This is a genomic window from Caballeronia udeis (assembly GCF_044909315.1).
Taxonomy (GTDB): Bacteria; Pseudomonadota; Gammaproteobacteria; order Burkholderiales; family Burkholderiaceae; genus Caballeronia; species Caballeronia udeis_A.
The window spans coordinates 1-57671 of record NZ_JBIYEB010000039.1; the positions used below are offsets into that span (position 1 = coordinate 1).

General features: G+C 60.1%; 46 protein-coding genes and 3 pseudogenes (1 of these 49 running past the window's edge). 29 read left to right on the top strand and 20 right to left on the bottom strand.

The features are described from left to right. Positions 1 to 106: 106 nt before the first annotated feature. The 3 genes and pseudogenes from ABH944_RS39255 to ABH944_RS39265 form a co-directional block, all read left to right on the top strand. Positions 107 to 1477 (top strand): annotated as a pseudogene (locus ABH944_RS39255) (methyl-accepting chemotaxis protein); the annotation flags it as partial. Positions 1478 to 1752: 275 nt separating this feature from the next. Then, positions 1753 to 2445 carry a GntR family transcriptional regulator gene (locus ABH944_RS39260; RefSeq protein ID WP_404613777.1) on the top strand — a complete coding sequence of 231 codons (693 nt, stop codon included), beginning with the start codon at positions 1753 to 1755 and terminating at the stop codon, positions 2443 to 2445. A 647-nt stretch (positions 2446 to 3092) separates the two neighbouring features. Further along, the gene (locus ABH944_RS39265; protein ID WP_404613775.1) at positions 3093 to 4835 is read left to right on the top strand and encodes a methyl-accepting chemotaxis protein; all 1743 of its coding nucleotides are present in this window, start codon (positions 3093 to 3095) and stop codon (positions 4833 to 4835) included. 24 nt (positions 4836 to 4859) lie between these two features. Here ABH944_RS39265 and ABH944_RS44660 read toward each other — a convergent pair whose 3' ends face one another. Continuing rightward, positions 4860 to 5324, bottom strand: coding sequence for a porin (locus ABH944_RS44660; RefSeq protein ID WP_472975148.1), 465 nt, complete (start codon positions 5322 to 5324; stop codon positions 4860 to 4862). Between the two features lie 24 nt (positions 5325 to 5348). Further along, complete coding sequence (locus ABH944_RS44665; RefSeq protein ID WP_472975149.1) at positions 5349 to 5918, bottom strand: porin; 570 nt, start codon at positions 5916 to 5918, stop codon at positions 5349 to 5351. A 454-nt stretch (positions 5919 to 6372) separates the two neighbouring features. On the opposite strand from ABH944_RS44665, the gene ABH944_RS39275 reads away from it, so the two are divergent. After that, the gene (locus ABH944_RS39275; protein WP_404613773.1) at positions 6373 to 7284 is read left to right on the top strand and encodes an NAD(P)-dependent oxidoreductase; all 912 of its coding nucleotides are present in this window, start codon (positions 6373 to 6375) and stop codon (positions 7282 to 7284) included. A 30-nt stretch (positions 7285 to 7314) separates the two neighbouring features. Beyond that, entirely contained in the window at positions 7315 to 9360 is a 2046-nt protein-coding gene (locus tag ABH944_RS39280) for an alpha/beta hydrolase domain-containing protein (protein WP_404613770.1), read from the top strand. Between the two features lie 88 nt (positions 9361 to 9448). Here the strand turns inward: ABH944_RS39280 and ABH944_RS39285 are convergent, their stop codons facing one another. The 3 genes from ABH944_RS39285 to ABH944_RS39295 all read right to left on the bottom strand — a co-directional run bounded on the left by ABH944_RS39285 (position 9449) and on the right by ABH944_RS39295 (position 13010). Then, positions 9449 to 10312, bottom strand: a complete 864-nt coding sequence (locus ABH944_RS39285) for an ABC transporter permease (protein WP_404613779.1) — start codon at positions 10310 to 10312, stop codon at positions 9449 to 9451. A gap of 99 nt (positions 10313 to 10411) precedes the next feature. Continuing rightward, positions 10412 to 11398, bottom strand: a complete 987-nt coding sequence (locus ABH944_RS39290; protein ID WP_404613768.1) for an ABC transporter permease — start codon at positions 11396 to 11398, stop codon at positions 10412 to 10414. A gap of 58 nt (positions 11399 to 11456) precedes the next feature. Then, positions 11457 to 13010 (bottom strand): ABC transporter substrate-binding protein, encoded by a 1554-nt coding sequence (locus ABH944_RS39295; protein WP_404613766.1) that lies wholly within the window; start codon positions 13008 to 13010, stop codon positions 11457 to 11459. Positions 13011 to 13251: 241 nt separating this feature from the next. Between ABH944_RS39295 and ABH944_RS39300 the strand changes: the two genes are divergently transcribed. Further along, positions 13252 to 14313: an ABC transporter ATP-binding protein gene (locus tag ABH944_RS39300; RefSeq protein ID WP_404613764.1), complete on the top strand. Its 1062-nt coding sequence runs from the start codon at positions 13252 to 13254 to the stop codon at positions 14311 to 14313. Continuing rightward, positions 14313 to 15350, top strand: a complete 1038-nt coding sequence (locus ABH944_RS39305; RefSeq protein ID WP_404613762.1) for an ABC transporter ATP-binding protein — start codon at positions 14313 to 14315, stop codon at positions 15348 to 15350. The genes ABH944_RS39300 and ABH944_RS39305 overlap by 1 nt, the downstream gene beginning before the upstream one ends. Positions 15351 to 15422: 72 nt before the next feature. On the opposite strand, the gene ABH944_RS39310 is transcribed toward ABH944_RS39305, so the two are convergent. The 6 genes from ABH944_RS39310 to ABH944_RS39335 form a co-directional block, all read right to left on the bottom strand. After that, positions 15423 to 16127, bottom strand: coding sequence for a GntR family transcriptional regulator (locus ABH944_RS39310; RefSeq protein ID WP_404613760.1), 705 nt, complete (start codon positions 16125 to 16127; stop codon positions 15423 to 15425). 308 nt (positions 16128 to 16435) lie between these two features. Further along, on the bottom strand, positions 16436 to 17602 hold the full coding sequence (locus ABH944_RS39315; RefSeq protein WP_404613758.1) for a pyridoxal phosphate-dependent aminotransferase: 1167 nt from the start codon (positions 17600 to 17602) through the stop codon (positions 16436 to 16438). Positions 17603 to 17695: 93 nt separating this feature from the next. Next, positions 17696 to 18931: a dienelactone hydrolase family protein gene (locus ABH944_RS39320; RefSeq protein ID WP_404613756.1), complete on the bottom strand. Its 1236-nt coding sequence runs from the start codon at positions 18929 to 18931 to the stop codon at positions 17696 to 17698. Between the two features lie 40 nt (positions 18932 to 18971). Continuing rightward, positions 18972 to 19709: an SDR family NAD(P)-dependent oxidoreductase gene (locus ABH944_RS39325; protein WP_404613753.1), complete on the bottom strand. Its 738-nt coding sequence runs from the start codon at positions 19707 to 19709 to the stop codon at positions 18972 to 18974. Between the two features lie 66 nt (positions 19710 to 19775). Continuing rightward, complete coding sequence (locus ABH944_RS39330; RefSeq protein ID WP_404613751.1) at positions 19776 to 21752, bottom strand: alpha/beta hydrolase domain-containing protein; 1977 nt, start codon at positions 21750 to 21752, stop codon at positions 19776 to 19778. 33 nt (positions 21753 to 21785) lie between these two features. Beyond that, positions 21786 to 22412 carry a redoxin domain-containing protein gene (locus ABH944_RS39335; protein ID WP_404613749.1) on the bottom strand — a complete coding sequence of 209 codons (627 nt, stop codon included), beginning with the start codon at positions 22410 to 22412 and terminating at the stop codon, positions 21786 to 21788. Positions 22413 to 22692: 280 nt separating this feature from the next. Here ABH944_RS39335 and ABH944_RS39340 point away from each other — a divergent pair, with 280 nt between their 5' ends. From ABH944_RS39340 to ABH944_RS39355, 4 genes are all read left to right on the top strand, one after another. Then, the gene (locus ABH944_RS39340; RefSeq protein ID WP_404613747.1) at positions 22693 to 23175 is read left to right on the top strand and encodes a DUF3830 family protein; all 483 of its coding nucleotides are present in this window, start codon (positions 22693 to 22695) and stop codon (positions 23173 to 23175) included. Continuing rightward, on the top strand, positions 23176 to 24486 hold the full coding sequence (locus ABH944_RS39345) for an NAD(P)/FAD-dependent oxidoreductase (protein ID WP_404613746.1): 1311 nt from the start codon (positions 23176 to 23178) through the stop codon (positions 24484 to 24486). A 449-nt stretch (positions 24487 to 24935) separates the two neighbouring features. Beyond that, positions 24936 to 26228, top strand: a complete 1293-nt coding sequence (locus ABH944_RS39350) for an MFS transporter (RefSeq protein WP_404613744.1) — start codon at positions 24936 to 24938, stop codon at positions 26226 to 26228. 32 nt (positions 26229 to 26260) lie between these two features. Further along, a complete protein-coding gene (locus ABH944_RS39355) occupies positions 26261 to 27373 on the top strand; it encodes a succinylglutamate desuccinylase/aspartoacylase family protein (RefSeq protein ID WP_404613742.1) in 1113 nt (370 codons plus the stop codon). A 164-nt stretch (positions 27374 to 27537) separates the two neighbouring features. Here the strand turns inward: ABH944_RS39355 and ABH944_RS39360 are convergent. Next, positions 27538 to 28517, bottom strand: a pseudogene (locus tag ABH944_RS39360) (PrpF domain-containing protein). A gap of 140 nt (positions 28518 to 28657) precedes the next feature. Here ABH944_RS39360 and ABH944_RS39365 point away from each other — a divergent pair. Continuing rightward, positions 28658 to 28882 (top strand): hypothetical protein, encoded by a 225-nt coding sequence (locus tag ABH944_RS39365; protein WP_404613740.1) that lies wholly within the window; start codon positions 28658 to 28660, stop codon positions 28880 to 28882. 23 nt (positions 28883 to 28905) lie between these two features. Beyond that, entirely contained in the window at positions 28906 to 29220 is a 315-nt protein-coding gene (locus ABH944_RS39370) for an MFS transporter (protein WP_404613738.1), read from the top strand. Positions 29221 to 29234: 14 nt separating this feature from the next. Here ABH944_RS39370 and ABH944_RS39375 read toward each other — a convergent pair whose 3' ends face one another. Together ABH944_RS39375 and ABH944_RS39380 are read right to left on the bottom strand one after the other, a co-directional pair. Further along, a complete protein-coding gene (locus ABH944_RS39375; protein WP_404659679.1) occupies positions 29235 to 29390 on the bottom strand; it encodes a hypothetical protein in 156 nt (51 codons plus the stop codon). Then, complete coding sequence (locus tag ABH944_RS39380) at positions 29387 to 31864, bottom strand: DUF3772 domain-containing protein (RefSeq protein ID WP_404613736.1); 2478 nt, start codon at positions 31862 to 31864, stop codon at positions 29387 to 29389. Before ABH944_RS39380 ends, ABH944_RS39375 begins: the two co-directional genes overlap by 4 nt. A gap of 446 nt (positions 31865 to 32310) precedes the next feature. Here ABH944_RS39380 and ABH944_RS39385 point away from each other — a divergent pair, with 446 nt between their 5' ends. The 12 genes from ABH944_RS39385 to ABH944_RS39440 all read left to right on the top strand — a co-directional run bounded on the left by ABH944_RS39385 (position 32311) and on the right by ABH944_RS39440 (position 45382). Further along, complete coding sequence (locus ABH944_RS39385) at positions 32311 to 32778, top strand: DUF4188 domain-containing protein (protein WP_404613734.1); 468 nt, start codon at positions 32311 to 32313, stop codon at positions 32776 to 32778. A 176-nt stretch (positions 32779 to 32954) separates the two neighbouring features. Beyond that, entirely contained in the window at positions 32955 to 33185 is a 231-nt protein-coding gene (locus ABH944_RS39390) for a hypothetical protein (RefSeq protein ID WP_404613733.1), read from the top strand. Positions 33186 to 33337: 152 nt separating this feature from the next. After that, positions 33338 to 34192: an N-formylglutamate amidohydrolase gene (locus tag ABH944_RS39395; protein ID WP_404613731.1), complete on the top strand. Its 855-nt coding sequence runs from the start codon at positions 33338 to 33340 to the stop codon at positions 34190 to 34192. A 70-nt stretch (positions 34193 to 34262) separates the two neighbouring features. Then, positions 34263 to 35264 (top strand): LysR family transcriptional regulator, encoded by a 1002-nt coding sequence (locus ABH944_RS39400; protein ID WP_404613729.1) that lies wholly within the window; start codon positions 34263 to 34265, stop codon positions 35262 to 35264. A 311-nt stretch (positions 35265 to 35575) separates the two neighbouring features. Continuing rightward, a complete protein-coding gene (pruA, locus tag ABH944_RS39405) occupies positions 35576 to 37186 on the top strand; it encodes an L-glutamate gamma-semialdehyde dehydrogenase (RefSeq protein ID WP_404613727.1) in 1611 nt (536 codons plus the stop codon). Between the two features lie 493 nt (positions 37187 to 37679). Beyond that, a complete protein-coding gene (gene dapA / locus ABH944_RS39410) occupies positions 37680 to 38705 on the top strand; it encodes a 4-hydroxy-tetrahydrodipicolinate synthase (RefSeq protein WP_404613725.1) in 1026 nt (341 codons plus the stop codon). A gap of 27 nt (positions 38706 to 38732) precedes the next feature. Next, a complete protein-coding gene (locus ABH944_RS39415) occupies positions 38733 to 39803 on the top strand; it encodes an ABC transporter substrate-binding protein (protein ID WP_404613723.1) in 1071 nt (356 codons plus the stop codon). A gap of 58 nt (positions 39804 to 39861) precedes the next feature. Further along, positions 39862 to 40698, top strand: a complete 837-nt coding sequence (locus ABH944_RS39420; RefSeq protein WP_404613722.1) for an ABC transporter permease — start codon at positions 39862 to 39864, stop codon at positions 40696 to 40698. Continuing rightward, positions 40695 to 41549 (top strand): ABC transporter permease, encoded by an 855-nt coding sequence (locus ABH944_RS39425; RefSeq protein ID WP_404613721.1) that lies wholly within the window; start codon positions 40695 to 40697, stop codon positions 41547 to 41549. The genes ABH944_RS39420 and ABH944_RS39425 overlap by 4 nt, the downstream gene beginning before the upstream one ends. A 14-nt stretch (positions 41550 to 41563) precedes the next feature. Continuing rightward, on the top strand, positions 41564 to 42745 hold the full coding sequence (locus ABH944_RS39430) for an ABC transporter ATP-binding protein (protein WP_404613719.1): 1182 nt from the start codon (positions 41564 to 41566) through the stop codon (positions 42743 to 42745). A gap of 33 nt (positions 42746 to 42778) precedes the next feature. Next, the gene (locus ABH944_RS39435; RefSeq protein ID WP_404613717.1) at positions 42779 to 44203 is read left to right on the top strand and encodes an FAD-binding oxidoreductase; all 1425 of its coding nucleotides are present in this window, start codon (positions 42779 to 42781) and stop codon (positions 44201 to 44203) included. Beyond that, positions 44204 to 45382: an alpha-hydroxy acid oxidase gene (locus tag ABH944_RS39440; protein WP_404613715.1), complete on the top strand. Its 1179-nt coding sequence runs from the start codon at positions 44204 to 44206 to the stop codon at positions 45380 to 45382. On the opposite strand, the gene ABH944_RS39445 is transcribed toward ABH944_RS39440, so the two are convergent. The 3 genes from ABH944_RS39445 to ABH944_RS39455 form a co-directional block, all read right to left on the bottom strand. Next, positions 45377 to 46306: an electron transfer flavoprotein subunit alpha/FixB family protein gene (locus ABH944_RS39445; RefSeq protein ID WP_404613713.1), complete on the bottom strand. Its 930-nt coding sequence runs from the start codon at positions 46304 to 46306 to the stop codon at positions 45377 to 45379. The genes ABH944_RS39440 and ABH944_RS39445 overlap by 6 nt on opposite strands. Next, complete coding sequence (locus ABH944_RS39450; RefSeq protein ID WP_404613711.1) at positions 46307 to 47056, bottom strand: electron transfer flavoprotein subunit beta/FixA family protein; 750 nt, start codon at positions 47054 to 47056, stop codon at positions 46307 to 46309. A gap of 144 nt (positions 47057 to 47200) precedes the next feature. Then, on the bottom strand, positions 47201 to 48388 hold the full coding sequence (locus tag ABH944_RS39455) for an NAD(P)/FAD-dependent oxidoreductase (RefSeq protein ID WP_404613709.1): 1188 nt from the start codon (positions 48386 to 48388) through the stop codon (positions 47201 to 47203). Positions 48389 to 49233: 845 nt separating this feature from the next. Between ABH944_RS39455 and ABH944_RS39460 the strand changes: the two genes are divergently transcribed. The 3 genes and pseudogenes from ABH944_RS39460 to ABH944_RS39470 all read left to right on the top strand — a co-directional run. Continuing rightward, the gene (locus ABH944_RS39460) at positions 49234 to 50367 is read left to right on the top strand and encodes a substrate-binding domain-containing protein (protein ID WP_404613707.1); all 1134 of its coding nucleotides are present in this window, start codon (positions 49234 to 49236) and stop codon (positions 50365 to 50367) included. Beyond that, positions 50364 to 53186 (top strand): ATP-binding protein, encoded by a 2823-nt coding sequence (locus tag ABH944_RS39465; protein ID WP_404613705.1) that lies wholly within the window; start codon positions 50364 to 50366, stop codon positions 53184 to 53186. Before ABH944_RS39460 ends, ABH944_RS39465 begins: the two co-directional genes overlap by 4 nt. A 51-nt stretch (positions 53187 to 53237) precedes the next feature. Beyond that, a pseudogene (locus ABH944_RS39470) lies at positions 53238 to 53381 on the top strand (IS6 family transposase); the annotation flags it as partial. On the opposite strand, the gene ABH944_RS39475 reads toward ABH944_RS39470, so the two are convergent. After that, positions 53321 to 53497 carry a hypothetical protein gene (locus ABH944_RS39475; protein ID WP_404613781.1) on the bottom strand — a complete coding sequence of 59 codons (177 nt, stop codon included), beginning with the start codon at positions 53495 to 53497 and terminating at the stop codon, positions 53321 to 53323. The pseudogene ABH944_RS39470 and the gene ABH944_RS39475 overlap by 61 nt on opposite strands. 154 nt (positions 53498 to 53651) lie before the next feature. After that, positions 53652 to 55241 carry an alpha-amylase family glycosyl hydrolase gene (locus tag ABH944_RS39480; protein WP_404613703.1) on the bottom strand — a complete coding sequence of 530 codons (1590 nt, stop codon included), beginning with the start codon at positions 55239 to 55241 and terminating at the stop codon, positions 53652 to 53654. Positions 55242 to 55290: 49 nt separating this feature from the next. On the opposite strand from ABH944_RS39480, the gene ABH944_RS39485 reads away from it, so the two are divergent. Next, on the top strand, positions 55291 to 56955 hold the full coding sequence (locus ABH944_RS39485; protein ID WP_404613701.1) for an alpha-amylase family protein: 1665 nt from the start codon (positions 55291 to 55293) through the stop codon (positions 56953 to 56955). Positions 56956 to 57186: 231 nt separating this feature from the next. Here ABH944_RS39485 and ABH944_RS39490 read toward each other — a convergent pair whose 3' ends face one another. Further along, on the bottom strand, positions 57187 to 57671 hold the 3' portion of the coding sequence (locus ABH944_RS39490) for a flavin reductase family protein (protein ID WP_404613699.1). 73 nt of this gene lie beyond the right edge of the window; the window shows 485 of its 558 coding nt (coding positions 74-558); its start codon lies beyond the right edge, outside the window; it ends in the stop codon at positions 57187 to 57189.

The following is a 57671-nucleotide window of genomic DNA, read 5'->3' on the forward strand; positions in this document are numbered from 1 at the left end:
AACTCAAGAGCGCTCAAAAACGGCCCTCGATCATTGCGGCGTGCTGGATGCAGGCTACGCTCTGGTGACGTCATAAATTATGGAAGTCTCAATAAGCGTCCCCGACGGCAGGCTGCTCGTCGCGTTCGCGGTGCCAATCGTGCGCGACGGCGAGGTAAAGGCTGTCGTGGTGGGGAATGTTAGGCCAGACAGTGTGATCGCAAACGTGAAGTCGATTCATCCGACGCCGCTGAGTTTCGGAATGTTGGTCGACAGCCGCGGTCGTATCGTCGCGCACCCGAACTCGGAACTCACGCTCAAACCGGTCACCAGCGTCGCGGCCGAAATCGGCGGGACGAAGCCCGGGTGGATGGCGGCAACGAAAGCGCTAATTGAGGTTCACGTCAGAGGTGACGCAAAGCTGGTGCGCGCGCAGCCGGTGCCGGGCACCGACTGGTACGTGCTCGTTGCACTCGACAAATCCGAGGCCACGATCGGGATGCGCTCGTTATTGAGTGCATCGCTCGCGACCCTCCTTGTGCTGGCCGGCGTATCGTCGCTGATTGTAGGCGCGATCACGGCTGCTGCGTTCCGTCGGCTGTCTCTGGTGCGTGAATTGATGGCCGCGATCGGCTCGGGCACAGGCGACCTGACGCAGCGCCTGCCGGTCGACGGCCGGGACGAGGTCGCCGACATCGCACGCTCGCTCAACAGCTTCGTTGGCAAGCTCCACGATGTGATGCGACAGATCCGCAACGCGAGCGAATCGGTGCGCTCGGCCGCGACCGAGATCGCGGCCGGCAATCGGGACCTGTCGTCACGCACCGAGTCAGCAGCCGCGAGTCTCGAGGAAACGGCCGCGTCCATGGAAGAAATCACAGCGACGGTCGCGCAGTCTGCGGCGGCGGCCGGCCAGGCCAACGAACGCGCGGCCGCCGCGTCGAAGGTTGCGTCGCATGGCGGCGCGGTTGTGTCAGACGTGGTCGCGACGATGGAGAAGATCGAGGAAGCGTCGGGCCGGATTGGCGACATCATTGGCGTGATCGACGGCATTGCGTTCCAGACCAACATCCTGGCGCTGAATGCGGCTGTGGAAGCCGCACGCGCGGGAGAGCAAGGCCGCGGCTTCGCGGTCGTCGCTGAGGAAGTGCGCAGCCTCGCACAGCGCAGCGCGCAGGCCGCGCGCGAAGTGAAGGCACTGATCGAATCGACTGTCGCAAGCGTCGAGGCCGGGTCGGGGCAGGTACGTCAGGCCGGTGAGACGATGCGCGAGATCGTCGCTAATGTCGCGAACGTGACGACAATTATCTCCGAAATCACGTTCGCGGCAAACGAACAGACGCGCGGCATCCAGGAAGTCAATCGCGCGGTCACGCAACTCGACGAGATGGTGCAGCAGAACGCCGCGCTAGTTGAACAGTCGACTGCAGCCGCGACCGCGTTGCAGGCGCAGGCGGACGCACTTGCTTCGACGATCGACCGGTTCAAGGTCACCTGACAGGTCGCCCAGGTCTTTCATGTTGGAGAGGCGGTCATCCCGATGCGTTTTGTGCGGAGCCGCATGCGGTCGGTTTTGTTCGGAAGGGTAGGGCTCTCCGGGAAACGGGCCAGCGATTTATTTTTAACGGAATGGCGTTATAAGTATGGCCAGCTCCTCAAACGGCATCCAGACGCTGTTACAGATCGGCATGTGTCATGAGTTTTGAAACTCCTACGGGCGCGGGACGACTGCTTACTATAGAATTTGCTGGATCAAACCCCTATGAATCTCGCATGCTTTCCAAGAAGACTGACCCACAGCGGCGTCCGACACCGAGGCTTAATAAAACGGAGTCGCTCCTCGACACGATCTACAGTGACATAAGGAGGCGCCTCAATCTTGGTGAATGGCGTCCCGGCGACCGATTGCTAGACTACGAAATTGCCCAGGATTTCGACTGCACACGGATGCCCGTTCGCCAGGCACTCCTCCGTCTTGTCAACGATGGCCTGCTCAATTCGACAACCCGGGGTTTTCAGGTTCCCGTGCTCTCTGACGCCGAGATTCGCGAGATTTTTGAAGTACGCCGAGTTCTGGAACCCGCTGCTGCAGCAATGGCCGTTGCGGTCGCTGATCCAAATCAGCTTAGAGCGTCGCTCACGAAGGCAGTTGATATTGCGAAGGTTGCGCTCACTCATCAAGATACCGCACTCATGGTCAGCGCAAACACGGCTTTTCGCCGTGCGTGGTTACAGTGCGTTCGCAACGATCGACTTCTCCAAATGATCGCCATGTCGGCCGACCACGCCAATCAAGTTCGGTTTTCAAACACTCAAGATGTCGGGAACTATGCGAACACAATATCAGAGCTGGAGAAATTGGCCGACGCACTGACAAGCCAGGATTCAACCCGTGCGCGGACAGCCATGTTCAATTTCTTGCTAGCTGCCGAGTCCGCCTATTTTGCCCGGGTCCAGCGCGTTTAATTGATCGTGGTGTGCGCCAGCGACAACCCGCGCTCGGCCATCATCTCTACCAGTCTCCCGCGTGGCGCGGGTTCACCAATACGGCCTCACTGATCGCGTTGCCCCGCATGGCATGGAATAGAAATATCCGGTCCGTGCACTGCTCAAATTCACAGGTAGCGAACGTGATTTAATCCGCGACCTGCTGCCCAAAATCCTTACAAAATAAAACCGCTTAAGCGTTCCCACCTCAGGCTAAATCCACGTTTCGGCCTGGTCTCCTTGCGTGTGCATGGTGAGGGCGTAGGACGGCTCGACCGCAAGCCAAGATTTGGTAAGAATGATAAGGATTGCCTTACATCACTACCAGCATTGACCGACTGCCGATATTTTAATTGGTTAGGTTAAATCGTCCGCACTTCGCGCTGTCGTCGAGATCATGACGCCTCCGCAACATTCCATGCCTCGTGCGACCGTAGCTCTTCCATACTCGGGTCTGAACTTGAGCAAACGGAGATCGACACGCGGACCATGTCATGAATTGCTTGCCCTTGTGCCCGAATCAGGACGTCCGCATGGTCTCGGACGATCTTCGTCACGTCTGCGTTATCCGCAATAGCAGAAATTGTTCAAATTCGTAATAAATTCAGATGAAGGTAGACCAGCCCATGAAGACGTATTTTTCTGACTTGAAGATCGGTGTTCGACTTGGTTTAAGTTTTGTGCTGGTTCTAGGCATCCTTTGTAGCGTGGCACTTCTAGGCGTAACGCGGATCAACGCGATCAACAATGCCATCACGCATGCGGTCGATTTCACGGCGAATGAAAGCAGCTTCATTTCCGAAATCCGGGGAAGTGTGAAGGATGCGGGCGATGCGACGCGAAACATCATCATCCTCCACGATGCCTCACGCATGGACGCACAAAAGCAGGCACTCGAGCGGGATCTCGCCGTTAGCGGCGAAGCGGAGAAGAAACTCAATGAACTCTTCGGCCGTGACCCGGGTGTGACCGGCGAGGAGGTGAGTTTTCTGAAGCAGATAAGGGCGGCACGCGATGAGGCCGTACCTCTGGTTGAAAAAACGGCGAACCTTGGGGCCAGCAATGATCCGGGCGCAGCCGAGGTCATGATGAACGAGACCGCTCCTGCACTGGAACGCTGGATACAGGTACTTTCAGACTTCCGGAAGTACGAACTGAAGGCAGGCGCCAACGCAGCGGCAGATGCACATGCCACCTACGCCAGCAGCCTGACGGCCATGCTTACGTTAAGTGGTATTGGCATACTGCTCGGCGTGGTCGTCGCGTGGCTGGCGACGCGCAGCATTACCGTACCCATTGCACAGGCCGCCCGGCTCGCGCAGAGCGTCGCTTCAGGCGATTTGACATCGCGTGTTGAAAACAACCGGCGTGACGAAATCGGGCAGCTCCTGCAATCCTTGCAGACCATGAACGGTAACCTGACGGATGTCGTGTCCGGAATCCGCACCACCACAGAGTCGGTCACGGTCGCATCGCAGGAAATTGCCAGCGGCAATACCGACCTGTCGGCACGAACCGAAGAGCAAGCGGCCTCTCTTGAGCAAACCGCCAGCAGCATGACGCAGTTGACCGAAACCGTGAAGCAGAATGCGGATAACGCCAGGCAGGCGAATGCGCTTGCCACGCGCGCCACCGACACGGCCGATGCCGGCAACGAAGCGGTGCAAGGGATGGTCACCACGATCGGGAAGATCAGCAGCAGCTCGAGCAGGATTTCGGAAATCACCGGCGTGATCGAAGGCATCGCCTTCCAGACCAACATTCTGGCACTCAATGCCGCCGTCGAGGCGGCCCGCGCCGGGGAGCAGGGACGTGGCTTCGCGGTGGTGGCGAGCGAGGTCCGTAGCCTGGCCCAACGCTCCGCGGCTGCCGCCAAGGAAATCAAGGATCTGATTGGCTCGTCCGTCTTGATGATTCAGGACGGTGCCAGGCAGGCAACCGAAGTCAGCGGAACCATGGGACGGGTCAAGCAGTCGATCAGGCAGGTCTCCGATATTGTCGGCGAGATTGCCGCAGCGTCTGAAGAACAGAGCCTTGGGATTGAACAGGTGAATCAGGCTGTGGCACAAATGGATGAAGCGACGCAACAAAACGCAGCCCTGGTTGAAGAGGCGGCCGCAGCCGCGCAATCACTTGAAGAACAGACAAAGCATCTGCTGAAAGCGGTATCGGTATTCAGGCTCGCCAGTAGGGGGCAATCCGCGACACGCATCATGGTCCCGCAAGCCAAGCCGGCCTTGTCTGCGCCCGGAAGGTCGGCCACACGCCGTGCGGAGTCGCCAATGGCGAGGATCCGCCCGGCCAGCATCGCCAACCAATCTACCGCCATCGCTGCCGGTACAGCGAACTCCGACTGGCAAAATTTCTGACTGATCCTGTTCAGCGGATGATCGTCAGAACTTGTGTCGAATCCCGACGTCGACCAGCATCTGGTTCCGGCCGGACGAACCGGACAGATTGATGAAGTTCGCGTGCGCGTTGTTTCCCGCCGCGTGCTGGACCATGTACTGCGTGTACACGTCAGTGCGCTTGGAGAAGGCGTAGTCGAGTGTCGTGCTGATTTGATGCAGCTTGATGTCGCCGATCTGGGTCAGAGCGTAAGCGGCGCCGGCGCTGATGTCGGGACGGATAAAGTATGTGAACCCCAGATGGCCGTTCCGGAACAGCCCGTTCTCGACGCCCTGACCTCGCACGCCCGCATAGAGCGCCTGCGTGTACATGGCATAGATGAGTCCTCGGGAGTACGTGTAGCTGGCGCCGACGCCCATCGAACGCAGATAGCTCCCGCCAATCACCACCGTCCCCGTGGGCCGGCCAGTCAGGCTCGAAATGTCCAGCGTGGTTCCGGCCACCTCCACGTAAGCTGCGCCGACGCTCCACGGTCAGCGCGTGTAGCTCACTCCGGTGCTGTACGAGCGGCCCGTGCCGTTGATATTCCCCGCGAGATTTGAGAACGCGTAAGCGGCGCCGAATTGCAGCCCATTCCAGTCGGTCGACTGGTATTTCACCGCATTGGCGACGCGCAAGCTGTTGGCGCGATCGTTCCCGAACGGATGGTCGGCGTAGTTACCCAGTAGGTAGGTGGAGGTCTCGTATTGGGATAGCGTCGCGCCCAGCATGTCGTACTGTAGGCCCGCGGTCAGCGTGCCCAGCTTCTTGTCGCTCAGGCCCACGAACGCCTGACGGCCGAACAGCGCGCCGCCTTGACCGGCGGCGCCGGTCTGCGTCGAAAAGCCATTTTCGAGGACGAACACCGCCGACGTGCCGCCACCGAGATCTTCAATTCCTTTGAAGCCCAGCCGGTTGTTCTGGATCGTGCCGGTCAGCGCCGAGATCTGCGTCTGTCCGCCAGCGTTGCTCAGATAGCCGATGCCTGCATCAATGACGCCATAAAGCGTCACGGAGCTTTGGGCATGAGCTGTCGAAATCATTCCGGAGGCCGCCAGGGTCATCAGCGCGAGCGGGCAAGGGCAGCCGGGACGGAGCGAGAATCTTTTTTTGTACATGTCGAGAAATGATTGAGTCACGCAGGAACAGGCGTGCGGTGAGCTGGTATCGGTGCCGGCCGGCGCTTGCTTCTTCCCGCGTACGGACCAGCACTCCGTCGCAAGAAATGATCAAAAGATCATGTGATCAGAGTGTTCTGGTGCCAAAAACTGCTGTCAAGACTTTCTTGCTTCCGGCGGCCAACGTGGGGAAATCTCCACACGTTCCGGCTGATACGGCGCTTCAGAGGCGCCATTAAGGTCCGATTGCACCGCTGTAGTGGGGTCTCGCCAGCGGAAATGTGCCATTTGTCGCGTGGCGGGAAGCCGGAATGGTCGAACTGACACGTACAGTCTAAAAATTGATCAAATAATATGAACGTGGTGTAATCACGTCGGACCTGATTTCAACGGACGATTCATGGCCTTCCAGACTGGCTTGCTCTTACCAGGCGCGATTGGCGTCATCGGTCTCGGTAACATGGGTTCGGCGATAACCCGAGCGCTGCGGCGCAACGGGGTTGTCCCGGCCGTGCTCGATTGCGCCGCTCATCCGCTGCCCGGTTCGCTCGTCGGACTCGGCTTGCCGAGCGCGCGGTCGCCTGCCGCGCTGGCTGAACAGTGCGGGCTCGTGCTGACCTGCCTGCCTTCCTCTAAGGAAGTGCAGGAGGTGACCTCAGGCCCGGATGGACTTTTGTCCGTCGCGCGCGCGGGGCTGATTCATATCGACCACACGTCGGGGGAGCCAGCCGTCGCACGTGCGTTGCACGATGTCTACCAGGCCCGGCATGGCGCCTTCGTCGATGCCGCGATGCTTCGCACACCGGCGGCCGTGGAAGAAGGCAGGCTCGTGCTTCTGCTGGGTGGCGAGCGCGCGACGCTGGACGCTATCGATGACATCCTGTCGCTGTACAGCGAACGACGTTTGCACGTGGGACCGGTCGGTGCGGGCCATACGCTGAAGCTGATCGCCAGCTTCGTCGGACTCGGCGCGGCCACGTTGATCGCCGAAAGCTATGCGTTGATGAGCGCGGCCAACCTCGACGTGCGCTTTCTGCACGAGGCCATCACGGGCAGCGGCGCCGATAGCGGAACGTTTCAGGCGATCAGCGCCGCGCTGTTGAACGGGAGTGTTCCCGGAGCGAATACGCGCAAGCTATCGCTCGGCAATGCGCGTCGCAGTGTGGCCGCGCTGTGCGATCTTGCGCTGCAACTCGATACGGCAGCGCCAATGGCGACCAGCGCGGCGGCGTCGCTCGCGCGTTCCTGTGTCGAATTCGGCGAAGCGGCCGAGATTTCCTCGCTTGCTTCGCTTTCCATCCAACGACCGTAGTCATCGTTCGAACTTCAACGGTATCAAGCCATGCAAAAACTCAACTCCGATCCGGATGCGCAGGTCGTCTTGCACGATGTGCGAGTCGGGTCGTTCGCCGAAGGCCACGCATTTGGTCCTGGCCGCCTTTACGAAATCGTCAATGCCAGCGCTCAGGTAACTGTCGATCCAGTCGCTCCGCGTCATCATTGTGTGCTGGATCTCGCGAACGCCCAGCGCGACGAAGATGGCAAAGTCCGCTGCCGCACCGATGTGATGATCCTGCGTCCCGAGGATCACAGCAAAGGCAATGGATGCGTGCTGTTCGAGTTCGTCAATCGCGGCAACAAGCGCTTTCTGCAATTCTTCAACGACGGTTTTCCGACCAACGAGCCGGTGTCGTCTGCACACGCGGGGAATGGCTTTCTGATGGAGCAGGGCTTCACGATTGTGATCGTGGCGTGGCAGGCCGATGTGCTGCCTGGAAATGGCCGCATCTGTATTGACGTGCCGCCCATCGTGATCGATGAGCTGTCGCCGCAGCAGACGATCCGCTGCGAGTTCATTGCCGATATGAAAGGCGTGACCTGTCTGCCATTGAGCGGCAAGCCGGGCACGCGCAGTTACCCGGCTGTGTCGCTCGATACGCGCGCCGCCCTGCTGCGTCGGCGGCGTTATCCGAGTTCGGAGCCTGAGCGCATTGCGCCTGACACCTGGCAGTTTGCGCGCGTGGAAGGCGGGACCGGACTGGGCGCCGGCGACGTTAGCGCGGGCGAGCAGGCGATCGTCGCCAGCAGGTCGCATGTGTATCTGCCGGGCGGCTTCGAGCCTGGCTGGATCTACGAACTGGTCTATACGGCAACCGCGCCGATTGCGCTCGACATGGGCTTTCTCGCGGTGCGCGAGGTCATGAGTTTTCTGCGCTACGACACGGGCGCCGGCAATCCGCTTGCGGCCAGGCTTCCGAAACACGCTATCGCATGGGGACGCTCGCAGTCGGGGCGCGCCATTCGCGATTTCGTCTATCGCGGCTTCAATGATGCGGGCGATGGACGGCGTGTGTTCGATGGTGTCCTGCCGCATGTGTCGGGCGCGGGGAAAACCCTGTTTCATCGCTTTGCCAACATGGTCATTCCGGCATCCAGGCAGTACGAAGACTGGCTCAATCCCGCGGATCGTTTTCCCTTCTCGTACGCGAGCAGCGTCGATCACATCACGGGTGTCCAGGATGCCATTCTCACGCGTCCGGCCACCGATCCGCTCGTCATCCATACGCAAACCGGATCGGAGTACTGGTATAGACGCGGCTCGCTGGTTCACACCGACACGCGTGGCAACGATCTGGTGCAGCCTGATACGGTGCGGATCTATTTCTGGTCGTCGTCGCAGCATTGGTCGGACCCGCGTCCGGCTAAACCGGGTCGTGGTCCATGCGAGAACTTTCAGAATATCGTTTCGACCGTGGCCTTTTTCCGCGCGACGTTGTTGCTGATGCAACGCTGGATCACCGACGGAATCGCGCCGCCGCCAAGCAGAATCCCGAAGCGCGCAGACGCAACGCTGGTGCCGTTCGATGCATGGCGGGCAGCATTTCCCGCTATCCCCGGTGTGAAATTGCCTTATTCGCCGAACGTGCTGCCCTATGTCGACTACGGTCCCGAGCTGGCGCTCGGAGGTCCGATTGCCGAGCCGCCGATCGTGTCCGATACGCAGATCTACGCCGTCCTCGTGCCAGCCACGGATATCGACGGCAATGATGTGGCCGGCTTGCGCGCACCGATGGTCGAAGCGCCGTTAGGCACTTACACGGGCTGGAATATCCGCTTGCGTGGGCACGGGCATGGCGCGTTGCATGACTTCTCCGGCAGCTATCTTCCGTTTCCCGAGACCGTTGAAGAGGCCGGCATCACCGGCGATCCTCGCGCGCCCATCACGGCGCGCTATGGCAGCGCGCAGGGGTATGCCGAAGCAATTCGTGGCGCGGCGCTGGCCTTGATCCAGGACGGACTGCTGCTGTCTGCCGACGTCGAACGGATTACCGCGCAAGCGGCGGGATATGGCGAGGTGAACCACGTGCATCAGATGCCGGGCCAGTAGCAGACCTGACGTATCACCCATGGAGAAACGCCCCTCAAACCAGGTTCGCGGGGCGTTGCTTTTATTCGATCGCGCGATCAGCGTGCCGTTACGCTTGAGGATCGAGATAGTCGCGCAGCCAATCCCCGAACAGATTCACCGCGACCAGCAGGATAACCAGCGCGAGACTCGGGAAGAGCACCGTCCACCATTCGCCAGAAAACAGGTTGGCGTAGCCGACCTTGATCAGCGTGCCGAGCGAGGGCTGGTTGGCCGGCATGCCGAAGCCGAGAAACGACAGTGTGGCTTCCGTCATGATGGCGAATCCGAGGTCCATGGTCGCGAGTACGAAGATGGGGTTCGTCACGTTGGGCAACACCTGGCGCGCGATGATATTCGCATGGCCTCGCCCGACCAATCGCGCGGCGGCCACATAGTCGCGCTTTCTCTCGATCACCACCGAGGCGCGCACCAGCCGCGCAAAATGCGGCCAGTGTGCGATCCCCAGTGCCAGGACCACCACGACGATCGCATAGTGCTCACTGCCGTGTTTCGCGAGGATGGATTGCGTCACGCCGCCAATCAGCAGCGCCAGCAGCATCGCGGGAAAGGTGAACTGGATATCGGCCAGCCGCATGATGATGGTATCGACCCAGCCGCCGAAGTAGCCGCTCAACACCCCGCCCAGCGTGCCGAGCGTGGCCGACAGCGCGACGGAGAGACAGCCGACCAGCAACGAAGTGCGCAGTCCGTAGAGAATCAGCGAAAGCAGGTCCGCGCCCTGATTGTCGGTGCCGATCAGAAAGTACACGTTGCCGTCCGGCAGCCACGCCGGCGGAAGCTGCGAGTTCATCAGATCCAGCGATGCGCTGTCGTACGGATTCGTGGTCGACAGCCAGGGCGCGAAAATCGCCGCGCAAAGCAGCAGCAACAGCACGGTTGCCGCGCCGAGCGCACGCGGCGAGCGACGCATCGCGGAGAAGAAGGGCGCCAGCGCAGCCAGGCGCTTCAACGGCGAGCGCGACTGGCGCGGTGGCCTGGAGGACGAGACGGATGCTTGCATGGCGGTCTTTCAATGAGACGTTGCACGGCCCGCCACGCGCAGGCGCGGATCGGTCAACGCATACAGGAAGTCAACCAGAAGATTGACGGCGACAAAGAAGATGGCGACGAACACGAGAAACGCGGAGATCACGGGAACGTCGGTCTGAGACAGCGCCTGCAAAAACAGCGTGCCCATGCCGGGCCATTGATAGACCTGTTCCACCACCACAGCGAACGCGACCAGATAACCCATCTGAATGCCACTCACGGTGATGATCGGTATCAACGCGTTACGAAGCGCGTGCCGTGCGTAGAGGCGTCCGGCAGGTACGCCGCGGGCGCGGGCGAAGCGGATGAAATCGGCCTTCAGAATGCCGATCATCTCGGTTCGCACCAGCCGGGCAACGAGTGCAATCTGGCCGAGTGCCAGTGCAATCGCCGGCATGATCAATGACTCGATCCCGCTCGACGTCAACAGGCCCGTGCTCCAGAAACCGAGATGCGCCACCTCGCCGCGTCCAAACGACGGCAGCCAGCCGAGTCCGACCGAGAACAGGAAGATCATCCCGATGCCGAGCACGAAGGTCGGAATCGACACACCCACCACCGTCGACGTCATGACTGCATGCGGCCACTTGCGGTGCCGATGCACCGCGCACAGCACGCCGATCGGAATGCCGATGACCAGCGACAGCAGCAGCGCCGCGCCGGCCAGCTCAAGAGTGGCCGGGATGCGTTCAGCGAACATATCCATCACGGGGCGCTGGGCCGTGTACGACACGCCGAAATTGCCATGCAGCATGTTCGACACGTCGAACAGATACTGCTGCGGTAAAGGCGCATCGAGATGCATGCGGGCGCGAAGCGCCGCGCGGGCCGCCGGGGTGGCGTCGAAACCCAGAATGCTGGCGACCGGGTCGCCCACCGAATGAGCGAGCACGAACGCGAGCACACTGACCACGAACAGCACCAGTACTGCCTGCAATGCACGGCCGACCAGAAACGACAGATTCATGGCGCTTTCCTTGCCGGATATCGAATATCGAATATCAATTGAGCCGATGCGGCCGTTATCAATGAAGTTGAACGTTTTCGAGCACGACGGTGGAGTCGGCCCGTACCGGAATCTCGACTGAACGCTTCATGGCCCAGGCCAGTGCAGGCTGGTAGAGATAGACCGCGTGCACCTGATCCTTGCCGATGGCCAGACCCTTTTGATAAAGCGCGGTGCGTTGGGCCGGATCGAATGTGTTGACCAGTTCGTCGGTTACGGCGTCGAATTCCGGATTACTCCACAAGGCCCAGTTCTGCAGCCCACGGCCTCGTTTCGGATCGCGCGTCGCCATCACTGTCACGAAGGTATCCTGAGCATCGCCTGAATTGCCCGCCGCGCCGATCAGATGAAAACTGGAGCTGGGACCATTCACCAGCATCCGCGCGAATTTCGGCCACGGCATGCCGTTCACTTTCACATCAATGCCGATTCTGGCCAGCATGTTGGCAATAGCCTGACATGTCTCTTCTGCATTGACGTAACGCTCGAGAGGGCAGTTGAGAGTAGTGCGGAATCCGTTCGGATAACCGGCCTGCGCGAGAAGCGCGCGGGCCTGTGCGGGATCGTACGGCCAGTGCACGTCGAGGCTCTTCTGATAGCCGCTAAATCCTTGCGCCGTGGCCGTGCCGATCACATACGCGTTGCCGCGCATGATCTTCTTGACCAGCATCGGATCATCGATCCCGAGCGCGATGGCGCGCCTCACCAGCACATTGCGAAACGGATTTTGTGCCATAGACTGACCGTTCTTGTCGGTGGTGTCGAGCGCCTGGGTGCGCGAACCATCCATCTCCAGTTCCATGAAGAGCCGTTGCGGACCGGTTTCGACGTGAAAGGCCGGATTGCTTTTGACGCGATCGACATCCTGCAGCGGCATATCGGTGATCAGGTCCAGCTCGCCCGACAACAGCGCCGCGAGCCGTGTCGGACCCGAGGCGATCACGCGGTAGGTCGCTTGGGTCACATTGCCGTGGGACGTGCCCCACCATTTGTCGTTGCGACGAAACTCGGTCTTGACGTTGGGTTCCTGGGACACGAGCACCATCGGCCCCGAGCCGTTCTCGTGACGCAGCGAATACGCCTCTGAACCCTGCGCGCCCAGGTTGGGCACCTTGGCCAGATTGTGCTGCTCGCTCCACGTTTTCGACATCACGAACAGGCGCGTCATCTTTACGGGCAGGATCGGGTCGGGTCCGCTCGACACGACATCGACCGTGCCCGGATCGACCACGGTCGTCTCCTTGATGCCGCCGAACATTGCGCTGTACAGCGGACTCGTTGCCTGCCGTTTGATGGAGAAGGCAACATCGGTCGCCGTGACGGGCGTGCCGTCATGAAACGTCGCGCCGCGACGAAGGACGAAGCGCCAGCGGTTGCCGCCCAGGTACTTCCACTCGATAGCGATGCCCGGCTGAAGTTGCATGTCGGGCCCCAGTCCGACCACCGTGTCGTACACCTGGCGTACCAGGCTGGCTGTCACGAAGTCGTTCGTGGAGTGCGGATCGAAGGTCAGCGGCGAGGTTGAACCTGCGTAGTTAAACGCGGCCGCATACGCAGCAGTAGAAATGATCAAATTTAAAAGAACCGCACTCGCGGCGCGTCGCAAGACACCCATCAGTTGCACTCCCTTCCTTAAAATTCGGCTTTCCCGACGCATCATGATCATTAAATATCATTTGATCAAGTTATTTACAGATTAATTTTTTTGGCTTACCTTGCATGCCAGAGGTTCGATACGGCACTGCCCCTTACGGCAGCGTGCGATCGAGCGACCCGACATCCCAAGGCCAGTTTTGGACTAACCAGGAAGTTTCGTGCACTCGATGTCATACGATGGTTTGCGGCTTCCTGTCGCCGGCGCGGGAGAGCGGGCGGCGCACGCGCAGGCGCAGGTGCAGGTGGGCAAGCCGGCGCTGCTGAAAGTGCGGGATCTGCAGGTCGAGACGCTGCGGGCCGGCAAGGTGACGCCGCTCGTGCGCGGTGTGTCGTTCGAGGTCGGGCGCGGCGAGATACTCGGCATCGTAGGCGAGTCGGGGGCGGGCAAGTCGATGACCGGCTCCGCCGTGAGCGGATTGCTGGAGCCTCCATTGCGGATGTCCGGCGGGTCCATCGAGCTCGACGGACTGCGTATCGACACGTTGCCGGAAAAGCGCATGCGCAAGATTCGCGGCAAACGCATCGGCTTTATTTTTCAGGACCCGTCGACTTCGCTGAATCCAGTCTTCACGATTGGACGGCAGTTGATCGAGACGATTCAATTGCATCATCCGCTGTCCACCATCGACGCCCGGGCGAGGGCAGTGCAACTGTTGACGCAGGTCGGTATCACCGCGCCCGGGGAGCGTCTGGATCGTCATGCGCATGAGTTCTCGGGCGGCATGCGTCAACGGGTGGTGATTGCACTGGCGCTGGCGGGCGACCCGGAACTTGTGATTGCAGACGAACCGACCACCGCGCTCGATGTGTCGGTGCAGGCGCAGATCATGAAGCTGCTCAAGAGTCTGCAGAGAGAGCGCGGTCTTTCGATGATGCTGGTCACGCACGATATCGGCGTGATCGCGGAGGCAGCCGATCGGGTCGTCGTCATGTACGCCGGACGGATCGTGGAGGCAGGGCCGACGCAGGCGCTGCTCGACCAGCCGAACCATCCTTATACGCGGGGCCTGATCACGTCGGTTCCGCAAATTGGATCCAGGCTGCGGCGTCTTCCGCAGATTGAAGGCAGCATGCCCCGGCCGGATGCGATCGGCGACGGTTGCGCTTTCGCCGATCGTTGCCCGTCAGTGATGCAGCGATGCCGCTCGACTCAACCGCCACTGCTCGAACGGGCGGGCCGCGAAACCGCTTGCTGGCTTTGCAACGAAGCAGAACGATAATGGACCGACCTATGCAATCGTTGGGAGAAACCCGTCGCAAGCGCATCATGACCGTGGGTGAACTGTCAAAGTCGTTTCCGGTGCCCGCACCGTGGCTGCGGCGCGTTCTGAAGAAAGAAGCGCGACGCAGTCTGCGAGCCCTCGATGGCGTCAGCTTCGATCTGTACGAGGGCGAAACGCTCAGCCTGGTCGGCGAATCGGGTTGTGGAAAATCGACTCTCGCGCGCTGTGTGGCCGGGCTTTACCGTCCCACGGCGGGCAGCGTACGCTACCGGGACCGCGACATGGAGAACATCGCGCGTCTGAATCTGCCGGAGCGCCGCGATGTGCAGATGATTTTTCAGGATCCCTACGCGAGTCTGAATCCGCGCTGGCGCGTGGGTCGCTCGATTGCGGATCCGATCCTGGCGCTGGAGAAGAACGGCTCGCGCAGCGAGGTCGACGATCAGGTCAGCGTGCTGCTGCGGCAAGTCGGCCTGTCTCCCGACGATGCCGTCAAGTACCCGTATCAATTTTCCGGCGGTCAGCGTCAGCGGATCGCGATTGCACGGGCGCTGTCAACGAAACCCGCGGTGATCGTCTGCGATGAGCCGACTTCCTCGCTCGACGTCTCGGTCCAGGCGCAGATCCTCAATACGATGAGCGATCTCCAGGACAGCCTCGGTCTCACGTATCTTTTCATCAGCCATAACCTTGCAGTGGTCGATCACGTGTCCACGCGAGTGGGCGTGATGTTCCTCGGCAGGCTGGTCGAACTCGCCACGCGCGATGAGATCTTCTCCAGGCCTTTGCATCCCTATTCGCAGGCGCTAATTGGATCAGTGCCGTCGATCCACAACCTGTCGCGCCCCGAAGCGGCGAGCGACGGGGCGGTGGCGACAGCGATCCCGAGTCCGCTCAATGTGCCCACGGGATGTGCTTATCGCTTGCAATGCCGGCATGCGGTGAAAGTTTGCGAGGAAGTGCGGCCGCCGTTGCGTGCTTTCGACGGGCGTCAGATTGCGTGTCACCGGGTGGAAGAGATGGGGCCGCAATGAGAGGGGGAGTCGGGGTGGCTCGCCGTAGCAGGGACCATCATCGGCGCACAGCGTGAGCCGATGATGCCGCGCTCAGGCCGTAGCGGCGGTCTCGCGCCGATGCAGAATGTCGAGCAGGAAATCGAACGACAGGCGGATGTCCTTTTCCATCGCGGCACGCGCCGACGCGGCGTCGCGCTTTTCGAATCCTTCGATCACGATGTGGTGATAGTTGGTGCCCGCCGTGTTGTACGGAACTTCCTGATTGCGTTCGACTTCTTCCGTAATCACCCGCATGTAAGGCCCGCATTGCAGCCATACGGTCTCGATCAACTGTGGCAACACAGTTGACCCGGACAGGCGGTAGATCAGGAAATGGAACTCCTGGTTCTTCACCAGACTTTCGTGAATGCCGTCGTGCTTGATGGCGAGCTCGTGTTCCGCGATCAACCGCTTGAGCTTGCGCACAGCGGCTTCGTCCGCATGCGCGCAGGCCATTTCAGTAGCGAGGCCTTCGAGCGCGATGCGCGCGTCGCACAGGTCCTGTAGATGTTTCATGCTGACCTCGGGCACCTGAATCGTGCCGTTCGGTAAAGCCACCAAACCGTTTTCCACGACGAGCTGCCGCAGTGCTTCGCGCACTGGCATCGCGCTTGAGCCGAAGCCTTCGGCCAGCGTGGCAACGGTCAACTGGGTGCCGGGTTCAAAGCGACCTTGCATCAGCGAGGTGCGCAACTGCGTATAAATCGACTCCTGCATCGTCGACCGCTTCACGACGCGCTGGATCGGGTCAGTCATGATTGCTCCGTGATCGTTAGATCAAAACTCCCTTAATCTTATCATTTTGAGGGTGGCTCGGGCGGCCCGGATTGTCCGCCGCTCCACCCGGAAAGTATCGTCCGCCAAAATAAAATGGACAGGAAATCTTGTTTTGATCAGTTTATAAACACCAGATTTGACGCGGAATAAGCCGAAACGTCAAGCGGCTTGACCGGGTGGCGACGTCTACTCAGCGCAGATAAAAAAGGCCAGAAAAGTTATTTTCTGGCCGGCCAAAAATTGCAGCAATGAACATCCCGAGGAACCTCAGAGCATATGGGGCGAGCTCACAGCGCGTCGAAGAAGGCCTTCAGGCGCGCCATGGCTTCGACAATCCGCTCCTTCGATTCGGAGCCAAAACACACGCGCAGATGACCTTCGCCGGCGCTGCCATAGAAGCTGCCCGCCTCGACGACCACGCGCGCTTCGACCAGGATGCGATCGGCGCATGCCTGCGCGCTCAGACCCGTTGCGCTGATGTCGGGGAAAGCGTAGATCGTGCCTTCGGGGCGGACGCAGGTCACATTGCGCATGGTATTGAGCGCATCCACCACGATGTCGCGCTTGGCCTTGTCGTCGTTCACCAGTTGCGTGAGCACCTCGCGCTTGCCGGTGACGGCGGCGTGGGCGCCCGCCTGGATGAAGGTGTTCACGTGAGTGACGTCGTTGGCCGTGATCTTGAGCAGGCCCGGCATCACATCGGCGGGCGCGGTCATGAAACCGACGCGCCAGCCGTCCATGGCGAACGACTTGGTGAACGCGAACATCGAGATCGCGCGCTCTTTCATGCCGGGCAGCGAACCGATGCTGATGTGCTTTGTGTTGTCATAGACGATCTCTTCGTAGACCTCGTCGGACAGCACGGCGAGGTCGTGGCGAATGGCGACATCCGCCAGCGCCTGCAACTCGTCGCGGCCGTACACGCGACCGGTTGGATTAGCGGGATTGACGATGACGATTGCTTTGGTCCGCGGCGTGATAGCGGCTTCGATCGCGGTGGCGTCGATGGAAAAGTTATTCGCGCGGTCGAGATCGACGATCACCGGCTTACCGCCCGCGAGTTCGATCTTGCCGATGTGCTGCGGGTAATACGGCGCGAGCAGGATCACTTCATCGCCCTGATCGATCAACGCGAACAAGGCCACAAACGACGCATGCGTGAGACCGTTGGTGACCAGGATATCGTCCGCCGTCACGTCGAGGCGGTTGAATTCGCGCAGCTTGCCCGCGAGTGCTTCGCGTAGCGCCGGCAGGCCGCGCATGTCGCTGTAGTGAACTTCGCCTTGCATCAGCGCATCGACCGTGGCCTGTTTGATCGGCAACGGCGTGTCGGCGTGCGGGCAGCCGAGTTCGAGATGAATCAGGTCGGCGTTGTCGCCCGGCAAACTGCGGGCCTTCTCATACATGCCGTACGACTTTTTCGACGTTTCAGTAATGCGTTTAGCGAGTTTCATGTTTCGGTTCCAGGATGTCGCGGCCCGCTCGACTTTCGACACGGGTGCGAACCGGGTTGGGAAAAAGCGTGCCGTGAAGCGTGTGGTGAAGGCTCAGGCTGGCTTGCCTTCGCTCGTTGCCCAGTTGGGCATCAAGGTGTTGGTGGGCAGGTTTTCGTCGATCATCTTGCGCGCCGTTTCGATACCGCCAACGGGCAGGCCTGCCGGATCGAGCGCTCCGATCTGCACGAGCACCGAGGCCTGGTCCCAGTAGATGTGCTCGTTGTAGAGCTTGTCGCCACGGAAACACACCACCGCCAGCATGGGAATCTCGAAATACTTGCCGGTCGGCGCGAGGCCCGGCAGCAACCAGTCGATCTCGCGGTCGTGCGTCGCGCAGAAAACGAACTCGTCGACGATGCGGTCGGTGCCGATCGTGCGGGAGATTGGAATCAAACGGGTGTCGGCGGGATTGGCGTCGACGAAGTGATACTTGTAGAAGCGCTTGAGTTGGTCATGGCCGACGCCGCCCGTCATGGTCGGCACATGGTTGACGTAGGGCTCGGCCACCATGGTCGGCATGATCGCGTTCACGTCACGGGTAGCGAACTCGTAATAGCAGTGCTTTTCCCATAGCGCGTTGAGGTCGTGAACCGGACCGAGTACTTTGCGCAACACGGCCAGGGTCCTCGAATACGCCATCAGCGCAGCAGGTTTGTCGAAGTGTTCGCGCTCTGGTGTGGCGAACGCATGGTCGCAACCCGGATAGACGTATTGCTCGATCTGCGGCTGCGCCGCCAGCGCGCGCATGATCGTCTCACGCGTGTCGAGCGGGCAGAACGCGTCGTCGCCAGCGAAGTGGAACACCATCGGGCACTGGATGTGCGGCACGTCGTCCAGGAAGGCGTCGAGCGCGACGCCGTAGTAGCTTACCGCACAGTCGATCGACGTGCGTGCGGCCGCTAGCATCGCGAGCTTGCCGCCAAGGCAATAGCCGATCGCGCCGATCTTGCCGGCGTGTTCGGGCTGCGCGCGCAAAGCCTGCATGGTCGATTCGATGTCGTGCACGGCAAGGTCGAGGTCGATCTTCTCGTTGAACTGAAGCGCTTTCGCGAAATCCTGGTCGCCATAACGCAGCACCACGCGTGGCTCCATGCGCCAGAACAGGTCCGGCACCAGCACCACGTAGCCTTCTTCCGCGAAGCGGTCGGCCATCGACTTCATGTAGTCGTTGATGCCGAAGATTTCCTGCAACAGGATCAGCCCCGGTCCCGAACCTTGCGCGGGAGTGGCCTTATAAGCGGCAAACGATCTGCCGTCGTGACTCGTTACCTCGATGAAGCATCCCATTCGTTCCTCGTCGATTCTGGTGAATTCCCGTGAGTTCCCGTCAATCGGCAGATGTGGGTGATACGCCGATGATTTGTGCCTGAATCGTTGCGCGGTCGGCGGCAAGCATTCGGGCGACGCCGGTGGCCATCTGACCGACGTACACTTCGCGCTCGCCGCCGTCGAGCGCGGCCAGCGTTGCATTGACGACGTCGTCGGTGGAGAGCTTGTCACCTTCGTAGCCGCGGCTCATGTCCGTGTCGATCGCGCCCGGCATCACGGCGAACACGCGCACGCCGTGCGGCGAAAGTTCGGCGTCGAGTCCTTCGGTCAAACGCAATGCTGCGGCTTTCGACGCGCATAGCGAGGTCATCGGCGCCAGCGTCACGCGTGCGAGGATCGAGAGGATGTTGACCATCGCCCCGCGCGCGGCAATCAGATGCGGTGAGAAGGCTTTTGCCATCGACAGCGTGGCGAAATAGTTGACCTCCATCTCCATGCGGGCATGTTCAGGCTGGTCGGCCGACAGTGCGCTTGCCTGGAAATTGACGCCCGCGTTGTTGATCAGCAGCGTGACGTCCGGGGCGATTCCGGCGGCCTCTTCGACCTGCTTCGGGTCGGTCACGTCGAGCAGCAACGGCACGATACGGCGGTCCACCGAATGCGCGGCGTCCTTGACCGGGCGGCGCGTGGCTGCATAGACCTTGCCGGCGCCCTGCGCGAGCAGGATTTCCACAAATTTGGCGCCGAGGCCGCGGTCAGCGCCGGTCACCAGCGCGACGGTATGTTTATCGATCATCGGATGTGGGTTGGGTCGAGGTTGTCGGGCGGCGCGAAGCGACTGTGACGCCGGCTGCGCATTGCGTCAGATGATGTGGAAAACGTCGCGGCTGTCAGCGAGTTGAGCAGCGAGGCGTTCGAAGTCTTCAGGCAACATCCATCGCTCTTCGACGAGTCGTGCTGCGGCCGCGAGCAGCGCGTCGCGCCAGCTCTGTTCGTTGGTATAGCGCGCTTCGAATGAGGCACGCCGGTCACCTGGAACGCGAGCGCTATCCCGGCTATCCCGCTCGCGCGCGAACGGCACGTAGGAGCCGTAGACGCTGTACAAACCGCCGGGCGCATAGCCGGGCGCGCGGAGGGCCCATCCCGCATGCGTACCCAGCGGCGCGGCTACGAACGGATGCCGGATGCCGGTCGAACCGTTGCCGTCCTGATCGACGGCCGGCACGAAAACGGGGTAACGGTCACCCTCGCGCGGAGGCACCGAGCCGTGATCGAGCAGCCGCAGTTCGTTGATCACGCGTGGTCCTTCGAGTCCGGTGACGCCTTCGAAACGTTCGATGAATTGCGCGAGCGTCCACCACTCGCCATTCGCATGCGACGGAAATGCACTCGCGGGCGGTTCGACGCCCTGGTCGACCCATCGACGCATGGCGACCAGCACCGCGCGTAACGTGGAGCCGTAGGTGAGCGGGTTGCTTGCGTAGCGCACCACCGGCGAATTCGGCAGCGGGTAGTCGCCGTGTGCGATGCCCGTGACGAGGTAGAGGCGTACATCGGGATCATCGGGCAGATCGTGTCCTTCGCAATCCGTTGCGACCAGCGAGGCGCGTGCGGACCAGACTTCAGAGTCGGTGTCCAGGTGCATCAGCCTTGGCGCGGTGCCGGAAGCGCGTGCCTTCGCGAAGATGCCGTCGGTCCTGCCGCTGATCGGGTCGCTCAACGTCTGGTAGGCGAACGGGAACTGATCGCCTGGAAAACTGTGGTCTTCATGCTGACGCGAATAACGTCCGGGCTGCGAGAAGGGCGCGTTGACCCATGCACGGCGCGAGCCTGAAATGATCGGCACGGCGCCGTCGAACACGATCTGCGAGTCGAGACTTTCGTTGAAGCCCTGATAGATGAAGTCACGCAGCACGCGCCCGCTTTGCGACAGGCCGAAGCCGATCGCACGCAACCGCGCGCCGTTTTCGTGCACGAGCGGATTCGGCGTGCCTTCGCTGTCTTGCACTTCATATTTCAAAAACGCCATGACGTCGCGCACGCTCGCGTAGCCGAGACCCATCACCACCGGATCTTGTGCGTCGTAAATGAATTCGAAGATTGCGCCACGGTCGAGCTGGCAACCTGGCAGGCGGTCGATCTGAATCCGGTTGCGATCGAGAAAATGCCACTCGATGCCCGCCGCCGCCACTCGCGGATCGCGCTCATTCTGCCGCGCGGTGAGGCTGGCGCTCGACGCGTCCGTGTTTGCCGCCGGATACGACAGCGTGAGCACATAACGGTCCGCGCTGATCTCCTGAAGGATCGCACCGCGAATGGAATCCGGCGCGTCGAGCACGAACTCTTCCCAACCTTTGCCGACGATCGGCTGACCGTCGCGGGTCGCCACGGGGAACTGTGCCAGCATCCGGCCGCCGCCCGGCTCGACGTTGCCTTGCCACGCGCTCCATACGATCGAATAACCTTCGTGCATCAGGAAGCCGTTGCCTATGTCCTCCGGCTGCGTCGGCAATGCGACCACGGGCGCATTGTTGATGCGAACCACGCCGCGCTGCGTGCCGCGATTGAGCCACTCGTAAAAGAGCCAGCCATTGCCACGGGCGAGATCGGCGGGCTTGTAGATATGAAAGTCGACGCTGTATTCGACCAGACCGTTCGCCGCACGCGGCGCATGCGCGAGATTCGCGACCTCGCGGTTGAGCGGCGCGTCCGGGTCGATCTCGCAGTGAGCGCGCCCCGACACCAGTTCATAGCTGCCTACACATCCGTCTTTGCCGAACGCCATGCCTTCGAACACCGGCTGACGTGACAGGATTTCCAGTTTTTTGACGCCTGGCATGAATCGATCTCCGGCCTTCAGGGCTGCGCGACTTCAGGGTTGAGCAACGAAACGCAGATAAGGGCGCAGCACCTGCACGCCGGCCGGATACATCTGCTCGGCTTTATCTTGCGCGAGCGATGGCGGCAGCATCACCGGTTCGCCCTCCGACCAGGTCGACGAGGTCGCGACCCGCATGCTGGCGGTGAGTTGCGCGGCTTTGAGCGTGCGCAGAATTTCGCTGAAGCTGCGGCCGTTTGTGACCGGATAGGTGAGCGTCATGGCGACGCGTCGATCCGGCGCGATCAAATAGGCCGAGCGCAGTAGCGATGCTGGCGATGCATACGCGTCCAGCAGACCGAGCAATGCCGGCACTTCGCCAGTCGGATCGTTGACCAGCGCGAACGACGGCGTGCATTCGAGCATTTCGCGCAGATCTTCCAGCCACGCCGACACCATGTCTTGCGGATCGATCGAGACGCCCAGCACGCGTGCGCCGCACCGCTGGAATTCGGCGTGCAACTGTTCGAGCGCGCCGAATTCGGTGCTGCAGGTCGGCGACATGGACTTGAACGCGAACACGAGCGCCCAGCCTTCGCCTAGCCAGTCGGCGAAGGTCATGGGTCCGAGGCTCGATACCGCTTCGAAGTCCGGGAGCAAGGTTCCAACAGAGAGGGTCATGCGATTAGTCCTGTCCAGTCGATCGGGGCGTGCTGAGTGACGCCATTGCTGCCTGTGGCACGCAATATTTATTTGATCAAATGATATTTATAGCGAGTGTCGCTGCGTAAAAAAGGCATGTCAAGGCCTTTATTAGCAATTACAACGGAACGATAGCGCGATCAATTCAAGAAAAATTTGTCAGTTGCGCGATGAGTAATTATTTGATCAAATGATTTTAAGCGTGATCGGCGTCTGGCGAAGCGACCGGGCGGGATACAAGAAACTGAGTGGAGAAACCATGAGTTCCAAAAGCATTGTCGTGTCGGAAACACGCAGCGGGCTGCACATCCGTTTCCATCTGCTGGAGCAACAGGCGCCGGAAAGCACCGAATTCCTGTGGGATTTGCTGGTCACGCCGCGGGAGATGCCGGCGATTCATGCGATGTGGACGGGGCCGGAGATTTCCTGTCCGATCCCGACCGCGATGATCGACCCTCAACGCAACGCTCGCGCGCTGGCGCCGGAAAACGCGACGGTCACGCCGCAGGCCGGTGATCTGGTTCTTGCCTATGTGCCGGCACGCATGTGGGGTGGCAATCCGCAGCCCGTGTTCGATCTTGGCTTCTTCTACGGTCCTGGCGGCCGGATGCTGTTCCCGATTGGCTGGCTTGCGGGGAACGTCGTGGCGCGTGTCGAGCGCGACGATCTCGAAGCGCTCGCGGCGGGATGCGGCGCGATTCGCCGCGCCGGTGCCTGCATGCTCAGTCTGTCGAGGGCGTAAATGGCTCCGCAAGCTCCAAGGCGTGCGCTTCGGCAGAACTACTGGCCCAGCACGGCTGGTCCGGTTGCCGCCTTTTCTCGTCTCGATACCGACATCGACTGCGACGTGGTCGTGATTGGTGCGGGCATGATGGGACTCAACGCCGCGCTCGAGTTGTCGGAGCGTGGTGTCAGCGTGGCCGTTGTCGAGGCCGAACATCCGGCCACGGCGGCCTCGGGCCGCAACGGCGGCCTTGTCGTGCCGAGTCTGCCGCGTGTGGGTCCGCTCGACGTGATGCGCCTGCTCGGCGAACGCTATGGGCCGGAACTCGTGCGGCTCGTTGCGGACAGCGCGCAAACGGTGTTCGACACGGTCGACCGTTATCAGTTGAAGTGCGATGCCGTGCAGGGCGGCTGGCTCAATCCCGCGCATGCCGGGGAGCTCGTCGAAGGCCTGCAGGCGCGGGTCGCGGCGTGGCAGCGCGGTGGGTCGCGGGCGTGCTGGCTCAATGCAGCGGCAACCAGGGAGCGGATCGGCAGCGCGAGCTTTCATGGCGCGCTCTACGACCCCAGCGGCGGCCATCTCAATCCCTACGGCTACACCCAGGAACTGGCGCGCGTGGCGTCAGAAAAGGGCGTACAGCTCTTCTGTGATTCGCCGGTCTTGCGTGTGGAATCCAAAGGCAGCCGCTACGTCGTGCACACGCCGACCGGCTCCGTGACTACGGGCACGATCCTGCAATGCACGAACGCGATGCAATCCGGTCCGCATGCACTGGCACCCGCTGTCGCGCGCAGCTTCGTAACGCTGACGGTGTTCCAGTTAGCGACCCAGGTGATCCCTGAAGACGTGCGCCGTTCGATCCTCAACGGCCGAGAAGCCTTGTCCGACACGCGCAACAACCTGTTCGCGATGCGGTTTACCGTAGACGGCCGAATCGTGACCGGCGGCATGGCGCCGCTGTCTCAATGGATGGCCGAGCCCCGTCTGCTACATTCGCTGGCGTGGCGCATGGAACGTATTTTCCCGCAGCTTCATGAAGTCAAATTCGACTTTATCTGGAGCGGCGGCGCGGCCCTGACACCTGATTTCCTGCCCCGGCTTTTCGAAGTCGGCAAGAACTGGTTCGCACCGCTCGGCTGCAATGGCCGTGGCATCGCGATGACCACCTCGCTGGGGCGGCGTCTCGCTTCTTACGTGGTGGACCGCGATACGAAGGTGCTGCCGCTGCCCATTACCTCCGCTGCGCCGATCAAGGCACATACGTTCGCCCGTTATGTTCCGCAACTCCTGCTGCCGGTGGGCATCCTGCAGGACGCCATGCGCCGGTAAGCCCCTGGCAACCCGTACTAATTTTCACGACGCAGCCAGGCTCTCAGGCGTGACTGAGCGGCTTGCGGATTCTGTGGAGAATGAATGATGGAAGCGGTTGAATCGCCGATCAAGCTGACGAAGCCGGTGGACTCGGACCATGTCGTGTTTCCGCGCGACGACGGCTCGCGCCGATGTTGATCAATTAAGCGTGATTCAGCGGCCAAGACAACCGGCAGTCCTTTGAACCCGAGGTCCTCAGGACTGCTGCTGGTCGTCATTAGCGCTCTGCAACACCTTGAACAAAGTCCTTTGCATACCTCACCGTAATTCGCTTGACAGCCGAATTTTGCTCATAAAAAATCAGTCTCGATCACATGATTATTTGATCAAATATCGGAATGTGGCGGATCGAGTGGAGGGTGAGTCGATCCAGTGGTCGGGCTCGAAATCTGGAAAAGGGGAGTGTCGTGTCGGGTACAAACGAATTCAAAACAGGCTGGGGCATCATCCTTGCCGCGACGGTCGGCATCGGCACCAGCCTGACGACGATGGCGTCGTACAGCGCGGGTGTCTTCCTGCCGTCGCTCACGAAGACCTTCGGCTGGGCCGATTCACAGGTCATGCTCACGTTCATGATCCTGTTCTTCGGATCGAGCCTGGTGGGTCCGTACATCGGCACGCTTGCCGACCGCATGGGTCCGCGCAAGATCGTGCTGGCGTCGGTGATCGGTCTGGCGATCAGCTGGATGCTGCTCGCCTTCACCAACGGCTCCATCGCGATGTTCTACCTGACGTACGCGGTGATCACTCTGCTGGGTGCAGGCACGCTCCCGGTGACCTGGACCAAGAGCGTCGTCGTGCATTTCAAGCAGCATCGCGGCATCGCACTCGGAATCTGTCTGGTCGGCACGGGTATTTTTGGCGCACTGATCAAGCTCTACACTTTCCATATGATGACGCTGTTCGGATGGCGGCTCGCGTACGTGTGCCTCGGTGCGTTTCTGCTGGTGATCACGCTGCCCGTTGCCTTCATCTTCTTCCGCGAACCGAAAGTCGCTGCCGCCAGCGCGACGGCCGCAACCGCTGACACGGTTACCGCGATCCCAGGCGTGTCTTTCTCGCAGGCATTGAAGACGCCCGCGTTCTGGCTGCTGACCGCGAGCTTCTTCCTGCTTTCGCTCGCGCTCGCCGGCATCGCGCCGAATCTCGAACGCTTCTGGACCCGCTCGGGATTCAGCATGAGCGACGCGGTGAGCATTGCATCGTGGTACGGCATCGGGATCGTGATTGGCCGTCTGCTGACGGGCTGGTTTCTCGACCGTATGTGGGCACCGGTCGTCGTCTTCTGCATGCTGCTGCCTTGCGCGCTGTCGTTCGTGCTGCTGGCGCATGGCGTGACGAGTTTCTGGGTGGCCTCGCTGCTGGTGCTGGTGGTGGGCACGTCGTCGGGTGTCGAATACGATGCGCTCGCGTATCTGGTGTCGCGTTACTTCGGCATGCGTGCTTACAGTGCAATCTATGGCGGCGTCTTCATCGGCTTCGCAGTGGGCGCAGGGCTGGGACCGTTTTCGTTCAGCAAACTGCTGGTCATGCTCAACGGCTACGACGCGGTCCTGCTGATCAACGCAGTGGTGGTCGTGGCAGGTGGGGGCGTGTTGCTTCTGCTGGGCGGCTATCCCCGCTTTGTGGCTGCGGCAGATGAAATGCGACCCACTGGCAGCCGGTTGTTTCAGGCCAGGGCATCGGGCGAAGCGAAGTAAGGTTCCGCCAGTTATCTGTAACAGGAGTTTCTGTGGCACATCAGATCGAATCGGTACCTATCCTTTCATCGAGTCCCGGCACATACCGAACGCTCAAGGTTCACCGTATCGGTAACGTTGGTTCGCGCCCAAAGGCCTACTTCCAGGCAGCGCTGCATGCCAACGAAACGCCAGGCCTGCTGATTGGTCACCATCTGCTCGACCTGGCGCTGGCAGCGGACCGGGCCGGCAAGTTCAAAGGCGAGCTGGTGATCGTGCCGTACGCAAATCCGATCGGTTTGTCGGATAACGTATTGGGTAATCAGATCGGTCGGGAAGCACTCGATGGCGGCGGCAATTACAACCGTGGCTGGCCCAGTCTGAGCAGCGGCGTGGCGGCTCGGGTCGAAGGCAAACTCGGCGCCGATGCTGAAGCGAACAAAGCGGTGATTCGCGCCGCGTTGAAAGAGACACTCGACGCGCTGCGGGCCGCCAACGAGGTGCAGTCGCTTCAGACCACGTTGCTGAAACTCGCGATCGATACGGACTTCGTCGTCGATTCGCATTCGGAACTGGTCGCGATCGCCGGGATGGTGGTGGCACCCTGGTGCGAGACCATGCTCGATCCGTTCATCGCCGAGATCGATCCGGATCTGGTGCATGTCACGGATACGCCGGTATTGTTTGACGGTACGTGCAGCAAGCCCTGGCACGATCTGGCGCAACAGTTCGGCGAACGCTTTCCGATTCCGCAAGGCAACGTCAGCGTGACGATCGAAATGCGCGGCACCGCCGATGTGTCGGATGAACTCGCGCGCGGCGATGCGCAGGCTATCTTCCGGCACCTTGCGCGAATCGGCGTGGTGGAAGGCGAGTTCGACGCCGATCTGAAGTGGACGGGCGAAAAGACCCCGCACGAAGCCATTTCGATGATGCGCACGCCGGTCGGTGGCGTGATCGTTTATCCGTATCCACTCGGCACGGATGTGCAGGCGGGCGATATCATTGCTGAAATCATCGATCCTGCCGCAGACGATCCTGCGACGGCGCGAACGCAAATTCGCGCGCTGCGTCCCGGGCGGCTTTACGCCGCTGTGTCGAATCGCCTGGTGCGGCCGAACGACATCGTGATCAAGATCGCGGCGAATGATTTTGTACGCATTTGATTCCAGATAAGCTCAGTCAAGTCGATGGGCTTAGACTGCCTGTGCGGCTCAAGCATAGTTATCCTTAATAGGTAACTTTCCCGGCTGCGGCAGTGACAGTCCAATTATGACAAGTCGCACATCTCGACATCTCTGCAGCCACAATTGCCTTCGTTCGTCGTAGGTTACTGTTCGAGCACCGACGAGGGAACGAGCACTGCACCCTCCATCAGACGGCGTGCGCTTCGGCTCATGACGGCTTTCGTCACCTTCCAATTGCCATCCTTCTGTTCAGCCTCCGCACCGACGGCCAGGCTTCCCGATGGGTGGCCGAATCGGATCGCTCCGCCGCTCGAGGCGAGGTAGCCGGCTTCGCGACGAAGGCCAGTTTGGGCGCATGCGGACGCAACCGGGTTGCTTCGTCGGCGGACTTCGACAGCCCCATGCAGACAACTGCATGCGAACGAATCGCTTCTACCTTTTCTAGCAGCTCGCCATTGCTGTTGATGTCGCGCTGCAATTCGTTCCCTTTCAGGCCGAGCGTCGCTGCATCGACGAAAATGGCTGGATTGCCTGCATTGATCATCGTCAACTCAACAGGGCCAACACCCAGGACGTCGAGCACGTCTACGGCATTACCGGTAGGGAACATGCTGCCGCCATCTTCTTCGCCGTCACCGCTCGGGTCGAGAAACTCAATCTTGATTTCGGCCGCCGGGAAGGCCACGCCATCGAGTCCGAAGTCGCCGTCTTCAACGACTTCGCCATTCTTCATTGGCACGTGAGCAATGTTTTTTGTGGTGATGTTGGCCTGCCAGATCCGGACTGTCGCAATGCCGTCGCGAGGGGCATCAACAAGCCCTTGCGCGATAGCGAATGGGCCGACAGCCGACGTAAGGTTTCCGCAGTTGCCAGACCAATCGACCATAGCCCGGTCGATGGCGACCTGTCCAAAGTGGTAATCGACGTCGCAATCCGCGCGGGAGGACGGCCCGACTATCACGACTTCGCTGGTACTGGATGTCGCGCCACCCATGCCGTCGATTTGCTGGCCATACGGGTCAGGGCTGCCGATTACGCGCATCAATATGCGGTCTCGAACAGCTGCGTCTTTCGGTAGCCAGTCGTTGTGGAAAAAAACGCCTTTGCTCGTTCCGCCGCGCATGTACACGGCTTGAATTCTTGTTGATGCTCCGCGATAACCCGGCCCAGGCGACGTGCCTATCAAAGGAAGAGCGCACCGCGCTCATCGGGATGCTGGCTTCCTAGCGCCGCGAAAAAGAAAAGAAGCATTTTGGCGCTGCAATGAAGGACCCGCGTGTGCTGATTCTTACTGCAATTCAGTTCGGTTTTGTGATGGGCTCGTATGGCATTGGCATCTGGTTGCCGACCATTCTGAAGTCGCACGGACTCACCGTATCCGCCATCAGTCTCGTCTCGTCAGTTCCCTATATCTTCGCAACACTGGCCATGCTGACGTGGGCAAGGCATGTCGACCGAAGCGGGAAAAAGGTTCTGAACTCTTGCTGACATGCCTGCTCGGAGCGGCCGGGATGGTCGGCGCAGCTTTACTGCATACGTTCTGGCCCGCGCTTGTTGGCATCACTGTGGTCGTGATTGGCGTCACGACAGCGCGCGCAGTGTTCTGGAGCATTCCTACGCGCTTCCTCACAGGCGCGGCCGCTGCGGGTGGTTTTGCGTTCATCAATTCAGTCGGCACGTTCGGTGGCTTCGCGGGACCGCTCATGATGGGATGGTTGAAAGACCTGACCGGCTCTTTCTCGGCGGGAATCCTCGGTATGGTCGCAATGCTGCTTATCTCGACACTTCTCACTGGTTCGTTGAAATATTTCGTCAAGGACGAATGAACCCAGGCGCTTTGTCATCCAGTCCAGATGTGTTGCTTGCCGGTCTCATTGCGGCCTTCGTTTTGACCGGGAAGGTACCGGGCGAGATTTTCATGGCGCTGGCCGTTCTGGTGGCAGCCGGTTTCACCTGTGCGGAAATCGGCGAGCGGCTGCCCGTATTTCCGACTCATGCTCCAGGATGCGGCATGTTCTGGATCATCATCATCTGTGGCGTCGACAGCGTGATTTCCGCCACGCGCAGCCGCTTCAGGATCTCGAACAGCAGTTCGCTCTTCGTCGAGCCCGAAATGCGCGGGCTGCTGACATAGCCCGTCACGCTGAGCGTGATACCGTCCGGCGTCAACTGGCTAAACGTCACCGAAGGCGCGGGCTTGTCGAGAATCGCGGGGTTTTCCTGATAGGCGCCGAGCAGGATGTCGCGAATCTGTTCGGGGTCGGTGTTCAGCGGGAACGTCAGCATCAGCGTCGCGACGCCCTGCGTGCTGTTGCCCATCGTCACGTTGCGCAGATTCTGCGAGATCAGTTGGGAGTTCGGCACGATCACGGTGGACCGGTCGCTCAACTGGATTTCCGTCGCGCGCACGTTGATGCGGCGAATGTCGCCCTCCACGCCGCTGATGCTGATCATGTCGCCGACCTTCACGGGCCGTTCGGTCAGCAGAATCAGGCCTGACACGAAGTTCTTGACGATCTCCTGCAGCCCGAAACCGATCCCCACCGACAGCGCGCTGACGATCCACGCGAGGTCGCTCCACTTGACACCGAGCAGGGACAGAATCAGCAGCACCAGCGCAACGTAGCCGAGGTTGCTGAACAGCGTCACGAGCGACATGCGCATGCCCGGGTCCATCCCGCTCTTCGGCAGCAGTTCCGCGTCCAGCCAGCGGCGCACGCTGCGCAGCAGATAGACGCCGACCACCAGCGCGATCGCCGCGTTCTGGATGTGGCTCGGTACGATGTTCAGGCGGTGCAGCCGCTCCGCGCCGAACGCGTTGAGCAGGCTGTTCAGCAGATCGCCGGGCGTCGTGCCGAAGCCGCCTGTGAAGAGCGCGAACACCGCGATCAGCACGAGCAGGCTCGTGCCGACGCCCGACAGGATCGTCGAGACCTGATCGAGATGCATGTCGCCGAGGCCGAACAGATGCTTGATTGCCTGACCGCTCGCGTGATGCGCGGAGAAGAAGCTCTCGCATGCGTCTTTGGTGATCTGCGTCAGCAGGTAGAGGCTGCACAGCACGATATCGAACCACACCAATTCGTATGTGAGGAACCGCGCGATCGAGATGTAGCCGATCAGCAGTGCGCCGAACGACACCACGATGGTCAGCGTGACGCCCGCGTGGATCAGGCCCGCAAACGTGGAACGCGCTTCGGGAGGCTCGCCCGCGGCGGCCAGCGCCGAGCGGACCCGGTTCGAGCGCAGCAGCGACAGGCCGATGGTCAGCACTACGACGAGCGACACGACGCCGCGGCCAAACAGCGTGACCTGCAGGCTGGTGTCGACGGTGCGGTTCAGCTGCTCGAGTGCACCCGACAGCAGCAGCAAGCCCGCGAGCCACGAGACGAACGGTTTCATCGACAGCGCGACCGGATCGGCGATGACCGGCAAACGCCACGTCGGATGCTGGGTGGACAGCAGCGCACGACCGAGGCCGGCGATCAGCGCGCTGGTCATCGCGAGTTTGGCGAGCGCGTCGGCGAGTTCGTCCAGCGATGGTGGAAGCTCCGCATGGCGCGTCAATGCGTAATACACGAGCTGCACGGCGATGGCCGTCGCGAGCACGGTGGCGAGCGTCGTCGATAGTGCGAACGCGCTACGCCGCAGCCGGCCCTCGGGCACCCGGTGCAGGCACAGGTAGGCCATCCCTCGCTCCGCCAGTTGGCGCCCCACGATCCACACCACGAGCGCGAGCACCAGAAGCAGCACGGTGACCGCCTTCTGTCCCGGCTGCCAGACCGCCTTCAGCACCGGCGAAACCTCTTCGCCGAATGCGCGCAGACGCTCCTGGTCGTCCGGGTTCGGCCGAAGCAGCGGCGACCAGAACTGCACGCCGAGAATGCTGCCGGAACGGAATGCGAGCTGGTTCTTCAGCACCCCGTGCCCGAGCCGCGCGATCTGCTCGGTCAGGTTGACGAGATTGGCCTTGCCGTCGCTGGCCTGCTTGAGCTCGGCGTCGAGCTGCGCCTTGCGCGTGTCGAGATCGGCGCGCTGCTCAGCGACCGCAGGCGCTTCCGGCGTGGCGCCCGCGACCGGCGGCGGGCCAAGCACGCCGAGCTGCGCCTGCAGTTGCGCGCGCTGGGGCAGCAGCGCCGCGATCAGCTTGTCGGTGTCCTCGCCCAATTGCTTCGTGGCATCATCGAACCCGGACAGTTGCTTGAAGGTCGTCGCGGTCGAGGCCTGTTGCTTGATGCTGTCCTGCGCGCTCTGCAGGCGTTTCAGCTCGGCCTCCGCGCCCGCGTGGGATATCGACCCGGGCGCCGGCACGCCAACGTTCGATGCAGCTTGTGTGGAGCTGCCGGTGGTAGCTGAAGCGGTTGGGATGGACCCTTTGACAACCCCGGTCGCGTCCGCCAGCGGCAGCGCGACCGGGATCAGGTTGAGCGCCGCAATGAGGGCGACGCGAAATGCGAACTTGAGCGGCATAGACAGAATGATTCGTGAGACATGATGTAAGCCGGATGACAGCTTCCGGTGGCCGCTATAGCTTGCCATGATAGGGGGCATTTAAAAAAAGCGCGGCGAAGTGCGTTAGCGTTGTGACGTTGCCGGAGGTCAGGCGGATGCTGCAGATTCTCGCGGCCCAAAGGCCTTTGTTATCTGCCATTTACACTGCGGCTAAATTATTGATTCGCCTGGTTGTACCGTGCGGCTATCTTGCTTGAAAATCCAAATCTTTAGCGGCACCCTGATATATCGCTGGACGATTGACGGTTTCGGGTTCACGGCAAAGGGAGAGCCAACGGGATGTCATAGTGCCTGAGTGCCCGGCACTTGCCGTCCTTGGGGATATCTATAGGTGTTGCGTCTTTCGCCGCATGCACTATTCAAGTGACGAGCAGGAAATGGAGTTTTTGAGAGGATAGGTCGCCATGATCAATAAAAAGCGTGTCACAGCTAGCTTTGACGGGAGTTTTGTCGTGTTTTTAATTGGCATGAGAGTCAACGAGCCTCTTAAGGTACACAAGTGGTTACCTGTCGTCACCGCAATGCCACGGATGATAAAGGAGCTATATCGCCAACCGGAGTTGGGCTTCCTCAACGCGGAGATGTGGTTCAGCCGTACGACGGTGATGGTGCAGTATTGGCGTTCGATGGATCAATTGCTGGATTACGCCAAAAATCGCGAAGCAGAGCATTTGCCGGCCTGGCAGGCCTTCAACAAGGCCATTGGAACGGATGGATCAGTCGGCATCTGGCATGAGACCTATGCGGTATCGCCGGGTTGCTACGAGAATATTTACGTCAACATGCCGCCCTTTGGTCTCGGAAAGATTGGTTCGCTACAGCCCGCGACAGGTGGCAGGCAATCGGCTGCTACTCGTCTACGTGGCGGATAAGGTTCATGTGGTTCATCGCGCGCGTTTGCGTATTCCTGTTGTCGAATGCCCGGGTTGGGACCCGGGGACTCACTGACGTGGCACGCTGCACAAGGCACGGGATGCCTTGCTTCCCTTCGCGACGGTGATCTAAGGAGCAACAGCCATCTGGGCAAACGTAGCGGCATGCCGATGGCATGCGTGACCTGGTGCAGACGCTGTGGGCACAAGAAAGTGAGTCCACCACATTCGTAAAGAACTTTTCAGAAGTGCTTTCAAAGGTCCGTGCGAACAAAGCTGTTCAGCGAGATCGTTTTCACGGCCTCGACCGTCTCGGTTGCAGTGAAGTGCAGCGTCATCAGCCGGCTGGACCCGACTTCTGGAAATATCTGGTCGAGAAGTCGGGCAGCAGCGTGGCAACTTCGTAAGAGCCGCTTATAAACAGATAAACCCGGGCTTACGGAGACTCGTTCATTATTCTTTTCCGGTACCGTCATCGAGACTGCGGCACGGCCAGACAGGCGGGCGCGTGAAAACCGCACATTCAATTGCGCGTCGATGGGAACCGGAGGGTACTAACATGCAGAACCTGCCTTATGGCCAAATTTTCCGCGGTGACTCGCCAGTATTGGTCGTGACTCCGCACACTGGAACTTCGGTGCCGGCGGAGTTGCTTGTGCATCCGGCTTGGGTTCCTATCCAAGGTCGTCAGGCCGACCCCTTTGGCGCGATTCTGCAAGCCGTTGCGATGAGTAGGGGGATAACCTGCGTTTCCGCTCTTTATCACCCGTGTGTAATCGACTTTAACGTCGCACTCGACAGTCGGCCACTTTCCGCCAGGCTGAATCGTGTGGGATTGTGCAGAACGCACACGTCCAGAGGCGAGGCGCTATATGAGGAAGGACAGGAGCCGTCGGAGGCAGATGTGGACGCTCGGGTCGAGAAATACTGGAAGCCATTTCATGCGGCAGTCGCCATGGAGCTCCTACGCTTGCGCAGCATCCATGACAACGTCCAGATCTTGGTCTCGCACGCAAACTGGTGGCTGTCACCGTATAGAGACCAGCCCGGGGCCGCCGACTGTAACATCGGGACCAACCGGGGGGCCGCCTGCGACAGGCAATTGGTAGCGGCAATCACTGAATCCGCGCAGGCATTCAATCGGTCATGGGTCGTTAATGGCAAACTTGCCGATGCATTTGCTGCACAACACTATGGCATGCCTGTCAGTGGAGTTCACGCGATGGAGATCGAGGTAGCGGGGCGTTGGCGGCTGGATTGCGAGTCTCGCGCCGCTAACTGTTCGGGCAGGGAAGCCGAGGATGATCCTGCACTGATTCCGGCGCTGGAGGCGATTGAAGCAGTCTTGAAACAGATGCCTAAAAAAGGGCATGCCGCTCAGGCTGGCGTCGAGGCTAAGGGTCGCTCCGAATGATAGTGTCGGGGAGGTTGTTTTGCCCCGACGGCTATCCATGCTACATTTTGCTGTCACATCGTGGCCGACCATGAAAGAGAGCGTACCGGAACAATATCCTGACTGGGACTTGCTAGCCAGCTGGGTGGCAGTGGTGGAGGCCGGCTCCATTTCAGATGCGGCAAGTCGCCTTGCTATTTCGCAGGCCGGGGTCTCCCAGAGAATCAAGGCGCTGGAGACGATTCTCGACACTACGCTTCTTGACCGGGCGACGCGGCCAGCGCGACCCACCGCAGCAGGCCAGCGGCTCTTTGAACACGCGACTGTTCTGTTGCAGGGCGCCGACCAGATGGTTGAAAGCGTGCGCAACCTGACGAGAGCAAAGCGCGTGATTGTGCGGCTGGGTTGCGTCGATTCCTTTGCCGCCACCATCGGTCCAATCATCATCAAGGCGCTCGCTGGTACGTCGCATCAGATTCGCCTGTGGTCCGGCATCACACCGACACTCGACGGTCAGCTTGAGGCGCGGCAGCTTGACATGGCCGTGACTACTACCGGCCTCGCCCATGCGCCGGGCATTCGTCGGCAAAAGCTTTTTTCCGAACCTTACTTTGTTGTGCTGCCCAAGGGCTTTGAGGTCGACCGCTTTACGACCCTTGCCGACCTGAGTCGACATCTTCAGTTCATTCGCTACAGTGCCCGGTCTCTAATTGGCCAACACGTCGACGCATATCTGGCTGCAAATTCGGAGAACATTGAACGTACATGTGAATTTGACGCAACAGACCCGATGCTAAGTCTTGTAGCCGCTGGCCTTGGCTTCGCAATCACCACACCGCTGTGTGTCTGGCAGTCCAGGCATTACGTGTCGGATTTGAGAGTAGTTCCGCTGTCGGCGTTCTCGCGACACGGGCGCCCCTATACCGGATTTAGCCGCTCGTTCTTTCTGGCGTTTCGAGAAAACGAACTCGGACACCTTCCAAGTGATCTCTCCGACTTGCTCCGGCGGACTTACGAGCGTCAGGTGTCCCGTGACATCGCGAAGGCGTTGTCGCTCAAAGCGGAAGAAGTGTGTTTGCCGGAAGCGGGTTAGTCGTCGATGTCCGCGCGCCGGATTCTGGCTGCTGACGCGCCAGGCCGCCGTGCTCGAGCTACGGCATTTCAGCAAGTCTCTATCAAGTAGCTCCTCCGTCGGGACCACACCCGCACATGCCTTTCCATAACCACGTCCGATTCAATTCATAAGGGCGGGTTTAACAAGTGGCCCTCCTTTTTGCAACGACTACTCTCGAAACTGCAGTTAACCCTTGCAACGGGTCGGCCACGGAGCGTGCGAAATCGCATTCGACGCGAGATGCCCCGCTTGCTCACGGTTCGTCCAGTGGCATTTCTTAAGGAGTAGGCGTGATTTCAGGTCCACAATTCCCGTTGCCGGCTAACGAGCCGGAAGTGCATTTCGGCCGTGGAACCTCGGCAGCCCTTGAGCTGACCAAGGCACTCGAACAACGCGACGTCGTTGAAATCCCGACTGTTATCGGTGGCAAGCGTTATTTCTCGAACGACGTCGTGGAAGTGCGTGCGCCGCACGACCATCAACGACTGCTCGCTCGCATTCACCGACCGTCTGAAGCTCAGATCACCGAAGCCATCGCCAGCTCGAAGGCGGTCGCACGGGATTGGGCGAGTCTGACGCACGCGAGTCGTGCAACCATTCTTCATCGGGCAGCGGAAATTGTCGCGACTCGCTCGCGTATGAAGATTAACGCTGCAACGATGCTGGGTCAGAGCAAGACAGTTGAAGAGGCCGAGCCGGATAGCGCGTGCGAGCTCATCGATTTCCTGCGCTTCAACGCCTATAACGCGCAGCGCGTGTATGCGGAGCAGCCGATGTCGGTTTCGACCGCGGTGAACCGCACCGATTGGCGTCCCCTGGAGGGCTTTGTTTACGCCGTCTCGCCGTTCAACTTCACGGCTATCGGCGCAAATCTGACGACCGCACCCGCAATCATGGGGAATACGGTTCTCTGGAAGCCATCTGAAAAGTCGGCGTTGGCCAACTTCATCTTCTTTGAGGCGCTGGAGGAAGCCGGGTTGCCGCCGGGCGTTATCAACTTCGTACCGGGTGACGCTGAATTGACGACGCGCCTCGCGCTGTCGTCGCGTGACCTCGCAGGCATTCACTTCACGGGTTCGTCAGCCGTGTTCCAGTCGCTATGGAAGGGCGTCGCGTCGAAGGTAGATTCGTTCCGGACAATTCCCCGTCTGGTCGGCGAGACCGGTGGCAAGGACTTCGTTCTGGCGCACGCATCTGCCAACGCTTCCGAAGTCGCAATCGCATTGATTCGTGGCGCCTTTGGATATCAAGGCCAGAAGTGCAGTGCGGCATCACGCGCGTACCTCCCGAGAAGCCTGTGGGGTGCCGTCGAGCAGGAGCTGCGTGAGCGTCTCGCGCAACTCAAGGTTGGCGACGTCGCCGATTTCAGCACGTTCATGGGTGCTGTGATTTCGCAGGCGTCGCATCAGAAGCTCAGCCGCGTCCTGTCTGCGGCGAAGGAAGACCCGGCAGTCAAGATCGTCTCAGGGGGCAAGACCTGGTCTGATCCGGGCTACTTCGTCGAGCCGACTGTCCTGGAGGTCTCGGACCCGAAGCATGCGCTGATGAACGAAGAACTCTTCGGCCCGATTCTGTCGGTGTTCGTGTACGAAGACAACGCCTGGCCGGAAACGCTCGAACTCATCGATGCGACGAGCCCGTATGCCCTGACTGGCTCGATTTTCTGCACCGACCGCTTCGCTCTGCATCAGGCGGAAGATGCGCTCGTCAATGCGGCCGGCAACCTGTATCTGAACGACAAGCCGACCGGTGCAATGATTGGTCAGCAGCCCTTCGGTGGCGGCCGGGCAAGCGGCACCAATGACAAAGCGGGCTCGTATCTGAATCTGCTCCGTTGGGCATCGCCACGAGTCGTTAAGGAAACGTACATGCCGCCGCGCAACTGGCAGTTCGGCGCGTAAGCCTGGTTCACGGCTTCCGTGAGCTAATGGGTCCAGCAAGAGGACCTGTCCGCTGATGTTGGCCCACTTCGAAACTGCCACTCACGGCGAGATGCCGCTCCGGGGAAGCCGATCAACCCTGTCTCCCGGAGCGGCGCAACATCGGTAGGGTGTTTCAGGGCCATGCACTTTTCCCCGCTAGTCGGGCGCTGAGAACTTGGCCTTTCCGCTGAAGGTGCGCAGAGTCTCGAAGGATGAAATCTTCTGGGCGATGACGGCCGCTTATTCTGCGCCCCTGAATTCAACGAGCCTTCGCGCATCGGGACACGACCGGTCATCGAGACAGGCGGGTAGCGGCTGCTTGCTCTTTCCCCATCGCGCGAGCGGCACAGAAGGCCAGCTGCCTCGTATCGCTCAAGCCACTTGGCTTCCTTGCAACGCGACAGGCTGAGGGTTTATCCCAGTGCGAGAGTCACTCTAGGGTGCAGGGATGTCGATTAGATAACCGCGTCTTATGAAGATGGTAACTGGCACTGATGGTGCAACATTCTTGTTTTTGTCTTTCTATCGTGTCATTCATGCGACGTTCGGCGACCGGGCGACGACCAAAGCGAATTTTCATCCGAAGAAGGGCGAACAGATGAGCACGAAACATAAATACGCGGGCATCCTGACCGCCGTTCCCACCTCGCTCGACAGGGAGGGTCGATTTCAGCCAGCACCTCTGCGGCAACACATCCAGCACTTGACGTCCGCTGGGGCTGACGGAGTTGTACCGCTGGGTGGAACGGGTGAATATACCTCGCTCTCGGCAAGCGAGCGCCTGCGGGTCGTAGAGACTTCGATTGAGGCCGGCGCGGGCAAGCTTCATGTGGTACCGGGCATTCTTTCGCCTGGTATCGGCGACGCCGTCGATAACGCCAAGGCCTTTGTAGCCGCCGGCGCCAAGGCATTGATGGTAGTAACGCCGTATTATTTTCGTCCCACCCAAGACGGGATTGTCGAATACTACAAGAAATTTTCCGATGAAGTCGATGCGGAAATCATCCTGTATGAGATCCCGTATCGCACAGGTGTTTCGCTTCACTACGAGACTGTCGCGCGACTCGCGGAGTTGACCCGTGTCGTCGGTATCAAGGCATGCAATCCGGACCTTGCGCAGCAGATGCGGGCAGCAGAACTGACGGCCACCAAAATTGCGATCTTGAGCGGTGAGGAAGACGTTCTGCCGTTGCATGTAGCTATGGGAGCCGTCGGAGGGATTATTTCGAGCTCCAACCTGATACCTAAGCAGTGGGCTAAAGTGTTGTCGCTTGCATCGAACGGGCACCTTCAGGAAGCGGTTGCGCTGCATGCAACTTTGCGCCCCCTCATCGATGCGATTTTTGCCGAGCCAAATCCGGCCCCGATCAAGGCGGCGCTTGCACTGCAGGGATTAGATTTCGGCGATGTCCTGACGCCGATGCTACCGGCCTCGAATGCGCTACGGGAGCGACTGGCGACGGTCATTCCGCCGATCCTGGCGCGTGAAATCGAGTAAACCGCTCATCACATAAAGGCCAAAGCCATGTCAGCTGATTCCAAAATCATTCTGCCCCGCCGCCGCTTCCTGCAGGTTGCAGGAACGACACTGTTATCGACCGCCATCGCCGCACCCATGGTTATCACCTCACGCAAGGCCGCGGCGGCCAGCAACCTGACGGTTGTGAGTTGGGGTGGAAACTACCATGCGGGTGTCCAGGAGGCACTTGCCACACCGTTCGAGAAAGAGTTCGGCGTGCACGTGACGCTGGTGGATACGCCGGACCTCGCGAAGGTGAAGGCTCAGGTGATGACGAACAACGTTCAATGGGACGTTTTCGACGCAGTAGGTCCGATGGCGATGACGGGCTCGAAAAACGGTTACTGGGAGCCGCTTGATCCGGCATTGTTCAATGGCCGTGACCTCATCGCGCCGATGACGAAGGACGCCGTGCCCCTCTATGGATTCACAGGTGGAATCTGTTGGGACAACAGCAAATTTCCGGACGGCAAGCATCCACAGACCTTTGCTGAGTACTTCGACTTCAAGAAGTTTCCAGGACAGCGAACCCTGCGCAACCGTGCAAGCGAGACGATGGAAATTGCATTGCTCGCTGACGGGGTTCCTCCGGAAAAGCTGTACCCTCTTGACGTCGAACGGGCATTTAAATCGCTGAATCGTATCAAGCCATATATTGGCAACTGGGTAGACCAGACGCCGCAAACCGTCACGCTTGTCGAGACTGGTCAGGTTGACTTCAGCTACACCTACTCGACGCGCGTCAAGGCGGCTCAGGAAGCCAACAAACCGATCAACTTCTCGTTCAAGCAGAATCTGATTGGTCTTGAGTATCTGGTGGTTTTGAAGAACTCGCCGAACAAGGCGAACGCCATGAAGTTCTTGCAATTCGCACTGCGTCCGGACCGCCAGGCCGCCCTGATGAATGCGCTTGGCAATACGCCTGCGAGCCGGAGCGCGTTGCCAATGATGAAGCCGGAGGTGCGAAAGTGGCTGTCGGACCCCTCGAACAAGATGAACGTCGTCAGCAACGACGTATGGTGGGCTGACCACTACGATGAATTGACCTTGCGATTCAAGGAGTGGGTGCTTAGCTGATCGAGCACTGTTCCCGATTCCCGTCTGTATGCAGACGGGTTTGGATTAAGGAGGGGTGATGAAATCACGTGTTGACGGACTGCTGTACGTCGGGCCCGCGACGGTATTCCTGTTTTTCGTATTGTTCGTCCCGCTCGCCTATGTCGTCTACACGAGCTTCTGGATTGCGGGCGGCCCCTCGTTGTCGGCGTACCAACGGCTCCTGGGCAGCGAGTTGTTTCTTCGCACCCTCTGGTCAACGTTCGAAATCAGCATTACCGCGTCGGTGGCCAGTCTGCTGCTGGGTTACCCCATTGCGATGCATCTGGCGAAGCAAACACCGCGCAAGCGCGCCATCTACATGGTGCTGGTACTTGTACCCTTCTGGACAAGCATTCTGGTCAAGAGCTATGCCTTCACCATCCTGCTGGGCCGGGACGGACTTGTGAACCAGTTGCTATCGGCGGCGTTTCACTCCCGGGTGCAACTGCCCATGCTATTCAACCGGTTCGGCGTGATGGTAGGGATGACGAACTACCTGATCCCGTTCATTGTGTTTCCGGTCCTCGCGAGTCTTCTATCGATTGACAAGTCGTTGTATCGGGCGTCTGAAATCATGGGCGCGAAGCCGCCGCGTATCTTCTTTCGCATTACGTTGCCGTTGAGTCTTCCGGGAGTGGCGGCGGCAACATTGAGCACGACCGTGATGTCGATGGGATTCTTCGTCATACCGGCGCTCCTGGGAGGGCGTAAGGACGCGATGATGTCGAACCTCGTTGACTTCTATACGCGGGAGACGATGGACTGGAACATGGCGTCCGCTATAGGGGTGATTCTCCTCGCAATCGTCACGTTGGCAGCGATGGGCGTTGACCAGTTTCAGCGCCGCGACGCGAAGAAAAGGGTGATGGCATGACAACATCTGTTGATTTGGCTCTTCCGACCGCCGCGGCCACGGGAAAGGTTGTCGATAACCAGGAACGGCGGTATGTACGACTTCGTAACGTCATAGCGTTTGCGGTTTATGCGTTCATCCTTGTGCCGACCCTGATTGTCATTCCGATTTCGTTTGGAGGGAGCGGCGAACTGACCTTTCCGCCGCGCGTCTGGTCGCTTGAGCTGTATGGACAGTTATTTAGCTCGTCTTCGTGGATGGGTCCAATTCTGCAGAGCCTCAAGGTCGCCGGGTTGACGATGATCGTCTCTGTACTGATTGGCGTCCCGGCTTCGTACGGCCTCGTGCGGTTCGACTTCCCCGGAAAGAGGTTGGTGATGCTGCTTCTCATGAGCCCAATCCTTGTGCCCGTCATCGTGATCTCGCTCGGGTTGTACCTTTATTTATCGAGACTCCATCTGGTCGGGACAACGGCGGGTCTAGTCGTCAGTCATGTTGCGTACGTGACACCGTTCATGATGATGACCGTGATGGCCGGCGTAAAAAAGCTGGACCCCGCTCTTGAGTTCGCGACGACCATCATGGGTGCGAATCGCAGGGCGGTTTTTTCCAAGGTTGTGTTGCCGCAATTGACACCATCGATTTTCGCCGGTGCATTGTTCGCGTTCCTCGTGTCATTTGATGAAGTCGTCATCGCGTGGTTTCTCACAAGTCCGACGACGACGACTCTGCCGGTCAAGATGTACAGCAGCATTCAGTGGGATATTTCACCGGTAATCGCGGCGGTGTCAGCCCTTCTTACGGTGCTCTCGCTCGTGTTTTGTTGTGTTTCCGTGTTCCTGCAGCCCGCAGCATCCGAGTCGTCACATTGAGGTCGGAGAAAAGCATGTCACACGTACTGCTCGAGAAAAATGGGCGATCTTCGGCCCAGACGAATCCATCAGTCAACGGAAATTCGAACACCATGCCGACCTCGATGGACGCCGCCGGGAACATGATTGTCTTCCGCGGTATCAGCAAGAGCTACGGGAATTCGGTAGCGTTGCATACCATTGATCTCACGGTGCGCAAAGGCGAGTTCCTTAGCTTACTGGGCCCGAGCGGCTCGGGCAAAAGTACCATTCTTAACATCATCGCCGGGGCCGTGGCGCCTTCCACAGGAAGCATCGTCCTGGACGGGAAGGACGTGTCGACGGTCCCGCCGCGTGAACGCGGACTGGGCATGGTCTTTCAGAACTATGCCTTGCTGCCGCATCTGAACGTATTTGACAACGTTGCGTTTCCGCTGCGCATCCGGGGCGTCGGCAAGTCGGAGATTCAACAACGTGTTCGTAGCGCGCTGGAACGGGTCGGCCTGACAGGCTACGAGAACCGGAAGCCACGGGAGATGTCAGGTGGTCAGCAACAGCGGGTTGGCATTGCTCGTTGCATTGTCTACTCCCCGTCAGTCATCCTGATGGATGAGCCGCTGGGCGCACTGGACAAGAAGCTCCGTGACCAGCTTCAAGGTGAAATCAAGCGCTTGCACCGCGACTTGGGCACGACGCTCGTGTACGTTACGCACGATCAGGAAGAAGCACTGAATCTATCCGACCGCGTATGTCTGATGAACGGCGGCAGCATTGTGCAACTCGGTACGCCCGATGAGCTTTACTTCGAACCGACCAGTGAGTTTGTTGCGGACTTCGTCGGCGAATCCAATCTGCTCGAAGGCGTGGTTCAATCAAATGACACGGTCCTGGTAAATGCCGACTGGGCGCTTAAAGTCCGGACCACCGAGGGGCATGCCCTTGGGTCAAAGGTGAAGGTACTCGTGCGCCCGGAAAAGATTTCGGTATTCGAGGGCGAAGAATCGGTAGCGTCAGACGCTGATGGCGTGAATGAGTGCACGGGTGTCATTTCCCAGATTTCGTTTGTCGGCGGCATGACGAGGTTCGAGTTGACTACCTCCACGGGCTCGACGCTCCTGGTAAAGACAATTTCCGCGCGAGCTGCCGAGCGCTCGCCAATGGGGCACCCGCTTACCGTTCGCTGGTCGGCGCGCGATAGCGCGGTTCTGAAAAAATAACCCGATATGAATTCAAGTAGCCTGGTTGCTGCAATGAGGACGTTGGTGGGGAACGCCAACGTGATGGACACACCGTCCGACATGGAGCCGCATCTGATTGACTGGCGCAAGCGTCATTCTGGAAAGGCTGCCTGTGTCGTGTTTCCCCGAACGACAGAGCAAGTGTCGAAGGTGCTCGCATGGTGTAACGACAACGCCGTCAAGGTGTTTCCGCAGGGCGGCAACACCAGTGTGTGCGGTGGCTCAGTGCCGGACAACAGCGGCCAGAGCGTGCTCCTGAACATGCGCAAGATGAATCGCATCGTCGAGTTGAACCCTCGGAACAATTCGATGACCGTCGAGGCGGGGTGCGTGCTTGCGGACATACAGGCCGCGGCGCTGGAAGCGGACCGCCTGTTCCCGCTGACGCTCGGTGCAGAGGGTTCCTGCCAGATCGGAGGAAACATTGCGACGAACGCGGGCGGCACAAATGTGCTCCGTTTCGGAAATACCCGTGACCTGATTCTGGGTATTGAGGTGGTCCTTGCCGATGGTCGAATCTGGAACGGTTTGCGCTCGTTGAGAAAGAACAATAGCGGTTATGACCTGAAGAACCTGTTTATCGGCTCGGAGGGGACGCTTGGGGTTGTTACGGCGGCGACTCTGAAGCTATTTCCACGCCCACACGCGGTTGCCACGGCCATGCTGGGAGTGGCAACCGTTTCTGCTGCGGTCGATGCAGGCCTCAAGCTACAAGCCGCATTCCCGGGTGAACTTGTCGGCCTCGAACTGATTTCGCAAAGCGAGTTCGACATTTCGCTGCGACATGCTGCCAATACGAGAAACCCCTTTCAGAAGACTCCAAGTTGGACTGTCCTCGTTGAACTCGCCGCAGCGACTGGAACAAGTGAATCTCTCGCTGACAAGTTGACGGATGCACTGAGCGACTCATTCAGCGATGGCGTGGTCCAGGACGCTGTCATTGCCTCAAGCGAGCAGCAGCGCGAAGACATCTGGCGTATCCGGCATAGCGTCACCGAGGCGAACGGCCGCGAAGGTATGGGGCTCACTCATGACATCGCTGTGCCCACATACCGGATTCCGGATTTCGTCGAGCTTGCGGGTCTTGCGCTCGCGGAACACTACCCGGCGGCTGTGCCTGTCGTTGTCGGGCACATGGGAGACGGGAACCTTCACTACATCGCGATGTTCAAGCACGAATACTGGGCGAGCGTCGAGGACAAGGCTGCCGTGCAACTGAAACTTAGCCATCTTCTCTATGACATCGCGGCCGAAATGGGGGGTACTTTCAGCGCCGAACATGGAATTGGCTCGCTGCACGTTTCGGAGATGGGCGTATACAAAGATGCGGCCGAAATTGCCCTGATGCAAGAATTCAAGCAACTCCTCGACCCAAGGGACACGATGAATCCAGGTCGTGTGCTGCCTGAAGTAGCTGCCGCATTGCGGACCGGCTGAATGGCGTTCTCCAACATCGCGGACTATCGTTCTGCTGCGAAGCGGTTCCTCCCGGGTTTTGCATTCAGTTACCTTGAGGGTGGGGCGGAAGATGAGATAACCATGCGGCGCAACCGGCTCGCTTTTGAGCGTGTCATGCTTGCGCCGCGGGTGTTGGTTGACGTCACCTCTGTCAACACGAAGGTGACGCTCGCTGACACCATGGCGGCCTGGCCAGCGGTCGTCGGCCCCACAGGTCTAAATGGACTTTACCGCCACGAGGCTGAGGAGACATTGGCTCGGTCCGCCTGTGCAGCCGGCCTGCCATTCGTGCTGTCGACCGCATCCACGAGTCTCCTTGAAGACGTCCGGAAGGCGTCAGATGGAGATCTTTGGCTGCAACTCTACGTACAGCAAGACCGACGAATCGCCGAAGACATGATGGCGCGTGCCAAAGCCTCCGGTTTCTCGACGCTTCTGCTGACGGTCGACACACCGGTTACCGGCCAGCGCGACCACTACGCGAGGACCGGTCTCACGCTACCGCTTCGGTGGACCTCAAAGCTGTTGTGGGACATTGCTACTCATCCACGCTGGACTGCAACGGTCGGCGTGCATGGGGTTCCCGAACTGGTCAACCTTGCCCGCAGTGCTCGACTGGGTCCCGGGATTGAAGCACAGGCTGCAGCTCTGAGCCGTCAAATGGATATGTCGCTTAACTGGAGCGACCTTGCCTGGGTGCGCCGTCACTGGCCAGGGAAGCTACTCGTCAAAGGCATACAAACTGTCGCCGACGCGGCAATGGCTTCGCGACATTGTGTCGATGGCGTGGTGCTCTCGAACCATGGTGGCCGCCAACTCGATGGAGCGCTCAGCTCGCTCGAAATACTCGCGGACACGGTGTCCTCCACCCCGAGCGGGTTCATTGTCCTGATTGATGGTGGAATCCGTCGCGGAAGTGACATTGCCAAAGCGGTGGCGCTTGGCGGCCACGGCGTGCTGCTGGGGCGTGCCCCGCTTTACGGCCTCGCCGCGTCCGGCATGAGCGGGGTAAGTGACGTTCTTTCCATGCTGAGGAATGAACTGGAAATATGCTTGCGGCTTCTTGGCTGTCCCAACATCGCGTCGCTTGATGCGAGTTACCTCGCTGGTACGCGTGATTCGCGTGCCAGGGAGGTTTATACCGGTGAGCGCTTATAACGACTGTGTCAACGCGGGTAGGGCCTCGAACAGGTCGCCGACGAGACCGTAGTCGGCAACCCCAAAGATAGGAGCGTCAGCATCTTTATTGATTGCGACGATGACCTTTGAGTCTTTCATACCGGCCAGATGCTGGATGGCGCCCGAAATGCCGACAGCGACGTAGAGTTCCGGCGCAACGATTTTCCCGGTCTGGCCGACTTGCCAGTCGTTCGGTGCGTAGCCCGAATCGACTGCTGCCCGAGAGGCGCCGACGGCGGCACCGAGCTTCTCCGCCAAGGGGTCGAGAAGGGCGAAGTTCTCCTTGCTGCCCAGACCGCGACCACCTGATACAACGACGCGCGCCGCAGTGAGTTCAGGCCGGTCACTCGTTGCGACTTCGCGGCGGATGAAAGTTGACAGGCCGGAATCAGCGACAGGCGGTGCCGTTTCGATAGCCGCATTCCCACCCTCGGCTTGGGCTGCATCGAACGCCGTCGTACGAACGGTCGCGACTATCACCGGGTCGGCCGATTGCACGGTTGCGATAGCGTTCCCAGCATAGACGGGACGCTGAAACGTGTCGTCGGACTCGATAGCGATGACGTCGGAAATCTGCGACGCATCGAGCTTCGCTGCCACACGCGGCGCAGTGTTCCTGCCGGCAGCGGTGGCGGGGAAGAAGATATGCGAGTAGCTACTTGCGAGGGCCAGCACCTGTGCAGCTACATTCTCCGCCAAGCCGTCCGCGAACTGGGGCGCATCGGCGAGGATGACCTTGTCCACACCGGCGACCTTGCTCGCCGCTTCTGCTGCGGATTGTGCGCCGCTGCCAGCGACGAGGACGTGGACGCCATTCGAGAGCTGCTTTGCGGCGGCAATGGTATGAAGCGTCGAGCTCTTGATTTGAGCGTTATCGTGTTCGGCAATAACAAGCGTCGTCATTTAAATCACCTTTGCTTCGGTTTTCAGTTTCGCGACGAGAGTTGCAACGTCCGGGACCATCACGCCTGCCTTGCGTACTGGAGGTTCAACGACCTTCACCGTTTTGAGACGCGGAGACGGGTCAATACCAAAGTCGGAGGGTTTGACCACCTCAATCGGCTTCTTCTTTGCCTTCATGATGTTCGGTAAGGTCACGTAGCGCGGCTCGTTCAGGCGAAGGTCCGTGGTCACAATCGCCGGCAGACACAACGAAATGACTTCAAGGCCGCCGTCGACTTCGCGCGTCACAATGGCGGTGCCATCATTGATTTCGATGTTGCTGGCGAAGGTGGCTTGCGGCCAATCGAGGAGAGCGGCGAGGAGTTGGCCCGTCTGGCCCGCGTCGTCGTCGATTGCCTGTTTGCCGAGGATGACCAGTTGAGGTTGCTCTTTTTCAACGACTGCCTTGAGAAGCTTTGCTACGGCAAGTGGTTGCAATTCTGCGTCCGTCTCGGCCAGCACCCCGCGGTCCGCGCCGATAGCCAGTGCTGTCCGCAGGGTCTCCTGGCATTGCGACAGGCCGCAAGAGACGGCGATGACCTCACTAGCCTTGCCGGCTTCCTTCAGACGCGTCGCCGCTTCCACGGCGATTTCATCGAAGGGATTCATGGACATCTTGACGTTGCCGATGTCCACGCCGCTTTCGTCGGCCTTTACCCGGACCTTCACGTTGTAGTCCACCACGCGCTTTACCGCAGTGATCACTTTCATCTAATCTTTCCTCATCATTTCAGTCGTTTATCCTGATGCCGAACGGTTCGATAGTCACGAGCACTGCCAGCTTGAGCGTTGCGCCAGGGTTCTATCGGAACCGATGCAATGGAGTGCACATCGATTGCAGACATGGTTTTGACCTCAGGACACCGCGCCGAGACCGTATTTGCCGGTCAACAGCTCGCCGGTCGTAAAGCGATCGATGGAGTACGGCTTGAGCGACACATCGGTCGGCAGGCCGAGCGCTTCCTGCGCAAGCACTCGTCCGACTGTCGGCGAAAGTTTGAAGCCGTGACCGGAGAAGCCGTAGCCGACTACTAATCCTTCAATTCCGGGCAACTTGCCGAGAACGGGGTTCCAGTCCGGCGTCACGTCGTAGACGCCCGTCCACGACGAAGCAATGCCTGCGGTCTCGTATTTTGGGAAGCGCTCTGCGACCTGGGCGCCGACTTCGATGACGTAGTCCATCGGAATGTCGCCTTGCTCCACTTCGGTCGTGTTTAGCTTTTCACCCGCCACGCCTTCGCTGACGAGCATCTGGCTGCCGCCGTAGCTGCGGTAATAGAGCATGCCCGGCGACGCGAGGTCTTTGAAAACAGGCATCGAGAAAGTGTACTTTGCAGCCTCGCATTCGAGCGCCAGCACGGCGTGGCGCTCGGGCATGACGGGAAGCGATTTGCCGGTCCAGCCAGCCAGTTCCGGCGTCCAGATGTTCTGGGTGCTGATGACCATCGATGTTTTAAAGTCGCCAATGCTGGTGGAAACGCCGACGACCTTGCCGTTTTCGATAAGAATCTTGTTAACAGAAGCGTTCTCGCGGATGGTCACACCCCCGCGACGTGCCGCACGGGCGGGGCTGGTAGCCACAAGGTAGGCGTCAGCAAACCCGGCTTCGGGCTCGTAGCCGATCAGGACAGCATCGCCGAACTGTGCGATGGGAAGCGGTTCGCGAGCCTGCGGTGGGTCGAGCAGTTCGAGCGGAATGCCTTGATCTTTCTGCTGGTTCAGGGACGCCCGGAGCGGCTCGAGCTTGTCGCCCTCAGCTGCGGCAATCATGTAGCCACATTTGACCAGTCCGCACGACGCTTCGTCGTCTTCCAGATAGGACGCGAAGTTGTTGAAGACGGCCCACGATTTGCGAGCCAACTCGACGTTTTCCTTTACCGAGTAATGGGTTCGCAAAATGCCAGATGATTGTGACGTCGTTCCGGCCCCGATCGTGCCACGGTCGAGTACGAGTACGTTTTTCGCACCTAGCCTCGCAAGCTGAAATGCTACTGAACTACCGATAACGCCGGCCCCAATCACAACCACATCATATGTATTCACGTTCAGCTTCCTTTTGAGCAAGGTGTGAGTGAAGTGTGATGCTGCAAAAACGAGGGTCCGGAAATATAAGCGGATACGATTTTTAGCAGAAGCGCCTGTCAGGATGCGGGCCTTCCAGTGATGGATTTCTCATAGGCTTTCCGGACCAACGACCGGGGATTACGCGGGCGCAGGTTCGGGCTTTCAGCGCGGTATCCGCTGGCAAAGTGGGCACATCATCAACGCTTATCTAAAAGATAAGAGTCTGTAGTGGAAGGCGTCTGCTGTTTTTTGCATGGATAGTCTCTATCGACGGTCACACCGTTACGCCGAACTCACCCTCAAGCGGGCGACCATCGCAATCGCCGTGTCTCGCTGAGAACAGACGATTGTCGGGATGCCGGTTGTCAAAGGGCGGTGGGGGTTTTGTCACTCCAGTCTTCTATGTCCCTCAGTCGTTTGACGCCGGTTACAGGCTGGTCAATGACGCGGGTAAACTAGGGGAGACTTTCGAGGTGGCTCGCCACAAAGTTGGTCTCCCGGACCAACTCGAGCTCCCGACGGAATCATTCGGGCACGCTGTCGAGATCGTGCTTAAGGATTGCGAACTTGGAGACGCTGGATGGTACGGTATCGAATCAACGTCCAGCTTCTTCAGGTGCAATATCGCGGCCCGACGGTTCCTGCGATCTCGCAGGCGGATCGCAATCGGCTCATCACTCGCCGCCGGGCCGCCGTCCGCTGGGCCGGCGCATGACCGCGGACATGCGGCCAGCGGAGAGTAGTATCGTGTTTGCAGGGTCCCCTGCGGGGCATTTCGCTACGTCTTCAGTGGCGCCCAATCAACGGGATCCGTGGGGAACAGCATGAGGGGCTTGCTTCTGGCGTGGGCATGCGCGTGTATGCCGTCGGTTGCTGCGGCGCAGGGGTTGTTGCCTGCCCCCGTGCCTGAGGACCCGGTTGCCGTGAGGAACTATCTGGACCAGGCGAAGCGCGTCGTCGACGCTGCGGCGCAACCGGCTGCACCTTGGAACGGACCACGTGACGGGCCACGCGCGCAACGTGCGAAACGCATCGCCATCGTCGCCGAGGATCTGCGCAACGGTGGAGTCCTTGGTGTGGTCGACGGTGTGCTGGAGGCCGCCAGAGTCGTCGGCTGGAGCACCAGGATATTCGACACCGCGGGCACGCCGGAACTGCGGCTGAAGATGCTGGCGAATGCGCTGGAGAGCCATCCGGACGGTCTGGTTATCGTTGGTGGCGACGCGCGTGCCGTGCTGCCTGGGCTGCGACCCTTTTCCGAGCGAAGCATTCCGATTGTCGGCTGGCACGTCGCGGCCAAGGCTGGTGCGGTGCCTGGTACACCTGTGGCGATGAACGTCTCGACGGATCCACTTGAGGTCGCGCGCGTGACCGCGCTGGCGGCCATCGCGGAGTCCGGCGGACGTGCAAGAGTCATCATCTTCACCGACAGCGGTTACCGGCTTCCACAGGAGAAGGCGGACGCAATGGCCGCCGTCGTGCGTGCGTGTAGCGGCTGCACCTTGCTCGAAATGCGTGACGTACCCATCTCGCGCAGCCAGGAACTGATGCCCGGCATAACGCGCAGCTTGCTCGCGCGTTACGGCAGACGCTGGACGCATGCGTTGGCAATCAACGACATCTACTTTGACTACGCCGCCCCTGTGCTGACCCAGGCTGGATTGCCGAACACCGCCATGGCGATGCTGTCGGCCGGCGACGGGAGCGAGTCCGCCTTCCTGCGCATCCGGGCGCGCACATTCCAGACGGGTACGGTGGCTGAGCCCCTGAATTTGCACGGCTGGCAGCTGGTTGATGAGATGAACAGACTCCTAGCAGGGGAAAGTGTCACGGGTTACGTGTTTCCGGTGCATCTCGTGACGGCGGACAACATCGCCGCGGACGGCGGCGATCGTCTGCTCTACGATCCCGCCAACGGCTATCGCGACATCTATCGCCGCATTTGGGAACGCCCTTGAAACTCACTTTTCCACACTCGCTTACAGCCCAGTGCGCGCTCGTGGTCTCCTGCCTCGCCGCCTTGGTAGTCGCGGTCGGTGCCACCAGCCTTTACTCATTGGACCGTTCGGCGCACGCGCTTCGCCTGTTGGCCGACGATCGGCTGGCGCGCCTGGAGGATGCACAGGATCTGGCGCAGCACACCCTGATGATCGAGCGTCTGGCGCTGCAGTTGTCCAGTGACGATACGGTCGACGCCGTAGGCGAGACGCATCGGCACATCCTCGAACAGTTGGCGTCCTTCGACCGTTTGGTGGGGCGTCTCGCCTCGGCGACTGCGCGCGACGACCCGGGTGGCGACACTCTGGCGCTGCATCGATCGAGCCAGCGCTTTCGCAACACGGTCAACGTCGAGGCTCAGGTGCGCGAGACCGCGCTGCGCGAGCGTGCCGTGGCCTCGTCCACGCCCCGGCCCGGGGCGTCACTCGCCAGCCTCGACGATGATTTGCTCAGCCAGGCCGGCGCCTTGGCCGTCGCGGCACGCCAACAGTCGGACTACCTGACGCGCGACTATCGCCAGGCGGTTCAAGATCTGGCAGAAAGCTCGGACCGCACGCGCGCATGGGTGGGCGCAGAAGTCGCGCTGAGCCTGCTGCTTACCTGGCTGATAACCCGCGTATTTCTCGGTCGTCATGTCGTGGCACGGCTGCGCCGGGTGAGCCACACGCTGCGGCACGGTGACGTGGAGAGCGCGCAGACCGGCCTCCCGGTGCAGGGGGACGACGAGATTGCCGACATGGCGCGCGCAGTCGAGCAGTTCCTTGAAGACCGGCGCCAGCGCGGGAAAGCCGAGGACGAGCTAAAGCAGCTCAACGCTGAACTGGAGTCCCGCGTCGCGCAGCGGACGGCCGAACTCAGCAGGGCGCTTGCCGGCCGGACGGCGGAGATCGTCGAACGCAAGCGCGCCGAAGATGCCGCGCGGGCAAGCGAGTGCTTCCTGAGCAGTATTATCGAAAACATCCCGGATACGATCTTCGTCAAGGAGGCGGCGACCCTGCACTTCGTGCGCTTTAACAAGGCCGCAGAACAACTGCTCGGCTACAGACGTGAGGAACTCATCGGCAGATCCGTTCATGACCTGTTTCCCGTGCATGAAGCTGATTTCTTCACGCGGGAAGATCGTACCGTGCTGGATGCGCGGGAAATGGTCGACGTGCCGGAGGAGCAGGTCCATACGCGCCACGGCGTGCGCTTCGTGCATACGATGAAGATCCCGATCCCGGATGCGCGTGGCGAGCCGCAGTTCCTGCTCGGCATCTCGCGCGACATTACCGAGCAAAAGCGTGCCGATGAGGAACTGCGGCGCTATCGCGAGCGACTCGAAGAGATGGTCCTCGAACGAACAGCCGAATTGGCCGTCGCAAAGGAACACGCCGATGCGGCCAACCAGGCCAAGAGCGACTTTCTCGCGCACATGAGCCACGAGCTGCGCACGCCGTTGAACGGGATTCTGGGTTACGCGCAGATCCTTGGCCGCGATAAGAGCCTCGACCAACGACAGATCGACGGGATCCGGGTGATCCAGCGCAGCGGCGAACACCTGCTTACGCTCATCAACGACATCCTGGATATGGCTAAAATCGAGGCCGGGAAGATGGAGCTCAACCTCTCCGACATTGCACTCGACCGGTTCATCCATTTCATTGCCGAGACGATCCGGGTGAGGGCTACGGAAAAGGGGCTTGCCTTCGCCTGCGAGATGGCCCCCGATCTGCCCGCGGGCGTGCGCGTCGACGAAAAACGGCTGCGCCAGGTACTGCTCAATCTGCTCTCCAATGCAATTACATTTACCGAAGAAGGGAGCGTGCGTCTGCGCGTCGGTTTCCTGCCGCCGGCGCGACTGCTTTTCGAGGTAGAGGACACAGGCATCGGCATAGACGATGTGCATCTGCAGGCAATCTTCCGGCCTTTCGAACAGGTGAGCGACACTCGCCACCGGTTGGGAGGCACGGGGCTGGGCCTTGCCATCAGCCAGCAGCTCTCGCGTCTGATGGGCGGCGAGATCCATGTCACGAGCCGCCGCGGCGCTGGTAGCGCCTTCTCATTCGAGCTGAGCGCGCCGGTGGTGACGCCTCATGCGGCTGCTGCCCCACTGGAGCCGACGATAGGTGGCTACAAGGGAGCGCGCAAGACCGTCCTTGTCGTGGATGACGTGGCGGAAAACCGCGCCGTCGCGCTCGATATGCTCAGCCAACTTGGATTTGACATGGCGGAGGCCGGCAACGGCCTGGAAGCTCTCGAGAAAGTCAAATCCCTGCGGCCGGCGCTCGTCCTGATGGACATTGTGATGCCTGGCATGGATGGGCTCGAGACCATACGCCGCCTGCGCCAGATGCCGGAGTTCCAGGATCTGCCCGTCGTCGCAGTCTCCGCCGGCGCCTCCGGGGCCGATGCGGCGCAAAGCCTGGCGGCCGGTGCGAATGCCTTTCTGCCTAAACCGATCGACTTCAATGGGCTGTTATCAAAGGTCGCAGCCCTCCTGAATATCGAATGGAGCGACGAGAGTCGCCAGGCGGAAGTCGCCGGACCAAGTGACGCGGCAGCACTCGTTGCCGATCCTTCCATTGAGACCTTGATCGCGCCGCCGCCGGAGGAAATCGAAGCGCTGCATCATCTGGCGCGACTCGGCGACATGAAAGCGATCGCGAAGCACGCCACGCAGCTGCCCGAACTCGACGAGCGCTACCGTCCTTTCGCCGAACATCTTTCACAGCTTGCAAAGGATTACCGGTCCAAGGCAATCCTCAGCTTTGTCGAGCGATATCTGACAGGGAGGTAAGTCCAGTGAGACAGGCGTCAGGTTGTTGGGCCGGCCGCTTAAAATAGAGTGATGAAGAAATCTAAATCGCCGTATCACGGTCACCGCTTTCCGGGCGCAGTTATCAGTTGCGCAGTTCGCTGGTATTTTCGATTTCAGTTGAGCTTGCGCGACATAGAAGAGCTGCTTTTGAATTGCTCGTTATCGGCGAGGTACAGGTAGCCAAAATTCTGGATCGGAAGGTCGGGAACAGCCGGGTCATCGCCAAGGTTTTTGTGGAAGTTCTTAACGTATTCGGCAGCATACTGCGCGATATGTACGTTGATTTTCACTCGCGAACTGCTGGCGCATGCAGTTATTGCTGGTGGCCGTCGAGGTCCACTGATAGGTCGGATCGCGCTCAACAAGGAGGATGCTGTCAATGAAATCCCTGTTGTTTGCGAGGTACCACGCCACTGCGGAGCCCATGCTGGCTTCAGGCACATGCTAAGCCGGTTTCGACGCACGAATCACGATGCCTTCGTCGCCGGCGAGCAGCAAGCTGGGTCCTTCGATCCGCTCGCCCTCGTGACATCCCGTGGTCGACAACACCAGGGTCCCCTGAGGTACTTCCACCTGTGCATCCGCACCGGCCATGTTTAAAGCGATGAAAAACCGGTGGTCTCCCAGGTGGCGTTCATAGGTCAATACGCTCCCGCTGGATACAACGCGCTCAATCGCGCCTTCCACCAACGCCGGTTCGCTTCCGCGCAATGCAAGCAAGCGTCGATAAAACATCAGCATCGACGATGGTTTGCTATCCTGATCAACGACATTGATGCCATCGCCACCGCTTATTGGTAACCACGGCACACCGCTTGAAAAGCCGGCGTTCGGCGATCCATCCCATTGCATGGGCGTTCGTTCCGGGTCGCGACCCTGACCGATGCCGGGTTGTCGCAGCTCGGCAGGATCCTGCACGCGATCGGGCGGGATCGTCCCATCGGTCATGCCGATTTCATCGCCGTAGTAGAGCGTGGGCGTGCCGCGCAGGGTGAGCAACAACATCGCGGCGACTCGCGCCTGGCGCACGCCGATGCGCGACGCGACACGCGGGTTGTCGTGATTGCCGAGCACCCAGTTCGGCCACGCATGCAAAGGAAGCGCATGGTCGTATTCGGACACGATCCGCGCAATCTCCGTTGCATTCCAGGGCGCGCTGATCAGTTGAAAGTTGAACGGCATGTTTGCGCCGTCGCCATTCGGCCCGTAGTAGCTGACAAGTTGAGGCACGGGCAAATAAATCTCGCCGATAAGTACGCGCTCGCCGTATTCGTCGAGCGTCGCGCGCATCGACCGGACGATGTCATGGACTTCGGGCTGATCTTCCGTATAGGTTTGCAGCTGCCGATGATGATCGGGCTCACCGGCCTTGAACTGCGGATTCGGCGGATTGTCGCGGAAGAGGGCGTCCTTGATCAGCAACCAGAGCACATCGACGCGAAAGCCATCGACGCCCCGATCCAGCCAGAACCGCATGACGCAGTCCATTGCCGTGCGTACGTCGGCATTGCGCCAGTTTAGATCGGGCTGTTCACGCAGAAACGCGTGATAGTAATATTGGCCGGTGAGGCGGTCCCATTCCCACGCCGAACCGCCCATGCGGCTCAGCCAGTTGTTCGGTGGTCCTCCATCGGGCGCGGGATCGCGCCACAGATACCAGTCGCGCTTTGGGTTATCGCGTGATGAGCGGCTCTCCGTGAACCACGGATGTTTATCGGAAGAATGATTGGGAACAAAATCGAGCAAGACCTTCAGGCCCAGTTCATGCGCATGTGTCACGAGCCGGTCGAAGTCGTCGAGCGTTCCGAACATCGGCGCGATGGCGCAATAGTCGGCGACGTCGTAGCCGAAGTCGACCATCGGCGACGGGTAGACCGGCGAGATCCATAGGGCGTCTGCGCCAAGCGCTCTGAGGTAGTGCAGACGCGCCGTGATGCCCGCAAGATCGCCGATGCCGTCGCCGTTTTCGTCCTGAAAAGATCGCGGATAGACCTGGTAGATCACGGCTCGCTGCCACCACGCCAATTCTGACATTTCCGTTCCTCGAATGACTGCACAGGTTGCACCTAACGAGCAGACTTATATGCTAAACGATCTCTGGTACAAGAATGCAATCGTCTATTGCCTCTCGGTCGGCACATTCATGGACGCAAACGGCGACGGCGTCGGGGACTTCCAGGGCCTTATCCGTCGCCTTGATTATCTGCAAGGCCTTGGCATTACCACGATCTGGCTGATGCCGTTCCAGCCGTCTCCCGGCCTTGATGCCGGATACGATATCTCGGACTACTACAACGTCGATCCCCGCTATGGCACGCTAGGCGATTTCGCCGAGTTTGCGCATGCCTGCCATCAACGCGGCCTGCGAGTCATGATCGATCTAGTGGTCAACCACACGTCCGATCAGCACGCATGGTTCCGCGAAGCACGTAGCGATCCTGACTCGAAATATCGCGACTGGTATGTGTGGTCCGACAAAAAACCGCGCAATGCCCAGGACGGAATCGTGTTCCCAGGCGTTCAGAAGTCGACGTGGACGTATGACAAGCAGGCCGCGCTTTGGTACTTTCATCGTTTCTACGATTTTCAACCGGACCTCAATACGGCCAACCCGCATGTGCAGGCGGAGATACTCAAGGTGATGGGCTTCTGGATTCAACTTGGCGTGTCGGGGTTCCGGATGGACGCCGTGCCCTTCGTGATATCGACGAAGGGCGCCAAGGTCGGGAAACCGGTCGAGCAGTACAACATGCTGCGCACGTTCCGAGAGTTCTTGCAGTGGCGCAAGGGGGACGCGATCATCCTCGCGGAGGCGAACGTCTTGCCTGATACCGACCTGGAGTATTTCGGCGATGACGGCGAGCGTCTCCAGATGATGTTCAATTTCCAGGTCAACCAGAATACGTTCTACACGTTGGCGAGCGCCGATACGGCACCGCTGAAGAAGGCGCTGCTGGCGACCAGGCCGCGGCCGGCAACGGCGCAATGGGGGGTGTTCCTGCGCAACCACGATGAACTTGATCTCGGCCGCCTGAGCCCTGAGCAACGCGCCACCGTATTCGCTGCCTTCGGTCCGGATCCGGATATGCAGCTATACGAGAGGGGCATCCGCAGAAGGATTGCGCCAATGCTCTCCGGCGACCGGCGTCGTCTTGAACTCGCTTACAGCTTGATGCTAACGTTGCCGGGGACCCCTGTATTCCGATACGGCGATGAAATCGGCATGGGTGACGATCTGCGCCTGCCTGAACGTGAATGCGCCCGCACGCCGATGCAGTGGTCCACCGAGCCACATGGAGGTTTTACCAAGCACGCGCGGCCTGTCGCGCGAGTCATTTCAGGTGGTCCGTACGGTTACGAACGGGTCAATGTGGCCGACCAGCGGCGCGATCCCAATTCGTTCCTGAACTGGACGGAACGCCTGATCCGCATGCGTCGAGAGGTCCCGGAGATCAGTTGGGGCGACTTCGCGGTTTTACGCGCTTCCCGCAACGATGTGCTCGCACTGCGCTACGACTGGCGTAACAATTCGGTTTTGTGCCTGCATAACTTCAGCGCTGAGGCGTGCACGGTGAAGTTCAAGTCGGGTTGTGCGAATCCCGGCGAGGACATCCTCATCAATCTCCTATCCGACGATCATAGTCAAGTGGCCCCCGACGGCCGTCATAGCGTCGTTCTCGAGCCTTATGGGTATCGGTGGTATCGCATTGGCGGGCTCGATTACTTGCTCAAGCGCAGCGAAGTGTAGTGTGCGCGATGTCATCGTTCTCAGTCCGGAGCAGGTGGCCAGGAGCTGACGCAAGGTCTGCCGGCGAACGCATTTGGAACGCGCTTGGAAAACCAGGCATGTATTCGGGGTTACGGATGTTGAAGGCAAAGACGGCCAGATAACTTCGGTGCAAGGCGCACGACCACGTGACGAGCCCGTTGAGAGCGTGGTCGTGGTCGTGTGGTCCGATTTGTCTCCCGAGTGGTTTCCCTAATCCATCAAATAACGCCAATGCACCATGCGCTCGCGCAGGTCCAGGGTCTCGCCATCCGCGACAAATCTGCCGTCACCCTGATGATGAATCAGGCGGCGCTCCGGGCGGCTCTCGTCGACCACGATCCGCTTCACCTCAAGGACAAACATGTTGTAGCGGCTGACCATCGACTGATCGACAACCGTACACTCAAGGTTCGCGAAGCACTCCATAATCGACGGGGCATCCACACGCCTGGAAGGCATCGTGGTGAGACCGAACTTCTCGAACTTGTCGAGTTGTGCGCCGGAGCAATTGCCGACATCGACCACGGTCTGCGCGAGATCGATCGTCGGGACCGCGATCACGCACTCGCCGAGTTCCCGCAGGGCGCTAAAGCTGTGATCCCATGGCCCTAGCACCGCGCCGATCAGGGCCGGCTCATGTTGCATCATCATGTGAAAGCCCATCGTCATCACGTTAGGCGTGCCGTCGCGAGCGC

Coding starts and splice junctions, on each gene's coding strand:
- ABH944_RS39315 (WP_404613758.1), bottom strand. CDS start 17,602: ATGAAACTCGCTAAACGCATTACTGAAACGTCGAAAAAGTCGTACGGC.
- ABH944_RS39310 (WP_404613760.1), bottom strand. CDS start 16,127: ATGACTGACCCGATCCAGCGCGTCGTGAAGCGGTCGACGATGCAGGAG.
- ABH944_RS39290 (WP_404613768.1), bottom strand. CDS start 11,398: ATGAATCTGTCGTTTCTGGTCGGCCGTGCATTGCAGGCAGTACTGGTG.
- ABH944_RS39415 (WP_404613723.1), top strand. CDS start 38,733: ATGTCAGCTGATTCCAAAATCATTCTGCCCCGCCGCCGCTTCCTGCAG.
- ABH944_RS39445 (WP_404613713.1), bottom strand. CDS start 46,306: ATGACGACGCTTGTTATTGCCGAACACGATAACGCTCAAATCAAGAGC.
- ABH944_RS39485 (WP_404613701.1), top strand. CDS start 55,291: ATGCTAAACGATCTCTGGTACAAGAATGCAATCGTCTATTGCCTCTCG.
- ABH944_RS39345 (WP_404613746.1), top strand. CDS start 23,176: ATGGCTCCGCAAGCTCCAAGGCGTGCGCTTCGGCAGAACTACTGGCCC.
- ABH944_RS39450 (WP_404613711.1), bottom strand. CDS start 47,056: ATGAAAGTGATCACTGCGGTAAAGCGCGTGGTGGACTACAACGTGAAG.
- ABH944_RS39280 (WP_404613770.1), top strand. CDS start 7,315: ATGCAAAAACTCAACTCCGATCCGGATGCGCAGGTCGTCTTGCACGAT.
- ABH944_RS39425 (WP_404613721.1), top strand. CDS start 40,695: ATGACAACATCTGTTGATTTGGCTCTTCCGACCGCCGCGGCCACGGGA.
- ABH944_RS39440 (WP_404613715.1), top strand. CDS start 44,204: ATGGCGTTCTCCAACATCGCGGACTATCGTTCTGCTGCGAAGCGGTTC.
- ABH944_RS39275 (WP_404613773.1), top strand. CDS start 6,373: ATGGCCTTCCAGACTGGCTTGCTCTTACCAGGCGCGATTGGCGTCATC.
- ABH944_RS39460 (WP_404613707.1), top strand. CDS start 49,234: ATGAGGGGCTTGCTTCTGGCGTGGGCATGCGCGTGTATGCCGTCGGTT.
- ABH944_RS39400 (WP_404613729.1), top strand. CDS start 34,263: ATGAAAGAGAGCGTACCGGAACAATATCCTGACTGGGACTTGCTAGCC.
- ABH944_RS39305 (WP_404613762.1), top strand. CDS start 14,313: ATGGACCGACCTATGCAATCGTTGGGAGAAACCCGTCGCAAGCGCATC.
- ABH944_RS39390 (WP_404613733.1), top strand. CDS start 32,955: ATGCGTGACCTGGTGCAGACGCTGTGGGCACAAGAAAGTGAGTCCACC.
- ABH944_RS39335 (WP_404613749.1), bottom strand. CDS start 22,412: ATGACCCTCTCTGTTGGAACCTTGCTCCCGGACTTCGAAGCGGTATCG.
- ABH944_RS39420 (WP_404613722.1), top strand. CDS start 39,862: ATGAAATCACGTGTTGACGGACTGCTGTACGTCGGGCCCGCGACGGTA.
- ABH944_RS39480 (WP_404613703.1), bottom strand. CDS start 55,241: ATGTCAGAATTGGCGTGGTGGCAGCGAGCCGTGATCTACCAGGTCTAT.
- ABH944_RS44665 (WP_472975149.1), bottom strand. CDS start 5,918: ATGACCCTGGCGGCCTCCGGAATGATTTCGACAGCTCATGCCCAAAGC.
- ABH944_RS39435 (WP_404613717.1), top strand. CDS start 42,779: ATGAGGACGTTGGTGGGGAACGCCAACGTGATGGACACACCGTCCGAC.
- ABH944_RS39365 (WP_404613740.1), top strand. CDS start 28,658: ATGAAGGACCCGCGTGTGCTGATTCTTACTGCAATTCAGTTCGGTTTT.
- ABH944_RS39260 (WP_404613777.1), top strand. CDS start 1,753: ATGCTTTCCAAGAAGACTGACCCACAGCGGCGTCCGACACCGAGGCTT.
- dapA (WP_404613725.1), top strand. CDS start 37,680: ATGAAGATGGTAACTGGCACTGATGGTGCAACATTCTTGTTTTTGTCT.
- ABH944_RS39320 (WP_404613756.1), bottom strand. CDS start 18,931: ATGGGATGCTTCATCGAGGTAACGAGTCACGACGGCAGATCGTTTGCC.
- ABH944_RS39370 (WP_404613738.1), top strand. CDS start 28,906: ATGGTCGGCGCAGCTTTACTGCATACGTTCTGGCCCGCGCTTGTTGGC.
- ABH944_RS39325 (WP_404613753.1), bottom strand. CDS start 19,709: ATGATCGATAAACATACCGTCGCGCTGGTGACCGGCGCTGACCGCGGC.
- ABH944_RS39375 (WP_404659679.1), bottom strand. CDS start 29,390: ATGAGTCGGAAATACGGGCAGCCGCTCGCCGATTTCCGCACAGGTGAA.
- ABH944_RS39385 (WP_404613734.1), top strand. CDS start 32,311: ATGATCAATAAAAAGCGTGTCACAGCTAGCTTTGACGGGAGTTTTGTC.
- ABH944_RS39430 (WP_404613719.1), top strand. CDS start 41,564: ATGTCACACGTACTGCTCGAGAAAAATGGGCGATCTTCGGCCCAGACG.
- ABH944_RS39340 (WP_404613747.1), top strand. CDS start 22,693: ATGAGTTCCAAAAGCATTGTCGTGTCGGAAACACGCAGCGGGCTGCAC.
- ABH944_RS39395 (WP_404613731.1), top strand. CDS start 33,338: ATGCAGAACCTGCCTTATGGCCAAATTTTCCGCGGTGACTCGCCAGTA.
- ABH944_RS39330 (WP_404613751.1), bottom strand. CDS start 21,752: ATGCCAGGCGTCAAAAAACTGGAAATCCTGTCACGTCAGCCGGTGTTC.
- ABH944_RS39265 (WP_404613775.1), top strand. CDS start 3,093: ATGAAGACGTATTTTTCTGACTTGAAGATCGGTGTTCGACTTGGTTTA.
- ABH944_RS39380 (WP_404613736.1), bottom strand. CDS start 31,864: ATGCCGCTCAAGTTCGCATTTCGCGTCGCCCTCATTGCGGCGCTCAAC.
- ABH944_RS39285 (WP_404613779.1), bottom strand. CDS start 10,312: ATGCGTCGCTCGCCGCGTGCGCTCGGCGCGGCAACCGTGCTGTTGCTG.